This is a genomic window from Treponema denticola, assembly GCF_024181605.1.
In the GTDB taxonomy this organism is placed as follows: domain Bacteria; phylum Spirochaetota; class Spirochaetia; order Treponematales; family Treponemataceae; genus Treponema_B; species Treponema_B denticola_B.
Map to the genome: position 1 here is coordinate 230,685 of NZ_CP054477.1, position 57,671 is coordinate 288,355.

At 38.8% G+C, this 57,671-nt stretch carries 51 protein-coding genes and 1 tRNA gene (2 of these 52 cut by a window edge); 29 read left to right on the forward strand and 23 right to left on the reverse strand.

Translation table 11 applies throughout. From position 1 onward, the window contains the following. On the forward strand, positions 1–137 hold the 3' portion of the coding sequence (locus tag E4N80_RS01000) for a SemiSWEET family transporter (RefSeq protein ID WP_002667363.1). The gene continues 124 nt to the left of window position 1, outside the view; only the last 137 of its 261 coding nucleotides appear in the window; its start codon lies off the left edge, out of view; the stop codon is at positions 135–137. A gap of 27 nt (positions 138–164) precedes the next feature. Here the strand turns inward: E4N80_RS01000 and E4N80_RS01005 are convergent, their stop codons facing one another. Together E4N80_RS01005 and E4N80_RS01010 are read right to left on the reverse strand one after the other, a co-directional pair. Beyond that, positions 165–2,735 carry a polynucleotide kinase-phosphatase gene (locus tag E4N80_RS01005; RefSeq protein WP_253699738.1) on the reverse strand — a complete coding sequence of 857 codons (2,571 nt, stop codon included), beginning with the start codon at positions 2,733–2,735 and terminating at the stop codon, positions 165–167. Further along, the gene (locus E4N80_RS01010) at positions 2,725–4,131 is read right to left on the reverse strand and encodes a 3' terminal RNA ribose 2'-O-methyltransferase Hen1 (RefSeq protein WP_253699739.1); all 1,407 of its coding nucleotides are present in this window, start codon (positions 4,129–4,131) and stop codon (positions 2,725–2,727) included. Before E4N80_RS01010 ends, E4N80_RS01005 begins: the two co-directional genes overlap by 11 nt. A 324-nt stretch (positions 4,132–4,455) precedes the next feature. On the opposite strand from E4N80_RS01010, the gene E4N80_RS01015 reads away from it, so the two are divergent. The 5 genes from E4N80_RS01015 to E4N80_RS01035 all read left to right on the forward strand — a co-directional run bounded on the left by E4N80_RS01015 (position 4,456) and on the right by E4N80_RS01035 (position 9,530). Beyond that, on the forward strand, positions 4,456–5,148 hold the full coding sequence (locus E4N80_RS01015) for a TPM domain-containing protein (protein ID WP_253699740.1): 693 nt from the start codon (positions 4,456–4,458) through the stop codon (positions 5,146–5,148). After that, positions 5,149–5,919, forward strand: a complete 771-nt coding sequence (locus E4N80_RS01020; RefSeq protein WP_253699741.1) for a TPM domain-containing protein — start codon at positions 5,149–5,151, stop codon at positions 5,917–5,919. Between the two features lie 135 nt (positions 5,920–6,054). After that, a tRNA-Lys gene (locus tag E4N80_RS01025) sits at positions 6,055–6,127 on the forward strand. A gap of 119 nt (positions 6,128–6,246) precedes the next feature. Beyond that, positions 6,247–7,779 (forward strand): peptidylprolyl isomerase, encoded by a 1,533-nt coding sequence (locus E4N80_RS01030; protein ID WP_253699742.1) that lies wholly within the window; start codon positions 6,247–6,249, stop codon positions 7,777–7,779. Between the two features lie 2 nt (positions 7,780–7,781). Next, positions 7,782–9,530: a 6-hydroxymethylpterin diphosphokinase MptE-like protein gene (locus E4N80_RS01035; RefSeq protein WP_253699743.1), complete on the forward strand. Its 1,749-nt coding sequence runs from the start codon at positions 7,782–7,784 to the stop codon at positions 9,528–9,530. On the opposite strand, the gene E4N80_RS01040 is transcribed toward E4N80_RS01035, so the two are convergent. Genes E4N80_RS01040 through E4N80_RS01050 form a run of 3 tightly spaced genes read right to left on the reverse strand, consistent with a single transcriptional unit; the run spans position 9,527 to position 13,801 of the window. Continuing rightward, complete coding sequence (locus tag E4N80_RS01040) at positions 9,527–10,114, reverse strand: J domain-containing protein (RefSeq protein WP_253699744.1); 588 nt, start codon at positions 10,112–10,114, stop codon at positions 9,527–9,529. The two genes, E4N80_RS01035 and E4N80_RS01040, sit on opposite strands and share 4 nt — an antisense overlap. A gap of 44 nt (positions 10,115–10,158) precedes the next feature. Further along, positions 10,159–11,988: an ATP-binding cassette domain-containing protein gene (locus E4N80_RS01045; protein WP_253699745.1), complete on the reverse strand. Its 1,830-nt coding sequence runs from the start codon at positions 11,986–11,988 to the stop codon at positions 10,159–10,161. After that, positions 11,975–13,801: an ABC transporter ATP-binding protein gene (locus tag E4N80_RS01050; protein ID WP_253699746.1), complete on the reverse strand. Its 1,827-nt coding sequence runs from the start codon at positions 13,799–13,801 to the stop codon at positions 11,975–11,977. The genes E4N80_RS01045 and E4N80_RS01050 overlap by 14 nt, the downstream gene beginning before the upstream one ends. A 135-nt stretch (positions 13,802–13,936) precedes the next feature. Between E4N80_RS01050 and E4N80_RS01055 the strand changes: the two genes are divergently transcribed. Both E4N80_RS01055 and radA read left to right on the forward strand, forming a co-directional pair. Next, positions 13,937–15,538 carry an ATP-binding protein gene (locus tag E4N80_RS01055; protein WP_253699747.1) on the forward strand — a complete coding sequence of 534 codons (1,602 nt, stop codon included), beginning with the start codon at positions 13,937–13,939 and terminating at the stop codon, positions 15,536–15,538. 36 nt (positions 15,539–15,574) lie between these two features. Then, positions 15,575–16,960 carry a DNA repair protein RadA gene (gene radA / locus E4N80_RS01060; RefSeq protein WP_253699748.1) on the forward strand — a complete coding sequence of 462 codons (1,386 nt, stop codon included), beginning with the start codon at positions 15,575–15,577 and terminating at the stop codon, positions 16,958–16,960. Positions 16,961–16,979: 19 nt separating this feature from the next. Here the strand turns inward: radA and E4N80_RS01065 are convergent, their stop codons facing one another. Both E4N80_RS01065 and E4N80_RS01070 read right to left on the reverse strand, forming a co-directional pair. Then, on the reverse strand, positions 16,980–17,345 hold the full coding sequence (locus E4N80_RS01065; RefSeq protein ID WP_253699749.1) for a type II toxin-antitoxin system HicB family antitoxin: 366 nt from the start codon (positions 17,343–17,345) through the stop codon (positions 16,980–16,982). Positions 17,346–17,491: 146 nt separating this feature from the next. Then, positions 17,492–17,719 carry a type II toxin-antitoxin system HicA family toxin gene (locus E4N80_RS01070; RefSeq protein WP_253699750.1) on the reverse strand — a complete coding sequence of 76 codons (228 nt, stop codon included), beginning with the start codon at positions 17,717–17,719 and terminating at the stop codon, positions 17,492–17,494. A gap of 171 nt (positions 17,720–17,890) precedes the next feature. Between E4N80_RS01070 and E4N80_RS01075 the strand changes: the two genes are divergently transcribed. Together E4N80_RS01075 and E4N80_RS01080 are read left to right on the forward strand one after the other, a co-directional pair. Continuing rightward, entirely contained in the window at positions 17,891–18,970 is a 1,080-nt protein-coding gene (locus E4N80_RS01075) for a formylglycine-generating enzyme family protein (RefSeq protein WP_253699751.1), read from the forward strand. 115 nt (positions 18,971–19,085) lie between these two features. Continuing rightward, a complete protein-coding gene (locus E4N80_RS01080) occupies positions 19,086–19,763 on the forward strand; it encodes a metallophosphoesterase family protein (RefSeq protein ID WP_253699752.1) in 678 nt (225 codons plus the stop codon). On the opposite strand, the gene rsmG is transcribed toward E4N80_RS01080, so the two are convergent. The 11 genes from rsmG to E4N80_RS01135 form a co-directional block, all read right to left on the reverse strand. After that, entirely contained in the window at positions 19,760–20,482 is a 723-nt protein-coding gene (rsmG, locus tag E4N80_RS01085) for a 16S rRNA (guanine(527)-N(7))-methyltransferase RsmG (protein WP_253699753.1), read from the reverse strand. The two genes, E4N80_RS01080 and rsmG, sit on opposite strands and share 4 nt — an antisense overlap. A 17-nt stretch (positions 20,483–20,499) precedes the next feature. Further along, positions 20,500–21,873: an aldehyde dehydrogenase gene (locus E4N80_RS01090; RefSeq protein ID WP_253699754.1), complete on the reverse strand. Its 1,374-nt coding sequence runs from the start codon at positions 21,871–21,873 to the stop codon at positions 20,500–20,502. Positions 21,874–21,941: 68 nt separating this feature from the next. Then, the gene (locus E4N80_RS01095; RefSeq protein ID WP_253699755.1) at positions 21,942–23,609 is read right to left on the reverse strand and encodes an ABC transporter ATP-binding protein; all 1,668 of its coding nucleotides are present in this window, start codon (positions 23,607–23,609) and stop codon (positions 21,942–21,944) included. Position 23,610: 1 nt separating this feature from the next. Continuing rightward, positions 23,611–25,344, reverse strand: coding sequence for an ABC transporter ATP-binding protein (locus tag E4N80_RS01100; RefSeq protein ID WP_253699756.1), 1,734 nt, complete (start codon positions 25,342–25,344; stop codon positions 23,611–23,613). Positions 25,345–25,587: 243 nt separating this feature from the next. Then, the gene (locus E4N80_RS01105) at positions 25,588–26,952 is read right to left on the reverse strand and encodes a TDE2508 family outer membrane beta-barrel protein (RefSeq protein WP_253699757.1); all 1,365 of its coding nucleotides are present in this window, start codon (positions 26,950–26,952) and stop codon (positions 25,588–25,590) included. A gap of 99 nt (positions 26,953–27,051) precedes the next feature. Next, positions 27,052–28,047, reverse strand: coding sequence for a radical SAM protein (locus E4N80_RS01110; RefSeq protein WP_253699758.1), 996 nt, complete (start codon positions 28,045–28,047; stop codon positions 27,052–27,054). Positions 28,048–28,086: 39 nt separating this feature from the next. After that, the gene (locus E4N80_RS01115) at positions 28,087–28,503 is read right to left on the reverse strand and encodes a hypothetical protein (protein WP_253699759.1); all 417 of its coding nucleotides are present in this window, start codon (positions 28,501–28,503) and stop codon (positions 28,087–28,089) included. A gap of 107 nt (positions 28,504–28,610) precedes the next feature. Beyond that, entirely contained in the window at positions 28,611–29,627 is a 1,017-nt protein-coding gene (gene tsaD, locus E4N80_RS01120) for a tRNA (adenosine(37)-N6)-threonylcarbamoyltransferase complex transferase subunit TsaD (protein WP_253699760.1), read from the reverse strand. Next, positions 29,628–30,764 carry a divergent polysaccharide deacetylase family protein gene (locus tag E4N80_RS01125; RefSeq protein WP_253699761.1) on the reverse strand — a complete coding sequence of 379 codons (1,137 nt, stop codon included), beginning with the start codon at positions 30,762–30,764 and terminating at the stop codon, positions 29,628–29,630. A gap of 64 nt (positions 30,765–30,828) precedes the next feature. After that, complete coding sequence (locus E4N80_RS01130) at positions 30,829–32,859, reverse strand: response regulator (protein ID WP_253699762.1); 2,031 nt, start codon at positions 32,857–32,859, stop codon at positions 30,829–30,831. After that, positions 32,846–34,060, reverse strand: coding sequence for a response regulator (locus E4N80_RS01135; protein ID WP_253699764.1), 1,215 nt, complete (start codon positions 34,058–34,060; stop codon positions 32,846–32,848). The genes E4N80_RS01130 and E4N80_RS01135 overlap by 14 nt, the downstream gene beginning before the upstream one ends. A 74-nt stretch (positions 34,061–34,134) precedes the next feature. Between E4N80_RS01135 and E4N80_RS01140 the strand changes: the two genes are divergently transcribed. The 11 genes from E4N80_RS01140 to E4N80_RS01190 all read left to right on the forward strand — a co-directional run bounded on the left by E4N80_RS01140 (position 34,135) and on the right by E4N80_RS01190 (position 44,381). After that, positions 34,135–34,689, forward strand: coding sequence for a DJ-1 family glyoxalase III (locus E4N80_RS01140; RefSeq protein WP_253699765.1), 555 nt, complete (start codon positions 34,135–34,137; stop codon positions 34,687–34,689). Next, positions 34,689–35,450, forward strand: coding sequence for a class I SAM-dependent methyltransferase (locus E4N80_RS01145; RefSeq protein WP_253699767.1), 762 nt, complete (start codon positions 34,689–34,691; stop codon positions 35,448–35,450). The genes E4N80_RS01140 and E4N80_RS01145 overlap by 1 nt, the downstream gene beginning before the upstream one ends. 93 nt (positions 35,451–35,543) lie before the next feature. After that, a complete protein-coding gene (locus E4N80_RS01150) occupies positions 35,544–36,311 on the forward strand; it encodes an oxygen-binding di-iron domain-containing protein (RefSeq protein ID WP_253699768.1) in 768 nt (255 codons plus the stop codon). Between the two features lie 169 nt (positions 36,312–36,480). Then, positions 36,481–37,335 carry a methyl-accepting chemotaxis protein gene (locus E4N80_RS01155; RefSeq protein WP_253699770.1) on the forward strand — a complete coding sequence of 285 codons (855 nt, stop codon included), beginning with the start codon at positions 36,481–36,483 and terminating at the stop codon, positions 37,333–37,335. Positions 37,336–37,407: 72 nt separating this feature from the next. After that, entirely contained in the window at positions 37,408–38,286 is an 879-nt protein-coding gene (locus tag E4N80_RS01160; RefSeq protein WP_253699772.1) for an Rpn family recombination-promoting nuclease/putative transposase, read from the forward strand. Positions 38,287–38,401: 115 nt separating this feature from the next. Beyond that, positions 38,402–39,307 (forward strand): SPFH domain-containing protein, encoded by a 906-nt coding sequence (locus tag E4N80_RS01165; protein WP_253699773.1) that lies wholly within the window; start codon positions 38,402–38,404, stop codon positions 39,305–39,307. A gap of 9 nt (positions 39,308–39,316) precedes the next feature. Then, positions 39,317–40,111, forward strand: coding sequence for a uracil-DNA glycosylase (locus E4N80_RS01170; protein WP_253699775.1), 795 nt, complete (start codon positions 39,317–39,319; stop codon positions 40,109–40,111). 19 nt (positions 40,112–40,130) lie between these two features. Further along, positions 40,131–42,113: a replication restart helicase PriA gene (gene priA, locus E4N80_RS01175; protein WP_253699776.1), complete on the forward strand. Its 1,983-nt coding sequence runs from the start codon at positions 40,131–40,133 to the stop codon at positions 42,111–42,113. A 48-nt stretch (positions 42,114–42,161) separates the two neighbouring features. Further along, entirely contained in the window at positions 42,162–42,392 is a 231-nt protein-coding gene (locus tag E4N80_RS01180) for a DUF3791 domain-containing protein (RefSeq protein WP_253699777.1), read from the forward strand. Between the two features lie 82 nt (positions 42,393–42,474). Then, a complete protein-coding gene (locus E4N80_RS01185) occupies positions 42,475–42,675 on the forward strand; it encodes a DUF3791 domain-containing protein (protein ID WP_002691343.1) in 201 nt (66 codons plus the stop codon). A gap of 77 nt (positions 42,676–42,752) precedes the next feature. Then, positions 42,753–44,381: an ATP-binding protein gene (locus E4N80_RS01190; RefSeq protein ID WP_253699778.1), complete on the forward strand. Its 1,629-nt coding sequence runs from the start codon at positions 42,753–42,755 to the stop codon at positions 44,379–44,381. A 110-nt stretch (positions 44,382–44,491) separates the two neighbouring features. Here E4N80_RS01190 and uvrC read toward each other — a convergent pair whose 3' ends face one another. From uvrC to E4N80_RS01205, 3 genes are all read right to left on the reverse strand, one after another. Next, entirely contained in the window at positions 44,492–46,447 is a 1,956-nt protein-coding gene (uvrC, locus tag E4N80_RS01195) for an excinuclease ABC subunit UvrC (protein WP_253699779.1), read from the reverse strand. Between the two features lie 3 nt (positions 46,448–46,450). Further along, positions 46,451–47,797 (reverse strand): L-seryl-tRNA(Sec) selenium transferase, encoded by a 1,347-nt coding sequence (gene selA, locus E4N80_RS01200; RefSeq protein WP_253699780.1) that lies wholly within the window; start codon positions 47,795–47,797, stop codon positions 46,451–46,453. Positions 47,798–47,923: 126 nt separating this feature from the next. After that, a complete protein-coding gene (locus tag E4N80_RS01205) occupies positions 47,924–48,766 on the reverse strand; it encodes an Rpn family recombination-promoting nuclease/putative transposase (RefSeq protein WP_253699781.1) in 843 nt (280 codons plus the stop codon). Positions 48,767–48,961: 195 nt separating this feature from the next. On the opposite strand from E4N80_RS01205, the gene arcC reads away from it, so the two are divergent. Then, entirely contained in the window at positions 48,962–49,891 is a 930-nt protein-coding gene (gene arcC / locus E4N80_RS01210) for a carbamate kinase (protein ID WP_253699782.1), read from the forward strand. Beyond that, complete coding sequence (locus E4N80_RS01215) at positions 49,891–51,282, forward strand: MATE family efflux transporter (RefSeq protein ID WP_253699784.1); 1,392 nt, start codon at positions 49,891–49,893, stop codon at positions 51,280–51,282. The genes arcC and E4N80_RS01215 overlap by 1 nt, the downstream gene beginning before the upstream one ends. A 100-nt stretch (positions 51,283–51,382) precedes the next feature. Here the strand turns inward: E4N80_RS01215 and rpsU are convergent, their stop codons facing one another. Beyond that, complete coding sequence (gene rpsU, locus E4N80_RS01220; protein WP_002673965.1) at positions 51,383–51,592, reverse strand: 30S ribosomal protein S21; 210 nt, start codon at positions 51,590–51,592, stop codon at positions 51,383–51,385. A gap of 84 nt (positions 51,593–51,676) precedes the next feature. Between rpsU and E4N80_RS01225 the strand changes: the two genes are divergently transcribed. The 6 genes from E4N80_RS01225 to E4N80_RS01250 all read left to right on the forward strand — a co-directional run bounded on the left by E4N80_RS01225 (position 51,677) and on the right by E4N80_RS01250 (position 57,014). Continuing rightward, the gene (locus E4N80_RS01225) at positions 51,677–52,750 is read left to right on the forward strand and encodes a DMT family transporter (protein ID WP_253699786.1); all 1,074 of its coding nucleotides are present in this window, start codon (positions 51,677–51,679) and stop codon (positions 52,748–52,750) included. Positions 52,751–52,817: 67 nt separating this feature from the next. Then, a complete protein-coding gene (metK, locus tag E4N80_RS01230; protein WP_253699788.1) occupies positions 52,818–53,987 on the forward strand; it encodes a methionine adenosyltransferase in 1,170 nt (389 codons plus the stop codon). Positions 53,988–54,036: 49 nt separating this feature from the next. Continuing rightward, a complete protein-coding gene (locus E4N80_RS01235) occupies positions 54,037–55,350 on the forward strand; it encodes a hexokinase family protein (protein WP_253699789.1) in 1,314 nt (437 codons plus the stop codon). A 124-nt stretch (positions 55,351–55,474) separates the two neighbouring features. Then, entirely contained in the window at positions 55,475–56,524 is a 1,050-nt protein-coding gene (gene yedE / locus E4N80_RS01240; protein WP_253699791.1) for a YedE family putative selenium transporter, read from the forward strand. Between the two features lie 20 nt (positions 56,525–56,544). Next, positions 56,545–56,754, forward strand: coding sequence for a sulfurtransferase TusA family protein (locus E4N80_RS01245; protein WP_253699792.1), 210 nt, complete (start codon positions 56,545–56,547; stop codon positions 56,752–56,754). After that, complete coding sequence (locus E4N80_RS01250) at positions 56,754–57,014, forward strand: putative Se/S carrier protein (protein WP_253699794.1); 261 nt, start codon at positions 56,754–56,756, stop codon at positions 57,012–57,014. The genes E4N80_RS01245 and E4N80_RS01250 overlap by 1 nt, the downstream gene beginning before the upstream one ends. A gap of 60 nt (positions 57,015–57,074) precedes the next feature. Here the strand turns inward: E4N80_RS01250 and E4N80_RS01255 are convergent, their stop codons facing one another. After that, on the reverse strand, positions 57,075–57,671 hold the 3' portion of the coding sequence (locus E4N80_RS01255; RefSeq protein ID WP_366797311.1) for an FMN-binding protein. Its footprint extends 27 nt past the window's final position; the window shows 597 of its 624 coding nt (coding positions 28–624); the start codon falls outside the window, past its right edge — the gene reads right to left on this strand; the stop codon is at positions 57,075–57,077.

The window sequence follows — 57,671 nt, forward strand, 5'->3', positions numbered from 1 at the left end:
CCTTGGTTGCTGCAATAAACTGTACTCTTTGGGTAACATACGGGCTTATGAAAAAACCTAAACGGGACTGGCCCATTGCCTTTGCAAATTCACCCGGCATAATTTTCGGTTTGGTTGCCTTTATTACCGCACTTTGAGACTGATTATCCGCACTGCTGCAATGTCTACAATCGCGGATCTACAGCTTCGCTTTCGAGGGCAAGAACTGCAAAGGCACTTTCATGAACTCGCCTTAAAGGTTCTTTTTTTACAAAGCGTTCAAGAGCCTCTACGCCTAAGGCAAATTCCTGCAAGGCTAGGGCTCTTTTTTTTGCTAAGCCCCTTTTCTTTAAACGGTCTAAATTTTCTTTTTCGCAATATTCGGGGCCGTAAATAATACGCAAGTATTCTTTACCACGGCACTTGACTGCCGGCTGAACGAGGCCGTACTTTTCTGCATGGAAAACAAAATCGAAGGGCTTTATTACCATGCCTTCTCCTCCTTTTTGTGTAAGAGATAACCACCAATCTACTGCATCTTTTATTTCATTTTCGTTTTCTACATCAACTATTTTATAGGGTGTAATTTTAAAAAGAGTTTTATCGGCAAGACATATTTCTTTTATGTTTTCCATATGCCATTCGTGATTTTTATCGGTATGCACAGCACCTTCCGTTGCCAAAATATGGAAGGGAGCGAGTTTATAATCATCTATGCTTTTTACTTCCCAACAATAATTACGGTAAGATTCAATAAATTTTTCAACCGAAACTTTTTTTTGAGTAAAAATATTTGATAAGTTTTCTGCTCCTTCAATTCCTCTCAATTTTGTGAGGTTTAAAATTTTTTCCGCTCCCGAAAGAGCGTTTATTGCAGATGAGCCTGTCGCCGCATATTGGTCATGTATAAGACGTTGAGCCTTTACAGACCAAGGCATAAGTTCCGCATCAAGACAAACCCAATCGGTGTTCTGTTTTTCCCAAAAGTTTGAAAGTGTTAAGGCCTTTTGAACCTTTGTTAAAAATTCTTTTTCGATTATTGAATCATTAAAAAAATTTCTTCCCGTGCGTGTATAACAAATACCGAAACCTTCATCTTCAATGCCGAATCTTTTTTCCGCAGTCTGCGTATCTTTGCAAATAACAAGCACTGCTCTGGAGCCCATGTGCTTTTCTTCCAAAATAATTTTTTTAACTCCGCGGCTTTTGTAATAATCGATAGCTTCAATTGGATGCTCTAAAAAATTTTCAAGGCCGCTTGTTTCCGAAGGAGACATGGTGGGCGGAAGATATATAAGCCATTTAGGGTTTACTGCAAAACGGCTGACCGCTTCAAGTGCTGCAATGGACTGTTCTTCTCGGATTAGGATATTGTTTTTTAATCGGGTTTGAATAATCCTTCTGCCTGTTACATCTTCAATATCGAGGAGGTCATCGTTTTCATGCTGCAATGAAACTGAAAGCTTGGGTTCGATAGGCCGTACAGGTTCCGAATAAACTTTTTTTGCCTTAACCGATACAAACTCCTCTTCGGGATAACGGAGGGCAGTCAGAGCTCCGCCGAAAACGCAGCCTGTGTCTATGTCAATCGTATTATTCAACCATTGCGGATTCGGAACGGGAGTATGGCCGTAAACAACCTTTGCTCTGCCGCGGTATTCGGATGCCCAATTATATCTCACCGGTAACCCGAACTCATCCGTTTCGCCGGTAGTTTCTCCGTATAAACAAAAAGAACGCACTGCCCCTGAACCGCGTCCCTGCATTTCTTCTTTTAAGCCTGCATGGGCGACAACCAGTTTTCCCGAATCCAAAACATAGTGACTGATAAGACCGTATAAAAATTCTTTTACATCGTTTTTAAATTCTTCAGATTCATTTTCGAGCTGCTGAAGGGTTTCTGCAAGTCCGTGTTTTTCCTGTACTGCCTTTCCGTTAAGTTTTTTATGAAGCTTCATATCGTGATTGCCGGGAACACAGAGTGCCGAACCGTTCTGCACCATGCTCATAACAAGTTTTAAAACTTGAGGAGAAGCCGGCCCCCTGTCTACCAAATCGCCTAAAAAAACGGCTGTACGGTTTTCGGGATGGCTTACATTGAAGCCGTAATTTTTTCCGTCATCGTTTACCGAATCTATTTTGTAATTTAGTTTTTGCAAAAGTTCTACAAGCTCATCATAGCAGCCGTGCACATCACCGATAATATCGAATGGGCCGTGCATATCGGTTTTATCGTTATAAAGTTTTTCACGGATAATTTCCGTAACGGAATTTACTTCTTCTTCCGATCTTAGAATATAAAGTTTTTTAAAGCCTTCTTTCTTTAAATTTTTTAACGAATGTTTTAAGTTTTGCATCTGATGTCTTAAAACTCTAGAAGAAATTTTTCTGTCTGTCCTCTCTTCGTTTCTTTTTTCACAAAGCTCTTGAGGTAAATCAAAAACAATTGCAACAGGAAGAACATGAAAGGAACGGGCTATGTTGAGAAGTTTTTTTCTTGCTTCCTGCTGAATGTTTGTCGCATCTGCAACCGTGAGTAATCCGTTTTGAAGCCTCTTTGAAAGAATAAAATTAAAAACTTCAAAGGCATCGTTTGTAGCTGATTGATTATTTTCATCATTTGAAACTATACCTCTGCAAATATCGGAAGAAACAATTTCGTATTTTTCAAAATGTTTTTGTGCAAAGCTGCTTTTACCGGAGCCCGAAACTCCGACAAGTAAAACCAGTGAGGTCTTGGGTATATTAATCTGCATATTTAAATACCGCCATCTGTGACGGAGCTCCTATATTTTTTTCTTCTTCGCCTACCGGAAAAAATTCTACGGAATAATTATTTTCATCGGCAACTCTTTTTGCCCATGTTTCAAATTCCTTGCGTGTCCATTCAAAACGGTGATCGGTATGCCGCATTTTTCCGTTTGCTAAATTTTCATATTGCACATTGTACTCGCTGTTCGGCGTGGTAAGAACTACGGTACTTGGTCTTGCAAATTTAAAAACAGCTTTTTCAAAGGCTGGTAATCTGTTTTCATCCATGTGTTCTATTACTTCAACAACGGCAGCAGCTTCAAAGCCTGAAAATCTTTTATCTCTGTACATAAGTGAACTTTGAAATAAACTAAGCTTTTCTTTTTGTTTGGGCGGCATATCCTCCCAATGCAGTCTTTCCTTGCATTTTGTTAATTCGGAATATGAAACATCCATGCCTGCAATTTTTTCAAATTGTTTTTCTTTTAAAAGAAGCCGTATCAGTTTGCCGTCTCCGCATCCCAAGTCGATAACGCTTTTAGCTCCGCTCATTTTTAATTTTTCGGTAACGGCATTTAGTCTTTGGTCATGCAGCCTTTCCTTTTTTTCTTTTTGAAGAGGTGAATCCGATTCTTCTTCAGTTTCGGATTGAGCTGCATTTTCTTCTTCAGCTAGAATATTAAAAGCCGAACGCACAAGCGATTTTATATTTATCAAATAGCGCGAAACTATTAAATCCTTTGAAGGATGATTTTCAAGCCAGCCTTTTCCTTTTTGCAATAATTTATCGACCTCATCCTGAGTAATAAAATAATGCTTTTCATTATCCAATACGGGAATTAAAACATAAAGATGAGAAAGCAAATCTTTAATAGGTAATTTATTTTTTAATATGAGAGTAAAATATTTTCCGTAACCCCAGTCGGTAAATTTTGTATCGAGAATATGACGCTCGGCTTCGATACTGTAGCCTAAAGGTTCAAAAAGATTTTTAATTAAAAGCTCGCCGCCGCGGGGAGCGGGAAGAACCGAAATCTTTACAGTTAAGGAAAGAGCTTCTTCAACATATTCGGGATGCTCTTTGCAGTTACCGTTTAAGGCACTTGAAAAGACCTTTGAAATTGCAGAACTCATAAATGAGGAAGCAACATAGGGGCGGTCGTTTACATATTGGCCCAGTAAAAATTCCTTTCCCGTAAAATTTTTTGCATTGCGCACCATTCCGACAGGATCGATTTCCAAAAGCAGAGCAGCCGTTGTTTTTTCTTGGGAGTATTCGGGATAAAAAACATGAGCCTTTCCTACCGATAATTCTGCTGTCTGTAATTTATCGGGATGTTTATGCAGCAAAAAACTTAAAATATTCGAGTTATTTCCTTTAGCACTTATTGTTAAAAGCATTTATTCTTCCTTAAAATTGAACAGCTGAACAAAATATCAATTTTGGAAGCTGTTCAATTAGTACGCGATAGCGTACATACAATCTGCGATGTTTCGGCAATCAAATATTCAAACCGAAACTCGATGTGTTTTTCAGCCGCTCTATTTCAGCGGCTGAAAATAAACCTTCCTTGAATTTATCATAAACAGCCGGTATTTTAACATATTGCCGATAATTTCACAAGTAAGCTATAAAGGTTCTTTAATTCAATAATTACAGCAAGAAGAATTACAAGGCTTGTGATTTTTATTAAAAAATGATAGAATAAGCCTTAGAGGTAACCTATGGAAAATAAACGGATATTAAATAAAATACACATCAAACCTAAAGATTTGGATTTGATTAAAAATGCTGTTGCAGAGGCGGAAAAAACTACAAATGGTGAAATTGCTTTGGCGGTTATTCCTCAAAGTGATTCTTATTCGTTTGTAGAATTGTTTGCTGCCGTCTGCCTAGCCTTTATTTCTTTTTTTGTTATGCTTTATTTCGGAAACGGTATTTGGAAATTACTCGAAACAAAACTTTGGTATCCTTCACCTAAGACTCTTACGGCCGTAATCGGGGCAGGTGTTTTCGTTGTAATGCTCCTTTTCTTTTTGCTGATAAATATTCCTGCTCTCGATAGATTAATAATTCCAAAAAAAATAAAGGAAGCAAGGGTATATGCAAGAGCTTTAAAACATTTTGTAGAATGCGGAATTTATAAGACTGCCGAAAGAACCGGTATTTTGATCTTTGTTTCTATTCTTGAAAGAAAAGTTTTTATTATCGCAGATTCCGGTATTGCCGAAAAAGTTGAGCAAGGTAAATGGAACAGTATTTGCGGCATAATAACTTCCGGCCTAAAGTCAAAAAAGACAACGCAGAGTTTCTGCAAGGCGGTGGAAGAATGTGGAAAAATTCTTGCAGAACATTTTCCTAAAACGGCAGGAAATCCGAACGAATACCCCGACGGGCTTGTGGTATTGGAGCGATAGATGACAAAAAAAATCAAGCTTTTTTCTATCTTGCTTTTTACTGCGGCCGTTAATATTTTTTCGCTTAATGTACCTAAGCTTAAAGGGCCTGTAAACGACTTAGCCGGTATTCTATCGGATGATCAAAAGACTGAAATAGAGAATTTTCTTTTTGAAATTGAAAAAAAATCGGATGTGCAAATAGCCGTCTTAACTATCCCTTCTCTCGAAGGAGAAAATTGTGAAGAATATTCATTGCGTGTTGCAGAAACATGGCAGCTTGGCTCTAAAGAAAAAGATTCGGGTGTGTTGCTCCTTGTTGCCGTAAACGATAAAAAAATGCGTATTGAAGTAGGGTACGGCCTTGAGGCAAGTATTACCGATGCCGCTGCAGGCCGTATTATACGGAATGTAATAGCTCCCGAATTTAAAACAGGGAATTTCGGTAACGGGATATTCCTAGGGGTAAAAGCTATTGCAGGATGTGCCTTACAGGATGAAAGTATGCTGTCCGAAATCAATTCCTCTGATGATGATTCTGACGGCTTTGCTATCATCATCGGACTTACGGCTTTACTTATAATATGGTTTATTTTTTGCAGACTTATTCCGTGCTTTTTCTGGATTTTGTACCGCTTGATAACTTTGAAGGGATTTACCGGTCAGGAATTGGTAACTAATTTATTTACTTCAAGAAGTGTGTTTAAATTTTCAGGCTCTTCGGGAGGCGGAGGCGGTTATTCAGGAGGAGGGGGCAGTTTTGGAGGCGGCGGAGCTTCGGGAAGCTGGTAACGTCATTTGAAGGAAAAATCCGCTTTAGCTTGCTTTTTGGGCTAAAAATTTCCAAAAAATATGTTTTTTTGACTAATTTAGTATTGACATTTATTTATACCTATGATATTATAGCCCCCGTTGCAAATGCAAAATGGGCTATTAGCTCAGTAGGTAGAGCAACGCCCTTTTAAGGCGTGGGTCTCAGGTTCGAATCCTGAATAGCTCAAAACGGAATCGGTTATATCGGTTCCGTTTTTTTTTGCTCAATGCCGATGTATTGACAAAGTGACCGTATAAGTGCTAATATTCTATTTTAAGTCTAAATTTACATTTTTAGAGGTTTATATGGCTAGTTCAAAAAAGATTGTTGCTTCCATAGGGGGCATTATAGTTTTTGTTTTGGGAGTAATTGCCTTCGTTGCGGCTCCTATGATTACGGATCGGGCTTCTCAAGGTTTTAAAGTCGTCGGTAAATGGGGTAAGGTAAGAATAGATAATAGTTCATCATCTCCTTTTGTGGATCAATATCACTTTTTGACTAATTATGTCGATCGCCAAAAAATGGAGCCGGAAGATGCCCAAATGAAAGAATATTTTTGGAACCAGATTTCATACTTAGCTTTTAGAGCTGCTGTTGTGCAGGTAGCTATGGAGGATGAGGTTGTAAGTGCAGGATACCGTGTTCCGCAATTCCGTATAAATAAGGATTTAATAAACTATTATTTGGATGAAAACGGCGTTTATTCTGAAAGCAAATATCAGAACACTCCCGAAACTACGCGTGTTACATATCGAAAAGAAATTGAAAAATACATTAAGGACAATCGTTATATAGAAGATTTGTTCGGAAACGGAAGCGGGTATGGGCTTAAAACCTCTTCCAAGGAAACGGATTTTATTGTAGATATGGCAAAAAAAGAAAGAAGCTTTAAATATGTTGTTTTTAATTTGAGCCTTTATCCTTCTTCCGAAATCGTAAAATACGGAGAAGAACATAGCGATCTTTTTACAAGTTATGATTTATCCTTATTAAGCTATCCAACCGAAGAAGAAGCAAAGAAGATGTTAGCCTCGCTTAAAAGCGGAGAGGTGAGTTTTGAGGATGCGGTTATTCTAAATGCTACAAAAACTCTTACTGATGATAACGGGAAAATTACTTCAAATTATCGAACGGATATAAATAGATATTTTCCCGATAACGAACACCTTAAAGCTGTTTTATCTTTAAAACCTTCCGACTTTAGTCCGGTAGTTTCAATGCAAAACGGAATGTTCGGAATTGTAAGATGTAATGCAGAACCTTCTCTTCCCGATTTTGAAAGTGAAGCTCTTATTTCAAATATTCGAAATTATATGAACCGAAATGAAAAGGGTATGCTTGAAGATTATGTTCTTCAGACTGCAAATAGATTTGCAGAAGCTGCAAGAACCGCAGGTTTTGAAACGGCTGCTGAGGATTTTGAAGAAACAACTCTAACTGTTGAAACTTCAAACTTGTTCGGCATAAACTATGGGAATGCAAGTTCTCTTCCGTCTCTTCCATCGCAAGGTATTTTTACCTCGCTTGAAAAAAATGAATCTTTCTTTAAAAAAGCTTTTGCACTAAAGAGCGGGGAAATTTCAGAGCCCATCCTTGCCGGTTCCCAAGTTGCAGTATTAACTCTTGAAGAAGAAAAAGAAGTTGATGAGTACACTCTTGACCGCACTAAAAAGGATTATCAAAATCAAGCAGGTGCTTGGTTTCCCTATTATCACATAGCGGCTATTATGAGTATGCAGGGAATGAATTATCCTCTTCCGATTGCTCATAAAACATTTATGGATTATATTTTTACAAATTCCAAATTCCAAGATAATTTTGGGAATCTATTTAAATAATAATGACTGCAAATAATGAAAAACCTGAGCTCATTCCCATTGACTCAGGTTTTTCGGTTTTATACAAAGGCAAGTACTTATATTCAAAACGCTCACCGCAAAAAAATATCTTACAATTAATTTCTTCTATTGTAATTCAAAGTGAAACATTGGTTCTTTGTGTATCTCCGGTTTTAGGATACGGATTAAAAGAGCTTTTAGAAAAGCTCCCGACGGATTCTTTTGCCATCGGTTTGGAAGCTGATGAAAAACTGTTGAAGCTTTCAAAAAATAAAATCGATAAAAATATTTTAGAAGATTCTAAATTTTTATATACGGGAACGGATTCGATAAATATCTTATTAAAGCAGTTTGATGATTTTATTAAAGGAAAAAAAATTAGACGCGTTATAAGAATAGATTTTTCGGGAGGAGCGGCTTTAAATCAATCCTTTTATTCTCAAGCCTTTGATTTTATCTCTCAATATATTTCGCAAATATGGATTAACCGATTAACGCTAATTCAATTCGGCAGAAATTATGCCCGTAATTTTTTTAAAAACTATTATTCTATTTTACGCTCTATTGTAAAGAGCCCTGATAAAAGTTCGGTTTTAAATATAAATTCTTGTTTTGGTTCTTTAATTGAAAAATCGGTTAATAGGCCTATTATTGTAATAGGAGCCGGGCCGTCTCTTGATTCTTCCATTGAATTTATAAAAGAAAACAGGAATAGGCTTTTTGTTCTTGCAGTCGATGCTGCTTTTGCAGGGCTTTATCCCGAAATAAGATCTGACGCTGTTGTTTTGCTTGAGTCGCAATATTGGATTCAAAAAGCCTTTATCGGCATTACGGATTTAGATATTCCCATTATCGCCGATTTGACATCGAATCCTTCTTTGCTCGTAAAGCTAAATGGAAATAAGGCTTTTTTCTTTACCGATTATTCCGCTCAAGATTCCGCGGCAAGTTCTTTTTTTTCCGTTTTAAAAGAAAAAAATATTTTACCTTTAAGGCTTGAAGCTATGGGCTCGGTGGGGCTTGCTGCCTTAGCTCTTGCCGAAAGATTGGCTTTTGACGGTCTTCCTATTTTTCATACAGGTTTGGATTTTTCGTGGGGGCAGGGATTCAGTCATTCAAAATTAAGCTATCAAGTTAAAAATATATTTTCGGATATTTCCAAAATAAAAAGTCTTTACACGGGAGAATCTTTGTTTCCGAATAAGCTTAGTTTTGAAAAGGGTAAAAACGGCAGTCTTGTTTTTACTTCTCCTAATTTAAAAAATTACGGAGAGCTTTATAAAAAACTTTTTGCTTCTAAAGAAAACTTTTTTGATATAGGGCAATCAGGTTTGGAGCTAAATTCAAAAAAAATAAGCTTTGATACGGCAAAAAAAATCATCGACGATTTTTATTCGTGCGGAGGGGTTGTTGATTTGAGCTATGAAGCATCTTGTTCTATAAATAAAAATAATGATAAAAAAAATTTTATAAATTATAATTATGCAGATAAAGAAAAAGCGATAAAAGATTTTTTAATTTCCGAAAAAGAAAAACTTCTTAGGCTCAAAAGTATTTTTACCGGAAAAATAAATTCTTCTGATGCAGAAATTAAAACTCTTTTTTTGTCTATGCCTTATCTATATCTTCATTTCCCGGATTATAATTCCTTATCCGAAACCCTCTTGGATAAACATTTTTTATCCCGTGTAAGAATTGAGATAGAATATTTTTTAAAAATACATCTGACAAATGAAAATTTTATCAATTAAGAAAATGCTACAGTTTTAGTAAAATTCATATCGTATAAATTTTTTGTAATGCGGCTATTCATTTCATATGCCCATTGAATTTTTTCTTTTGCTTCATTTATCCAATTATTGTTTTTTCCTATTTTGATAGAGTCCGTTAAGTACTTAATAGCCTGATAAAGAGCTTGAGATATTTTAACTACGATTTCATCACCGAAGCCTTCCGACAAAGGATGTGCACAAAGATAATCTCGTGACCAAAAAATTTTATCTAATCCCATTTTATATAAAAAAAGAGACTTGTCTGACACATATTCGGCTTTTTTATCTCTGTTAATAAATTTATATTTTCCATTTACTTTCATTTTTTCATATTCATCACTTATTATTTTAGATTCGCTCTTGGAGTTTGTTTTTATATTTGAATACACATGATTTAAAATCATCATGTATTTATCATATTGAGTCTTATTGTTTGTATACATATCGGGATGATATTTTTTTACAAGAGTATAATATTCTTTTTTTATTTCTTCTTTTGAAATACTTTGTGCTATTGTAATAAAATTTTTTATATCATTATTAAAACTATCTTGTGCTATCATAAGAATAATTATAATAGAGGATATGTAAATAGTCAATTGGAAATTTAAAAACTTTTGTCCTGAGTTTCGTCCTCTTGATAGTATTTTGCTTGTGCATTCCAAAGTTCATAGTACTTGCCGTTTATATCGGAAACGAGCTCATTATGATTTCCGTATTGAACAAGACTGCCTTCATCCATAACGGCAATTTTATCGCAGAATTTACAAGATGAAAGCCGGTGCGAAATATAGATTGCAGTATTTTTTGAAGTTATATTATCAAAATGAGAATAAATCTCTGCTTCCGAAATAGGATCGAGGGCTGCCGTCGGTTCATCCAAAATAAAGATTTTGCCTCCGTGATAAATTGCGCGTGCCATTGCAATTTTTTGAGCTTCTCCGCCGGAGGCTTCAATTCCGCCTATGTCAAAATTTTGATATAGATAGGCTTCACCTCCATGCTTTTTATAAAAAGCTTCCATGCCCGTTTTTAAAAGAGCATCGGCAACCATTTTTTCATCATAAGAACTTGATGCGGAAACATTTTCGCCTAATTTAAGCGATAATAATTTAAAGTCTTGAAATACAACCGAGAATGTATCTATGTACTCATCATAATCATATTCTTTTATGTTTACTCCGTTTAAAAGTATTTCTCCTTCAGTCGGCTCGTAGAGCCTTACAAGCAATTTTATAAGAGTAGTTTTTCCCGATCCGTTTTTACCGACCATTGCAAGTTTTTGACTTGAATCTATTTTTAGGTTTATATTTTTAAGGGCATATTTATCCCGATCGGGATATTTAAAACTTATATTTTTTAATTCAAACACAATGGGCTCGTCTTTTTTTATAGAAAGTTTTCCTGAGTATTTTTTTTCGTCTATATCGAGAAAGTTTAATAATTTTTCTCGGGACTTATCTGAAGCAACAAGGGTAGTTAATCCGTCCATGGCTTCAGATATTTGAGCCGAAAAAACGTTTATAGCTCCTATGAAAAAAAAGACTTCACTTAAGGCAATGGAACCGTAAACGGCTTTTAGACCTACAAATAAAAAAACTAAAAGCAAAAGAGAGCCTTCGAGGAGTTTAGCTGACCCTATAGTACGGGAAAAAAACTTTGCCATAAAATCATGGGTGCTTTTCTGCATTGCAAGATAGGTACCTGTGTATTTTTCGGCTAAGGCCTTATCATATAATCTAATATCCTTTCCCGTCCTATAATCATAAATTAAATTCATATAAGATTTTATATAACGGGCGCTTTTTTTGACTTCTCCCGAAATATGGTCTCCGAATTTTTTATAAATATATTTTGCCAAATAAAAAGAAATTATATTAAAGGCTATCAAAAGAATTAAAAAGGCTGAATTTATAAATGCTCCTGAAAGCCCCATAAATCCTTGGGAATTAAAAAGACCTATAAAAAAATACAAGGCTGCTCCTGCTCCTATAAATCCTCCTACAGAGGTTCCGGTTTTTCTCATAAAATCGCTGTGAGAAAAAACTATAAAGCGTTCAAATTGTTTGATTGAATTTAAATCGTTTTGAAATTCGTTTTGTTCGGTAAGTTCAAAATTTAATCTTAATACTTTAAGAGCTTTTTCCATAGTATGCTTTTTAGAAAAACATTTTAAATGGTACATAAAGCGTTTTTCCAATATTCCTGAAATTATCGATAAAAGCATAAATGCCGTTAAAAGAATAAGGGTCGATCTTAAAACTTCACTCAACAATCTTTGCGATGTTACTGCTTCAATGATTATCTTGGATAAATAGAGGAGACAGAAAGGCCGCAGGGCCTCTATTATATTAAAAAAGATGCTGCTCCACATTGAGCCCTTCTCTATTTTTTCAAAATAAAAAAACATTCTAAAAAATCTTTTAAGCCTCTTCATTTTCATCTCCTTTATTTTCTTTATAATACTTACTTTGAACATCATACATGTTTCTGTATGTTTTATTTTGATTCATAAGTTCATTATGAGTGCCTTCTTCTATTATTTTTCCGTGTTCCAGTAAAATAATTCTGTCACAAAATTTTGTAGATGCGAGTCTGTGCGAAATAAAAATAGAAGTCTTTTCTTTACTCATTGCATCATATTCTTCATATATTTTACTTTCCGCAATCGGGTCAAGGGCGGCCGTAGGTTCATCCAGAATATTTATTTTTGCATTTTTATAAAGAGCTCTGGCAAGCAGCATCCTTTGATTTTGTCCTCCCGATAAATCGATTGCTTCATCATTGCTTTCCTTTACTAAAATAGTTTGGCTGCCGTTTGGTAGACTTGAAACCATTTCATTTAAGCCGCTCGAAGTAATTGCATCTTTTAATTTTTCTTCATTTATATTTTCCGTTCCGGCAATATTGGCTGCAAAAGTTTCCGGAAAAATATTTATATCCTGAAATACCGGAGAAAATAAATTATAGTATTCCGTCTTTTTAAAGTCCGTGCTGTTTTTTCCGTCAATTAAAACGGAGCCCTCAGTGGGTTCTAAAAGTCCCATTAAAAGGTGCATAAGCGTTGTTTTTCCCGCTCCGTTGATACCGACAAGAGCTAACTTTTCTCCTGCATCAATTTTTAAATTAAAGTCTTTAAAAATCCATGCTGCGTTTTCCGAATATCTAAAGGAAAGATTTTTAAATTCGATTGAAGGTTTTTCGCTCGTATCATTTACGGTAAGCTCTCCGCCTGTTTTTTCATCGGGAGTGTTCAAAAAAATTCTTATTTGACTTAATTCGCTGTTAAATATAATGAGGTTACTTATCTGAAGAACAATAGCGTCCATCCATTTTGAGAATTCCATAACCAAGCCGATAAGAAAAACAAATTGAGAAACGGCAATGGTTCCTGCATTTAATTGATAAATTAAGTAAATATAGGCAAAAACATCTCTTATAAAAATCATTAAAGCATTTAGAATTTTTCCTCCTGCCTGTACATTCGATTCTGCTCTCAAAAATTTTTTTACTCGTCCGTGATAGTGTTCAAAGTTTTCGATCAGCCAATCTTTCATCTTATAAAGGCGGATGTCTTTTGCAAAGCGTCTGTCTTCCGCAGTTGTAAGGATGTAGCTCTCTTTTTTTTCGTCATCGCCGCGGTCTTCCATGTTTTTTTGTGTGTATTTTCCCGTATAGATTCCGTACAGTAAATTTACGGTTCCTGAAACCAAGACAATAAATAGAAGAATTAAGTCGATGCTTATAATACCTGAACTGAAGAAAAAAGCTCCTGCAATTGCGGTTAAAAGAAAGGATAAATTGAGCCCGAAAAAATGAAAGGGTCCGCCCGAGCTTCCCGTCATGACTATGTTTTTTACCTTGGTTATTTTTGTTTGCACTTCGGGAGAAATAAGGGTTTGATAGTTAAGCTCAAACATTTTTTTATTTACAGGTACCGAATAAATATGGAATAGAGGGCGGGAGCCTAGAGCCATCAGCTTTGTTTCAAGTACCTGTATGATAATTTTACAGGCTGTTATCAAAAGCCCTGCCGTCAATATGGAAAGTAAAATCGGCTTAGCTTCCGTTCCGGTTTCAATACCCAATATAATGGTTTTCGGGATAAGAATGGTTTGATAAATCATAAAAATACGGATAGGCACCGAAATAAGTATAAAGAAAATACCTGCCGGAAAGGTTTTTAACCAAACCCCTAAATAATAGAAGATATTGTTAAAAAGGTTTAATTTTGAATCGCTTTTTCCCATAATTTCCTCTCTAAAGTTAATATCTAAGCATGTAAGACAATTCTAACATATGATTAAAAATCGGTCAAGGGTTTTAATGTTTTATCTCAATAATTTATGTTGTAAATTTCTTTTTTTTCTGTTATACTTATTCTTATGACTACGATTAGAAAAATGCCCATAGGCGTTCAAAGTTTTGAAGATTTACGTTCAAAAGGTTTTATCTATATTGATAAAACGGAATTTATATGGCAATTGGTTGACAGCAGTAAGGTTCACTTTTTAAGCCGTCCGCGCCGCTTTGGGAAAAGCCTTTTGCTTTCCACTCTAAAAGCCTACTTCCTCGGTCAAAAAGAGCTCTTCAAAGGTTTAGCGATTGAGAAATTTGAAGAAGCCGAAAAAGAAAAACGTGAAATCTGGCAGGAATATCCGGTTTTGTACTTGGATTTTAATACGGGTATTTATGATACTAAGGAAGGTCTTTTAAATAGACTGACTTCTTTTTTGTGCGAATATGAAAAAATATATGGAAGTACAGGCCTTGACCTGCCCGACCGTTTTCAAAATTTAATAAAAGCCGCTTATGAAAAAACCGGCAAGCAGGCTGTTATTCTTATCGATGAATATGATAAGCCTCTTCTTCAAACGATGTGGAAGGATGAAGCATTAAACGAAACCTACCGCACAATCCTCAAAGGCTTTTTCGGAGTTATCAAAAGTGCAGACCAATACCTCCGCTTCGCCTTTTTGACCGGAGTCACAAAATTCAGTAAGGTGAGTATCTTCAGCGATTTAAACAACTTACGTGATTTAAGCCTATTGTCGGATTATTCTGCTGTCTGCGGTATCTCGCAAGAAGAGCTTGAAGCCGATTTTAAACCTGAGATTGCAGCCCTCGCAGAAAATAATAGCTTGACTTATGAGGAAACTCTTGCAAAGTTAAAGCAAAGATATGACGGCTACCTTTTTGCAAGAAAGGGAAGAGCAATATATAATCCTTTCAGCCTTTTAAATGTTTTTGCTTCCCGAGAATTTTCAAGCTACTGGTTTGCAACCGGCACACCGACCTTTTTGGTCGAGTACTTAAAAAAAGCTTATTATAATATTCCCGACCTTGACGGAAATGTAAAGATGAACGAGTCCGGTCTGGAAGCCTACCGAGCAGATGCAATAAATCCTTTGCCCATTCTGTTTCAATCGGGATATTTAACGATTAAAGATTATAACGATTTTTCAAGACTGTACCGCTTGGGCTTTCCGAATGATGAAGTGCGTTACGGCTTTTTGGATAACTTGTTGCCGGCTTACACACCGATAAGAACCGATAAAACAGGGCTTTCGATTTGGGAATTCTACGAGCAGATAGAAGCCGGAGATGTAGACGGTTTTATGCAAAAGATGAAGGGTATAATTTCAGGAATACCCTACGACAATTTAACCGAAAAAGATTTAGCCTTACGTGAACAAAACTATCAGACAGCGGTTTATCTTGTGTTCGCATTGATGAACCAGTTTGTGCATACGGAAGTTCATTGTGCAATCGGACGAGCCGACTGCATTGTAGAATTTCAAGATAAGGTTTATATCTTTGAATTTAAGCTTACCTCAAATGAAACGGCGGAAAATGCCGTAAAACAAATCAAAGAGAAAGGTTATGCAGACAAGTATTCGGGAAGCGGTAAAAAAATTATAGCTATCGGTTCAAGTTTTGATGAAGAAAAACGGACTATCAAAGATTGGAAGACTGAGATTAAATGAGGTAATGCCTTAACACTTTAATTTTAAGGAAAGCATATGGCAAAAAAGAAAACTGGAGACCTTGCACACCGCTGCAGCAAATGCGGTTACACTCAAGCCCGATGGCTCGGCCGATGTCCCGAATGCGGCGAATGGAATACTTTTGAAGAGGTTACAATCAATCAAGATTATTCCGCAGCCGAAAGGAGCATTGCAGAAAAATTTGTAAAAGAAGCTCATTCCGTTCCTCTTGATGCTATTGAAGCAAATGATGCCGTCCGCCTTTCTACGGGGATTGCAGAATTTGACAGGGTGTTGGGAGGAGGTGCCGTAAAGCGTTCGGCAATTTTGATCGGAGGAGAGCCGGGCATAGGAAAATCGACACTGCTCTTACAAGCCGCTTCGGCCTCTTCTTCGGGCTCCGTAAAAAAAGTTCTGTATGTTTCGGGAGAAGAATCGGGCGGGCAAATCCGTTCCCGTGCCGACAGGCTGAATCTTCCTTTAAAAAATATTGAACTTTTATGCACTTGCAGGTTGGAAGATGTAGAGAGGGTTTTAAACAAAGTAAATCCCGTTTTTGTTATAATCGATTCCATTCAAACTATGTACTCCGCAGATGCCGGAACCATTCCGGGAACTATAAATCAGTTAAAGCTATGTGCTCACGAGCTTGTATCTTGGGTTAAAGAAAGGGACAGCGTTTTGTTTTTAACTGCCCATGTAACAAAAGACGGAAACATAGCAGGGCCTAAGGTTCTCGAACACCTCGTGGACACGGTCATTTCTTTTGAGAGGACAGAAGACGATGTGCGTTTTTTGCGTGCCCTAAAAAACCGGTTCGGCTCGGTTGACGAGCTTGGAATTTTCTCGATGGATGAAAGCGGGTTAAAAGCCATAGATGATCCGTCTTCATTATTTATTACCAATCGGACAGGGGCTCTGCCTGCGGGTTCCGCTGCCGTTCCCGTCTGCGAGGGGAGCCGTGTTTTTATGGTAGAAATACAGGCCCTTACGGTTCCTGCTAAGGGCGCGGTTACAAGGGTCTTTTCGGACAAGATAGATTCCGCCCGCGTCAGCCGCATCGCCGCCGTTTTGGAAAAAAGAATAGGCTTACAATTTTCGGATCAAGATATTTATGTAAACGTTGCAGGAGGCATAAGGCTTAAAGAACCCGCCGCCGACCTCGCCATAGCACTTGCTCTTTATTCCGCTCGTGCAAATATACCTGCTCAAAAAGAAGGAGCCTACATTGGCGAGTTAAGCCTCGCAGGAGAAATCCGAAGCGTCAAAAAATTAAAGCAAAGAATCAAAACCGCCCAAAGCATGGGCTTTACAAAAGTCGTCTCGCCTTCTCCTTCCGATTCCGAAGCGGGAGATATAAACACATCACAGCTTTTTAAAGCGGAAGATTTAAGCTCGGCAATAAAGAAGGTGTTTGGGTAAATTTATGCATGAGCAGAATTTATCTTAATCTTGTTTCTTTAGATTTTTTTGAAAGTAAATAAATACAATATTGATTTATACTCATCCCCTCTTTTTTTGAGTTTTCACAAAGAGTTTTATGTAAAGTTTTAGACATTCTCAATTCCAGTTGAGTGGATGATGTATCTATATTTTCAGGTTCGTTAATTTTTATTCCTTCTTCAATAGCCGCAGAAATCCATGCTCTTTTGGCATCTTCGGAATTTAATACTGTCTCTGCAATACTTGATCCACAGGTTACACATCCGGGAAGTTCAGGATAAGAAGCGGCAAACCCTTTTTCATCGGTATCAGGAATGATTTCCAGTTTGTAAGGTAATTTCATGTATTCTTCTAAAGTTTTCATTCTGTTTTCTCCTGTGTTTTATTTAGCTGCTCTGATTCTATTATCTCTTTTACCATCTTAACATAGACTACTTTTATTCGTGCGGAGGGTTTAATACCCCGACGCTTGCGTCGTAACGAAGGGTATTAAAGCCGACTGCAACCTCCTTATGAGAACAACATACCCCGATGCTCTGCGTCGGGGTTGTTGATTGGTTCATGATTTGGTATTGTAATTGGGTTGCATCCGGGCTTTCTAAAAGTATGATGACTACTTCCAGTTTTAGGAGAACTCATAACATAACCATAACTCTCTAACACTTTTTTTAATTCTAAAAAACGCATATCTTTGTTTAGAGATGTTATTTTTCTAATGAGTTTATCCCACTGTCCCATAATTACATTATATATGCTTGTATATTTGATGTCAATATAAAATTTTACATTGTCAAAGGTAAGCCGTAAAACGGTTGATATTTGTGTGGAAACGTGTTACACTGTACCGTAATGATAGACAAATGCACCGCCGGCAGTTAAATTAAAAATTAACTTTGACAGGAGGAACCTATGATAAAGTTTAAAACAAACAAAAACAAGAAAGCAAAAGCCTTCACAGTTAAGGGAGCGGCGGCGCTCATCATAGCCGCGTTGGTGGCGCCTATAGCGCTATTTGGAATGACCGGCTGCCCGAATAATGCGGGCGGAGGCGGTTCGCCGCCCGATGTAGGTTCTTTTGAAGACACAGGCGACGGCTTTATAAAAATAACCCCTCCTGCAAAAGGCATTGTAGGCGTTGCCCCTAACTACGCCTTACCCGGAAGTGAAGCTTGGTGGAAAGGCGTATTTATTAAAGACCGTAAGGTAAAATTAAGCCCCTACAAGCTCGGCAAAACAGAGGTAACCTATAAACTGTGGAAAGAAGTTTACGACTGGGCGACTGGTCATGGATATACATTTGCCAATCCGGGAGTAAAAGGTAAAGACGGAAGCGGAACTGACGATGAGCCTGTAACGACTATAAGCTGGAGGGACTGCATTGTGTGGTGTAATGCGTATACTCAAATGAAGGCTGAAGGTAAAGCCGATACCGAATGCGTATACCGCAAAAAGGACGATCATACGGTTGTATTAAAAGACGCGACGGCAACAGCTGATTGTGATGCAGCGTATGCTGAGATGGGTAAAAAAGGCTTTAGACTTCCGACTGAAGCCGAGTGGGAATATGCGGCTCGCCGGCAGGGAAGCGATACAACAAATGCGGTGCAATACAGCGATGTGTACCTTACCAAATTAAACAGTGCAAGCGGAGCGAAAGCTGACTGGAATGATGCTGCGGAAACAGGAGCGGTTGCGTGGTATAGTGGTAATTCAGGAGGAAAAACTCATCCGGTCGGAGAAAGGAGAGCGAATGCACTCGGTTTACACGATATGAGCGGTAATGTCTGGGAATGGTGTTTTGATTGGTACGACGATATAGAGGCTAACACAGTTACCGATCCTCAGGGTGGTGCGTCGGGTTCTTACCGCGTCCTACGCGGCGGCAGTTGGTACTTCTACGCGCGCTACTGCACTGTAGGCGTACGGGGCTACTACAGTCCTGACTACTGGAGCTTCTATCTTGGCTTCCGCTTGGCTTGCCGGCCCTGAGTTCACACATTTTGCCGGAGAGGTACTCAAAATCGGACGTCCTTGTCCGATTTTGAGTTTCGAGTTTTGCCTTTCGGCAAAACATCGCAAGTAAATTTAGGAGGCTTTAATACTTATGAAATTATTGATTATTTCGGATGGGCATGGGGATCTTGAAAAACTAAAAAAAATAAAACCTGTTGCCGATGGGGTTGATGCCCTTATTTTCGGAGGGGACTTTGCTGCTTTTAAAAAGATTGAAACGGGGGCTCCTTTTTTAAACGAGCTTTTAAAGATTCATAAAAATATTTTTGCCGTGTTGGGGAATTGCGATGAACCTGAGTTTGAAAAAAAATTAAAAGATGCCGGTATTTCGATTACGGGCGAGGTAAAAAATTTTGAAGGGCTTATCTTTGCAGGTTCAGGGGGCGGAAGTAAATTTACAGGTACTACGCCATACGAAAGAACCGATGAAGAGCTTGTAAAAGATTTAACCGATGCCTTTGAAAAAGCAAATATTACCGAAGCCGGTAACTTGGTTTTGGTTTGTCATAATCCTCCGCATGGGGCCAGGGTCGATAAGGTTGCCCCCATGGTGCATGTGGGCTCAAAGGGTATCACTGCCTTTATCGAAAAGCATAAGCCTCTTTTGGTTGTGTCTGGGCATATTCACGAGTCCTTTGCGGTAGATAAAATCGGCGAAACCGTTTTGGTAAACCCCGGTGCCCTGATGGAAGGCCGCTATGCTCTTGCCGAGATTACAAAAAACGAAAAGGGCTTTGAAGTTTCGGTAGAATTAAAAACCTTGGATTAAGGCTTTTTGATTATAAGAAGGTGCCTTTCTTTTTTTAAAAAAGGAACATCAAGTTTTTCTATTTTATAATTTAGGCCTTCTTTTTTGATAAGCTCCGTCTCTTCGTTTATTTTTTCTTCCATGGCCTTGTATAAAAATAATTTACCCTTAGGCTTTGCAAGATTTAAAAGGGTGTTTAGAATGTGCTTATCCAAGGTGCGGAAGGCTCTGCAAGTTACAATGTCAAATTTATTTTGAGGGGCTTTTTCGGCTTCGCTTTCGATAATCTCGGTGTTATTTAATTGGAGAACAGCCTTGATGTTTTCTAAAAATGTGCATCGCTTTTGCATTCTTTCGATTAAAGAAAGTTTTACATCTAAATTGCCTAAAGAAATAAAGAGAGCTGCGAGGGGAATTCCGGGAAAGCCCGCTCCGGTTCCGGCATCGGCAATATAAAAAGACCCACTTGTAAGAAGAGCTTCATTAGTATTTTTGGTTTCGTTATAAAAAAAACGCCAAGCCGAAAGGGAATCTAAAACATGAGAGACGATTAATTCTTCATCGTCCTTAACCTTTACCAAGTTAAATGAGGCGTTAAACATTTTAAGCTCTCTCATATAAAGGTTTAAAAGTTTAGAAAGCTTATTATGAGCCTTTTCGTTTATGCCTAATTCTTTTAAGCCCTTTAGTAGAATACCATCTGATAAAATGCCCTTTGATAAAAGTTTATCGGTGTCCATTTCTTAAAGCCCGTTTCCTACATCATCTTGTTTATTATGTTTAATTTTTTTTCGGAATAAGGATGATAGCGGAGCTTGATGTCGATGAGGTTTGATTTTTTTAGGATGCTTTTTGCATTGCTGAAAACTTTAAAGCTTTCGTCTCCGTGGTACTTTCCTATGCCGCTAAAGCCGACTCCTCCGAAGGGAAGGTGATCGCTTGCCAAGTGGACTATCGTATCGTTGATACAGCCGCCCCCGAAAGAAACCTCATTTAAGAATTTCTTTTCTATATTTGAGTCGGTTGTAAAAAGATAAGAGGCTAGGGGCTTTTCGCGGGATTTAATCAGTTTAATTGCTTCCTCTATTGTCTTAAAACTTATTACGGGAAGGATTGGCCCGAAAATTTCTTCCTGCATTATTTTGGAATCAAAGGTGATATTATCCAAAACCGTGGGCTCAATAAATTTTCTGCTTTTTTCTCCATTGCCGCCCGTGATTATTTTTTCTCCTTCAATTAAACCCATGAGGCGGTCAAAATGTTTTTCGTTTACGATGTGGGGAAGGTGCATGTCCAAATAGGTTTCCGTGGGGAAAAATTCTTTTAAAGCTTCTTTTAATTCTTCGATAAATTTTTCTTTTACCTCATCTTGAATTAAAAGATAATCGGGGGCTACGCAGGTTTGTCCGGCGTTAAGGTATTTTCCGAAAGCTATTCGGCGGGCTGCAACTTTTAAGTTCGCCGATTTTTCGACTACGCAGGGAGACTTTCCGCCGAGCTCCAAGGTTACAGGGGTTACATATTTAGCCGCCGCTTCCATTACGAGTTTGCCGACAGTTGTTCCGCCCGTAAAAAAGATGTAGTCAAAACGCTGTTCCAAAAGTTTTGAGTTTTCTTCCCGCCCTCCGGTAATTACCGATATATATTCCGGCGGAAAGTTTTCGGAGATTATTTTTTTTATAACCTCCGATGTCGCAGGCGAATAATTTGAGGGTTTTACAACGGCACAATTTCCTGCAGCAATGGCGCCTACCAAGGGAGCGAGGGTTAAATTTAAAGGATAGTTCCATGGCGACATGATGAGCACGGTGCCGAAGGGCTCATACATTATTTTGCTTGAGCTTTTAAAATGAGCAATCGAGGTCGGAACCCTTTTAGGTTTAATCCATTTTTTTAAGTGCTTTATTGCAAATTTAAGTTCTCCGCGTACAATAGCAAATTCCGAAAAGAAGCCTTCCATTTCGGTTTTGTGTAAGTCGGAATAAAGGGCATTTAAAAGTTCTTTTTTGTTTTGGTTTAAGACTTCCTGTAATTTTAATAATTGAGAAATCCTAAACTCATAGCTTTTTGTTTTATTTGTTCCAAAAAAATCTCTGCAATTTTTTACGATTGTTTCTATATCTTGATTCATTATGTGCTCCGGCAATGTTTTGTCGAAGCATTATACATATAAACCGAATAAAATTCAAGGCTAAAATTTTAAGCTATTTTTCCGTTTTCGATTTTTATAACCCTGTCCGCCTCTTTTATTGTAGAAGGACGATGGGCAATCGTTATTATGGTTTTATTTTTGCGGATATTATTTAGGGCTTGCCGGAAGAGTGCTTCGCTTTCACTATCCAGATTGGAAACGGCTTCGTCCATCAGTAATATAGGAGAATTTTTTAAGACGGCACGTGCTATAGCAATTCTTTGTTTTTCTCCGCCTGAGAGCTGAACACCCCGCTCACCGACATTGGTATCGTAGCCTTGTTCCAGCCTTTTAATAAAGCCGTCAGCCATCGCAACCTTAGCAGCTTGTTTAATTTCTTCATCGCTTGCATCGGGACAGGCAAGGGAAATGTTTTCTTTTATGGTTTTGTTAAAGAGATAAACATCCTGCGGTACATAGGCGATTATATCCCTCAGGGAATTTTGGTGTATGTCTTTTATGTTTTTTCCGTCAATATAAATTGCTCCGCTGTCAGGTTCGTAAAAGTGCATAAGCAAATTTGCTATTGTAGATTTTCCCGCTCCAGATTCACCTGTAAGAGCAATGCTTTCACCGGCCTTAACCGTAAAATTAACTCCGTGTAAAACTTCGGTACCTTTTTCGTAAGAAAATTTTACGTCCTTAAATTCTATGTTTCCCTTAACCGAAGATTTGTTTTGCGGAATATATGGCACTCTGTCTTTAACGGCCGGTTCTTCTTCTAATATATCCAAAATTCTTTTTGCCGCTCCATTTGAAATATTCATAGCTCCTGCCGTAACCGAAACGCTCATTATAGGCACAAAGGCAAAAAGAGAAAATATTATAACAACCGAAACCATTTCAGGTTTTAACGAGCCTGCAATTACTTCCGAATGAGCGAGTAATATTGTTGAAATTAAAACTGCGGAGGTAATTAAGTTTATTACTAAACTGTGTAAGCCCTTAAATCTCCCATCCCGTATTTCTTTTTTATTTAAGCGTAAGGTATCGGCAGTAACTTTTTCAATGTATTTTTTTTCTTTGCCGAAAATTAAAATCTCACGTAAACCTTGAACCGTATCTACAGTTTCGGCATTTACCTCAGCCAAACCGTCGCATATCTCTTCTCCGATTTTTTTTGTAATAGGATTAAAAAAATACGGAACGGCTGCAACAAGAATACAGGCGGCAAAAACGGCTGCACTTATTTTAAATGAAAGAAAACTTAATGCAGTAAGATAAAGAACAGTGCAGACAAATGCAATTATGTAAGAGCCTGCGGTATGAGCATAAAAAACTTCAGTGGCTTCAACATCTTCGACAAACACGGAGGTAATACTTCCGCTTCTTTTTTTGCCTGTGGATTGCGGTGCCGTTTTGGAAATCGAATCATATAAAAGGTTTCTTATTTTTTCGATTACACCGTATGAGACCAAATGACATTCGTACATTTCCAAAAAAGCAAAAAGTCCTTTGCCGATAATAAAAATAATCAGCGGTATAAAAAGATAAAGTATTTTTCCTGTGCTCATTTTAAACAGAGCCGCTGAAGCTATATATGCGCCCGTTAAAACGGTGAGCAAAGCAAAAACACTGTTAAATATTCCGTAAATAATCGAAATGATAAATTCTTTTTTATAAAAGCTTATGTATTTAGACATTTTAATAAGCGGTTTATATTTTCCTTTAAACATATTAGTTTTCTCCTTGTTGCGCTTCTACAAGCTTTTTGTAGTATCCGTCTTTTAAAATAAGTTCTTTGTGAGAGCCTTCTTCTACGATTTCTCCTCTGAGCAAAACCAGAATCCTATCACTGTTTTCTATTGTGTTTAAACGGTGCGCAATCGTAATACTTGTTCTGTTTCTTAACAAGTGATTAAGACTTTGTTTAATTTCATTTTCATTTTCGGTATCCACGCTGGACGTAGCTTCATCAAGAACTACAATCGGTGAGTTTTTTAAAACGGCTCTTGCAATTGCAATTCTTTGTCTTTGCCCTCCCGAAAAGTTAAGCCCTCTTTCTCCGACTTTTGTATTGTAACCTTCCGGTAAACTTTGAATAAAGGAATGAATGTTTGCAGCCTTACACGCATCTATAAGCTTCTCCTCATCTGCATCTTCATTTGCATGTAAAAGATTTTCTTTTATTGTTCCGTTAAACAAATAGGTTTCTTGCGAAACTACCGTAATTAAACTGCGCAAAGATTTTAATGTCAAGTCTTTTATATCGATACCGTTGATATAAATACTTCCGCTTGTAGGCTCATAAAATCTTAACAATAAATTTACAATGGTAGTTTTTCCGCTTCCCGATTCTCCTGCAACTGCAAGTTTTTCATTTTTTGCAACAGTGAAATTTAAATTCTTAAAAACCGTATTCTTTTTTTCGCTGTAAGTGAATTCAATATTTTTATATTTTATTTCAAAACCATCCGCAGATTTTATGTCAATGGTTTTAGTCCCTTCATCTTTTATTTTTTCTTCTTCATCAAGTAAGGCAAAAATTCCGCCCATAGAGGTTATGCCCATAAAGCCTTGATGAAAGTATGCTGCTAATTCGTTTGCAGGTCTAAAAACTTCGTTGGTCATAAAAAGTAAAATAAGTAATGAGGATACGGGAATTATATGTGCAGAAGTTAATAGTGCTGCTACGGCAAGGGTAAAACTTGTACCGATACCGGAAGCAAAATTGGAAATACCTATTTCGGCTAGGTTTACTTTTAAGTTGCGCATAGTTTCAGAAAAAAGTGTTCTCATTTTTTCTTTTAATAATTTTCCGAGCCTTTCTTGTGCATTATATGCCTTTGCCGTTGTAATGCCTTGAATGCCGTCTAAAATTTCTGCAGTTAAATTTCTATAAGCCGTCCAATGTGCATTGGAAGATTCCGATAGTATCTTCCCGAAAGCAACGGGAGAAATCAATACGGCGATTAAGGCTGCCGTCGATATTATGCCTAAAACATAATGCAGCGAAAAAACATAAATGAGCATTGCACCGCATGCAATTACACACACAAGTATTTGTGGAATGTATAGCGTTAAATAACCCTCTAAATAGTCTACTCCGCTTACCATTGTTGAGCCTAATTTACCTGTTCTTTCATCATCTAAAAATGCAGGTCCCAGTTTTAACAGCTTATCGTAAATGCGGCGACGCAAAATGTTTTTTACTTTGCCGATAATTTTTTTGCCGTAAACCGAATTGTAATATATTAAAATAAGGCGGGATGCTATGACTGCCGATACGTATAAGATACTTTGTATTACCACGGATAATTCTTCTTTGGAATAAAGCTGTCCCACTATTTTACCCAGCAAGACGGCTTGAGCTACATAAGTTCCCGATACGGCAACACCCAATAGGGCTTTAAGCAAAATGCTGCATTTAATACCTTTTGTCAATTCGATAACTCTTCTGTTAAGCATCATAATTGTTTATCTCCACGTTCGTTTTATAAAGTTAGTATTAACTAACGATACTGATAACTTTATTATAATGGTATCGTCTTTTGTTTTTTCTTTCATATAAAATGAGTTTAATATTTTCTATTCAGCTTGTCTAGTCTTTTTTGTAAGTTTAGCTTAACTGCAAATTTACAAAAAAAACCTGCTAATGCCGTTTAAACATTAACAGGTTTTATCTAAAGTAGATTTTAATATTGTAATTTTTTATTAGAATTTAACCGATAGGGCAAACTTTATATTATGGACAACGAGTTTGTTTACAGTCTCCCAAAAGTTTTTACCGTCACCCTCAGTTAGGTCTGTACTAAAGGTCTTAAGCAAATGATCGACGATATCCCAGTTTGCATCAAATGTTACGTTTTCGGTTATTAACCAGGTGAAACCTGAAGATGCAGTAAACTTTCCGTCATTAGTATTGAATGTAAATGTGTTATCTTTATCGGTTTTTGTAACATTACCGTTTCCAGCATCACGTGTCTCTGTCTTGTTAAACACCCAGTTATTTGAGGGGACGTTAAAGCCTAAGCCGAAGTTAAGCTTAAACTTCGATACGGGGGCGTAGGTAAAAGCTGTTTTTAAGGCCGGTTTCAGGCTTAATGTTGTTTTATACTTCCTGGCTATATTATATGCTTTTGTATCGCCTCCGCTTGAGACAACTCTGCGAGTATAATTATACTCGTTATCAAAGTCAAATCCTATTCCTAAAGCGGCCTCGGCTTTAAAGGCAAATTTACCTTCCGGTTCATAGGCAATCTGATATTTAGGGGTAAGTGTAATTATATCCTTTAGTTCACCATATTTATAGTTTGTGGTTGTTACGCCTCCTAATACCTCTTCATCTCTTTTTGTAGGCCATATACCCCATCTGGTGTCCAGATCGGCCAGAACCGTATGGGTTAAACCGTCTTTTGACGAAAGATCATGGGAAAGTCCGGCATTTATAACAAGGTCGTATTTACTGCCATCTGTGAATTTTGTAAGCTTACTATCTTTCTTGGTTGTCTTCTTATCGATATCAGACTCAAGTCCTAACTTTGCAGAGATCTTAAAGAGCTTATTATTTAAGTTTAAATTCATACCTGCAATTAAATTAAAATCCAGCTTAAAAAGATTATCGGTTTGCTTTGTCTTTGTGGCCTCTGTCCATGTAACCTTGTTGTTGGCTTTAGGCTGATAAGACATATCCGTCATAACACCGATGTTTCCGAATCCGAAAAGCAGCTTGCCGTTAGACTTATGCTGAGTGGATGTTGATGTTTCCGTATTGCCACTCGTTTCTTTCTTACTTATCCAGCTGTTGACTTGACCTTCAAAGTAGGTACCTAAATAAAAGGCTTTAAATTGGTGGGCAAGACCTAGGTTTATCGAGCCTTTACCGTCCTTTCCGTAGCCTAAAAATCCGAAGATATTTTTAGGCTGTACATTTTGCCATTCATTTACATTCATAAAATCGTCAACATCAGTGCCGAAAAGCTCTTGGGTGCTGTGTGATGTCATTGATGTTTGAGCGAAAACCAATGATGCAGCCATTAAAAGAACTGCAAAAACAAATAATTTCTTTTGTATTTTCATGATATCTCCTCTTGTAAAATCTACTGATTATCAATTATCCTGTAAAATTTCATATTTGTCAATATGGATATGCTATTTTTTAGCTAAATTTACAATAATTTAAGAAATTTGCTTCCAATGCCACAAAGGTTTTGAAAGTTCCGATGAAAAGGTTTGTACGCGGTTAAAATTGGGGAGCCAGTCATCGGAGGCGACAAGCTCTTGGTAAAAGCCCTCGTCTATTTTTAAGCTTGAAAGAAGAGCTCTTAGGTTTTCGTCTTCTTCCGGTATTAGCATACGGTTTTCAAAGAGAGAATAGTTTTTTATGCCGGTCATTCTTTTAACCGGTGTGTATTGGGTCATCACCGAAATAAGAGCCCTGCCTCTTAAGTTTTTTGCAAACCATCTTAAGACTGCCCTTGAGTCCGCAATGCGGGAAGGGAGGGCAAGGTGGCGGACTATGACGCCTGAGTAAAGTTTTCCTAAAGGATATTTTTTTTTATTCTCCATACAGATTTTTAAGGGAGAAAGGCCGGCCATTTTTAGGATTGCCCTTGTTGCCGTTTCAGGATAATCGGGTGCATAAAAAACTTGAGAAGAAATTTGCGGGTTTAAGGTTTTTAAGTCGGGAAGCCAGCCGTCAACACAGTCCGAAAGGAGGCTTATAGCTTCTTCGGCTTCATAGGCAGAAGAATTCCAGACAACAGGAATCTTTAGGCCGCGGTGTTTTGCTTCTTTTAGGCCGAGGGCTATTGCTGGGATTGCATGGCTGCCTGTAACGATGTTTATGTTTTCGGCCCCTTCTTTTTCAAGAACAAAACACAAGTTTACGAATTCTTCAAGGCTTACAGCCCTTCCCATGCCTTCTTGGGATATCTGATAGTTTTGGCAAAAGGAACAGCGAAGGTTGCAGCCGGTAACAAAGATTGTGCCTGAACCTCCGGCTCCCGTGATTGGAGGCTCTTCTCCAAAGTGGAGGCCTGCCCATGCAAGGCGCAGCTCTCTTGTCTCGCGGCAAAAGCCTTTTTCTCCCTTATTGCGGTTTACCTTGCAATTTTTCGGGCAGAGAGTGCATGAGTCATATTCTTTAAAACTGAAATCTTTAAAAGAAAGCATTTATTAGGCGTCCGTTGGGCTGTTTTTTTACGGATTTTCTTATATTTTTTTGCGCTCGACAATTATCGTCATTATCGAGTTTAAAAGGTCCATATCCAAACTTTCAGCTTCGGAAGAAATAATTAGATTTATCTGCTCCCAGTCTTCTTGCGAAAAGTCCATGTCTTTTTCAAAATTGCCTGCAATAAGAGAAAATATTTGATAGAACCATTCGACCGCATCTTCTTTTTTTTGTCTGCCCTCCGAATAGGCCGAAAGCCAATAGTCGGCAAAATCGTTTGCCAAAACTTGAGCCTGCTTATCGTAAAGCGAAACCGCTTTGCAAAAGATTTCCGTCAGGCGGGCGTCAAAAGCTGCTGTGTCTCCGTCCTTATTTAGCTTTTCGGCAAGTTGGTTTGCATGCGACTTTTCTACAAGCCGGCTCGCATCCGAATAAAATTTTTCCATCGTATCCATAATATCTTCCTTACTATTAACTTTGCGATGTTTTTCATAAGTATTGAAATACTTATGAAAAACTCGTCGGTAATTGATAAAAATCTAATAGGATTTTTATCAATTACCTATTGCCTGCCTTTTTTGCTGAAGCCTTCAACTCGGGCGGAGGCTTCGACGGTAAAGGGCGTTCTGTCTCCGCGTTTTAGGTAATGGTAACCGAGTCCTGCAATCATCGCCGCATTATCCGTACAGAATTTAAGCGAGGGGAAGATGCACTTTAATTCCTTGTGCTCGGCAAGCTTTTCCCTCAACAAAGAATTGGCCGCAACTCCTCCGCCTGCTACTATCGTTTTTAAGCCCGTATCTATCGAAGCATCTAAAAGGGGCTTAAGCAAAATTTTTACAGCCCTTGTTTGGAATGCGGCTGCAATGTTCTCGGGTGTTTTTTCAAAGTCCTTATTCCAAAATTGGTCTATCTGATTTATAACGGCGGTTTTTAGTCCCGAATAGGAAACATCGTACTTATGCCCTTCCTTGTGGATTATAGGCATGGGGAAGTTGGCTGCCTTGGGATTTCCGTTTTTGGCGAGTTTGTCGATTACGGCTCCTCCCGGATATCCCAGATTATAAAACTTTGCAACCTTGTCAAAGGCTTCCCCCGGAGCATCGTCGATTGTGGTACCTAGGACTTCGATGTCATCAAAGTTATTTACCTTGCAGATAATCGAGTGCCCGCCTGAAACTAAAAGCCCCAGATATGGGTAGGGGATATCATTTTCCAGATGGCTTGCATATAGATGTCCCAGCATGTGATTTACGGCAATAAAGGGCTTATTTGAAGCCCATGCAAGGGTTTTTGCAAAGGTAAGCCCCACTAAAAGGGAACCCATGAGACCCGGCCTTCCGGTGGCGGCGATGCCGTCTATTTCTTCGAGGCTCAGACCTGCTTCGGCTAAGGCCTGTTTAACAACGGGCAAAATCCATTCGGTATGTTTTCGGCTTGCTATTTCGGGAACGACACCGTTATACATTTTATGAAAAGGAATTTGTGTTGCAACAATATTGCTTAAAATTTTATTTCCGTCCTCGACGACTGCCGCCGCAGTTTCATCGCAAGAACTTTCTATTCCTAATATCTTCATTTATTTCCCTTTTGATTTTGAAATTGTGGAAAATGTATATCCTTCTTGAGTTAAATCGGAGTACATTTCTTTTAGAAGAATTGCAAGATCTACGGTAAATACATGGCCTATCATAATCGCTTCACCTCTTTGCGAGGCAATTTCCAAGCCGTCTATAATTTGTTTTTTCATATATGCCTTATCCCGTTTATTATCAAGGAATACGGCTCTTTCCCAAATGCTCATATTCAGTTTTTTTGCAACTTGAGGAACAACACTTTTTGAGCTGGTGCGGGAATCTAAAAAGTATATGTTTTTTTCTCTGCACAATTCAAGCACTGCTTCCATAGCTTCTTCGTCGGATGTGATAAGAGAGCCCTCGTGGTTATTCATTCCGGCTATGGGCCCGATTTCTTCTACATTTGAAGCTACGATTTTTTTTATCTCTTCACGGCTCATGCCGGGTTTAACGGCTCCTTCTCCCGGATTTATATTTTGGTTTACAGCCTGCATCGGCTGATGAAGGATGAGTTCCTTACCGGCCGCTCTTATTCTTCTTGCCGTTTCCCTTGAATTAGGCAGCTTAGGCAAAACGGCTATGGTACAGGGAAAGGGTAAATCTAAAAAATACTGTAACTGTTCTAAGTTGTGTCCCGCATCGTCAAACACAAAAATAAGCTTTCCTTTTGAAGGAAGCTCAGGCAGGTCCTGAATAGGGTAGCTCGAAGCGTCAGGCTCTTGTTCTTGAGGTTTAGGCTTGTCCGTAATTATAGGACTTTCAGGCTTTTTTGCCTTGTTTTCTTTGTTCGGTTTTTCAATTTCTTTAGGCAGATTTTTTGCGGTCTGCGTTTCAGTTTCCTTAGTTTTTTCGGTATGCTTATCTTTAGCCTTGCTTTCTATAGGAGGCTTTTCGGCAATTTTAGGCTTTTCTTCTTTTATTTTTTCTTGTTCCTTGGCAATTTGAGTTTTATTCGCTGTTTCATCTTTATTTTTTACCGAAGGAATTATAAACAAAAATACGGCGAGCATTATTACACTTACCGCTAAAAAACCGGCTATAGCTCCGGTATAGTTAATTTTTGACTTTTTTCTTCTCTTTCTTCCGGTTTTTTTTGCCGGCTTAGTTGTTTTTCCTGTTTTGGTACTCTTTTTTGCCATAGGCATAAAAGATAAGCATTAAGGGGGCTTTTGTCAATCGGGGAGAATTTGAGACAGATTCGCTCTACTTTTTATAATATTTTTTTACCATTTCAAAAAGCTGTTTTTTGTTAAAGGGCTTTTTTATTATATCGTTTAATCCCATAGATTCGCATAATTTTCGTTCGTTGTCTTGAGAACCGGCGGTACAGGCAATAATGGGTTTTGAATATCCCTTTTCTCTCAAAATTTGTGTAGCTTCGTATCCGTTTATACCGGGCATCTGTATGTCCATAAATATAATATCAAATTCTTCTTTTGATGCCTCTTTAATGGCATTTTCTCCGTCATTTGCCGTGTTTACAGTACAGTTAGCTTTTTCCAAAATAATCTTTAATAATTTTTGGTTTACAGGATGATCGTCTACAACCAAAACTTTACAGCCGAAAAAGTTATCTTCATCGGAAGTATGTACATTTCCATTTTGTTGACTTTGGGTTCCTGCTTCAACCGGCTCAAGTTCGGAAACATCGTCATTTTCTGAAGATGATGCGAATTTTCGATAGAGATCGTTAATCAGATGAAAGACTATTCTTGATTTTAAAGGTTTATAGAGATAGCCGTCAAACCACTCTAAAAGTTTCATCTTTGCATCTCTTCCAAGACTACCTTCCGGAATCATCAAAAATAGTTTTGAGGCTGCAAGAGTATCATCATTGTGAATTTCGGCTCCAAGGCGCCATCCGTCCATCTTAGGCATAACCATATCTATGAAGACTACATTAAAGGGGCTTTTATGCTCGGCCGCAGTTTTCATAATTTCGATTGCCTGCTCTCCGGAGCTGACCAAGGCTATGTCTTCAAAACCGAATTTTAAAAGCATTCGCTTTAAAATAGTTCTGGTTTGCATATTATCGTCAACGATTAAAAATCTGGTACTCTTGTCCAATAAGGTACTTTCATGAGGTGCTTTTTTCTTTGAAGGAACTAAGGGAATCTTAAACCAAAAAACGGAGCCTTTTGGAATATTGTCTTTTATTCCTATTTGTCCCTTCATCATAGTTACAATATTTTTAGAAATTGCCAGGCCTAGGCCTGTTCCTCCGTATTTTCTGTTTATTGCAGCATTCCCCTGATAAAAGGACTTGAATATTTTTGATTTTTGTTCGTTATTGACTCCTATTCCCGTATCTGAAACTTCAAAAAGAATGGAAAATCGTTTTTCAGTATCGGTACTGTTTGGTTTGCTTTCAAGAACCACCTTTACCGAAACCGAAACATAGCCTGTTTCGGTAAACTTAACTGCATTTTTTACAAAGTTTAAAAGAACCTGTTGCAGCCTTGCCGGATCCCCATATATAAAGTCGGGAATTTTATCGCTTATGTCTACAACAATTTCCAATCCTTTTTTATGAGCTTCCATCGAAATTAAATCTACGGTCTGCTCAACTGAATCGGTCAGGTTAAAAACCGTTCTTTCCATTGTCATATTTCCGCTTTCGAGTTTTGAAAAATCCAAAACGTCGTTTACAAGTGCAAGCAAAACTTCGGCGCTAAAATTGACTTGGCGGGTGTATTCGCTCTGTTCTTCATCCAAGTTTGTATCTTTTATAAGCTCCATCATGCCTATTATTGTTTGGATAGGAGTCCTTATTTCATGGCTTACATTGGCCAAAAAAAGGCTCCTCATGCTGTTTGCTTTTTCTGCATCCTGTTTTGCAATTATCAAAAACTGTTCTTTTAGTTTTTGTTTGGTAATGTCGTCGATGGTTACAAAAAAAGTACCGTCATTTTGCCGAGTAAAGCTGCATTTTAAAGTAGTTTTACTCGAAAGGCTTGAGGGTTTATCGAATTTGGCTTCAAAAGTTGCCGTTTTGGGATTGTTTTTCATAAATATGGAGAGTCTGATATACTCCTCTTCAGATAAAACTTTTTTTAAATAATCGTATATTTGTACTTTTGTATTTTTAATCAAGTATTCCGGTAAAAGTCTTTCCGCCGCAGGACTCCAAAACAGAGGAATATAGTCAGACGAAAAGATTATGTATGCTACATTTGATGAGTTTAAGTATTTTCCCAGTTTAAAATTTGAAATATTTTTATTAAAGAGAGGCACCCAGAACTTCCTCCATTTTGCGTAAAACAGTTTCTTTCTTTATAGGTTTTAATATGTATCGTTTAGCTCCTTTTTCCAGGGCTTTGATAACGGTGTCCCTTTGAGTGACAGAAGAAAGGATAACAAACGGAGTTGTGATACCCTTCGTTTTTGCTCCTTTTAAAACGTCTATTCCGCTCATGCCGGGCATAATCATATCAAGGAATACAACATCGTAAACGTCATTTTTTATCTTATTTAAAAAATCTTCCCCGTTTTCAAAAAGCTCTACTTCAGCATTTAAGCCCGAAAAAATAGCGGTCATCATTTTGCGTATCACTAAATCATCATCCACTACAGCTATAGATAGTTTTTCGGCCGTGTCCAGTTTAAAACGTGTTTCAAGATTGCTTGTGTTTTCATTGCGTTCATTATCGGCATTCAGCATTGTTTGAGCTACGGCTCTCTTATCTTCGGTTGTTTGTAAAAGAGCGGAAAGGGCCTGTCCAAGGTTTTCTACAACTTCAATCATATTATAGTCGGGGTTCTGCGAAAAGAAGTCCTTTACAAATTGATTGAGGGTGAGAAGTTTTACATTTTTGGGAGACACTACTTTTACGGCTAGTATGTTATCTATCAAATATTCCAAGTTAGTTGTATCGGCATAGGTTAAATTTAAGTCGGTCAATATAATTAAAATTTTAGCTTCGACAAGTTTATAAGACTCGATGAGTTCTATAATTCTAAATTGAAGAAGTTCAAGTTTATCTCTGTTTAAACCTTGTGCCAATTCTATAAATATAACATCTTCATTTACCCGTGTTTCCAAAATACAGGGGGTGGGATCTATGGGAAATGTCGTCTCTAAAATTATGCCTATTGTGGATAAAAGTTCATCAACTTTTACAGGCTTTGAAATTACTTTTTTTACTCCGTATGAGACCAACAGACTTATGTCGACTTTGGCTATTTTTCTTCCCAATACTATTGAAGGAATTGGGGCAAAGGTCGGTGTTTTTTGTTTTTCGGCAAAGAAATTAAATAAGGCATCTCTACTAAAACTATAGTCTATTATTATGAGCATCACAGGCTGCTGCTTCATAATATTAATGGCTTCTATAACTGTTTCGGCATAAATTACATAAATGCCTACATCTTGTAATTTTTTTGTAATATAATAGCGTAAAGTAGGGGCTATCCCTATCAATAAAACTTGTTTCATGTTATTATTATATCATATTGGAATAATATTATCTAGTTGGTACAACTTGATTGTTTTGTAAATTGGAGGAACGGATGAAAAAAGCTTTTTTATTTTTGGCAAACGGATTTGAAGATGTTGAGGCTCTTACGCCCATAGATTATTTAAGAAGAGCCGGTATAAATTTGATTACTGTCGGCGTCGGAGGGAAAACTATAGTTTCTTCTCACAAGGTTCCTATAACCTGTGATATTGTGTTGGAAGAAACCTTGCAAATTGAAGAAGAACTGATTGCCGTTATTCTTCCGGGCGGTCTTCCTAACAGCAGCACTTTGGCCGGCTCAGAGGCTGTCAGAGAATTTGCAAAAAAGACCCTTACAAGCGGGGGAATCGTCGCTGCAATCTGTGCGGCTCCGGCCCTTGCCCTGGGCTCTTGGGGCCTTTTAGAAGGAAAAAACTATACCTGCTACCCCGGAATGGGACAAGATTTGAGTACAAAACCCAAGTCCGGCGAAAGGGTCATCAGGGACGGAAACATAATAACGGCCTGCGCAGCAGGAGCCGCCGAAGAATTTGCCTTCGCAATTGTAGAAGCTGTTTGCGGAAAAACCGCATTAAATAAACTTAAAACCGAGGTGGTAGCACGATAATGGGAAAACTTGCAGATTGGTTTGAAAATGAAACTTTTTGGGCGGAGTATGCTCCGATTATGTTTGATACGCAGAGATGGGCTGAAGCTCCTACCGTTGCGGAATCTGTTTTGAGGATAATAGGCGTTCCTGTGGATAATGCAGGGATTTCAATCTTGGATGCGGGTTGCGGACCCGGAAGGATTGCCATCGAGCTTGCAATAAGAAAGGCTAAGGTTACGGGCATCGACTTAATCCGCCCTTTTTTAAATGCGGCTATGGATTCGGCCCAAGATGAGGGCGTCGACATAGAGCTTATTCAGGGGGATTTGCGTAAATTTGTCCGGCCTGAAGCCTTTGATGCGGCTATCAGCATGTATACGAGCTTCGGCTATTGCAGCACAATCGAAGAAGATATGCAAATCTTAAAAAACATAGCCCAATCCATAAAGCCTAACGGCTGGTTCATTCTCGAGATGACGGGAAGAGAGATAGCCGTGCGGGATTTTACCGAAGGCGAATGGTTTGAGCGGGGCGGTTTTACTGTCTTAACCGAATATTCCGTTGAAGGAGCTTGGGAGGGTTTACGTTCCCGCTGGATTCTTTATGATGGGCAGGGCAGGAAGGCCGACCACAGCTATGTTCAGCGTCTTTATTCAGCAGTGGAGTTAAAAAGGCTTATGTTGGCAGCCGGCTTTTCTTCGGTAGAGATATACGGTGATTTTGATTTTTCGCCCTATAACGAAAAGGCAAGAACTATGGTGCTCATAGCGAGAAAGTAGCTTTATTTTTCTATAAAATACTTGTAAATTACCTTAATTGTTGATATATTGTATTTTGTAAATTTCAGTTGACTTATACTAAGGAGTTTTGATATGGAAAATAACAGCGTTGACGGTATTGTTTTATATGAAGATGCAGATCATAAATTTATATGGCTGGGCTCGGAAAGTAAACAGAGAAAGGGTGCTGTTCAAACAATGCAGTACCTTATCATAGACAGAGGCCGAGGAGTTCTTCTTGACCCGGGCGGAGTTCATCTTTTTTCCAGAGTTGTTACGGCTATAAGCCGCTTTATTTCCGTTGATAAAATCGATACTATTTTCTTTTCACATCAAGACCCCGATGTTTCTTCCGGTATAGCTTTATGGCTGGGTATTACAAAGGCGAAAATATATATTTCTTCGCTTTGGGTTCGATTTATGCCCCACTTCGGTATAGTTGATCTTTCAAGAATGGTTCCGATACCGGATAAAGGAATGAGCATATCGCTTCCTTCAGGTTCAAATATGAAGTGTATTCCTTCACATTTTATGCATTCTCCGGGGCAATTCGGTTTATACGATGAACACTCCCGTATTCTTTTTACCGGGGATATAGGAGCTGCCGTTTTTGATGATGACAATGAAACTACTTTTGTAGAAGATTTTGAAAAACATCTTCCTTTGATTGAGGGCTTTCATATCAGATATATGGCTTCCAATAAGATTGTCAGCAAATGGGTAGAAATGATACGCCTGTTAAAACCGGCTATGATTGCACCTCAGCATGGTGCGATATATAAGGACGAACAAGTAGATAACTTTTTAAATTGGCTTTCCGGTTTAAAATGCGGTACGGATTATATCGAAAACCTGTTTTAATTTAGGAGCTATGATAGACAGTTCGGCAGGAATTCAGCCTCACTGTTTATCTGCCGAGTTTGCCTTTCGGCAAACGTCGCATTATTGTATGCAGTTTGTAAACAAACTGCGTGAAAAAACTTTTTTCGCAAATTGATATTTGCTGCAAAAAGTTTTTATGGGAGATTCTATGGTTGACGAACAGAACATTGTCGATAATTTTGGTGACTTAATAGATAAAATTGTTGTACAATATAATAAGGGCATTATTCTTGATTTTGTAACCACCCATTCATTTAAAATTATTGACGAAGCTATGGATAATTTGCAGGATAAGTTTGACACCATCCTTTCCGCTTTTGAAGAAATACAAAAGGAAAGTAGTTCTTCTGCATCTAATGCCAATTATGTCGATGAAATTCTTTCTAATGTTTTAGAAAAAAGAAATGTAATTCAAGAAGAAATTCATGAGCGGGTTGACGAAATTGAAGCTACTGCAGAAAATGCGGAAAATGCAGCTTCCGCTTTTGAGGTGCTAAAGGATAGGACTGCGGAAGTTGAGGATATGTTGTCCGGTATTAAGGATGTTTCCGTAAAGACCGGCATTCTTGCAATCAATGCTTCGATTGAAGCCGCCCGTGCCGGAAGTGTAGGAAACGGTTTTAGAATTATCGCCAATGAGGTTCGCTCTCTTGCAACCCAAACCGGAGATTTTGCAAAAAAAATCGAATCAAAACTGGAAGAATTAAATAAATCGGTTGATGAAATAAATAACAGTATGACCGGTTTTATAGAACTTTTTTCAAAATTCAGAAAATCCTTTAACGGCGTATTGGCTAATTTTGATGAGAACTCGGTAACTCTTAAAGAAGCGGGTTCTTCGCTGGCAGAAATAACCGCTTCCATAAAAGAACAGGATATTACCATAAGAGAAGGCTTTTTGTCATTAAAGAAGATAGATAACTTTTTGCGTGATACCTCGACAATTCTTGATGCAGTCCAAACAAGCCATGAACATCTGGGAACCTTACTGCAGCAAAACTAAAACGAAGAATGGGATAACCCTTACAAAATCTGATGATCTATGCTATAATATACCTAGCGAGAGGAAGCTGCTATGAGTACGGCAAATAGAAAATACAAAGATTCGGTGTTTGTAGACCTTTTCAGTGAAGACGAAAAGGCGAAAGATAATTTTTTATCGCTATATAATGCCTTGCATGGTACGAACCTACAACTTTCGTGCCCTGTAGAAAATATAAAGCTTGATAACGTCATGTATATGAACATAATCAATGATGTTTCCTGCCTTGTAGATGGTAAAATTATTGTTCTTGCAGAACACCAATCGACTGTAAATGAAAACATGCCTCTACGCTTTTTACAATATATAGCAAGACTGTACGAAAAACTGCAAGCACCGACAGACAGGTATTTGAGAAAATTATCAAAAATACCTACGCCTGAATTTTATGTTTTTTACAACGGTACAGAAGACTATCCTGAAACTACAAAGCTAAAGTTATCGGATGCCTTTATTACAAAACCTGAACAAGTGTCTTTGGAGTTGACGGTGCAGGTTTTAAACATTAATACTGACAAGGCAAACAAAATCCTAACGGCGTGTAAACCGCTTGAAGAATACAGCCTCTTTGTAGAAGAGGTAAGAAAGCAAATGCAGCTCGATTCTGAAAACGGCTTTACCAATGCAGTAAAAATATGTATAGAAAAAGGAATCTTAAAAGAATACTTACAAAGAAAGGCCAAGGAGGTAATAAACATGTTAGTAGCAGAATACGACTATGATACGGACATCGCAGTACAAAGAGAAGAAAGCCTAAGGATTGGCATACAACAAGGAATTGAACAAGGCTTTTCCGACGGCTCTTACCAAAAAGCTCTTGAAACGGCAAAGATATTAAAACAGTTCGGCGATTCCACTACGAAAATAGAGCAAGCCACAGGCCTCAGTAAAGAAGAAATAGAAGCCTTATAAAAACAACAGGCTTTTGAAACAGCTTTTTTTCATATTGCCAATTGATTTTTCCTGTGGAACTTCTCCTGCTACCATACTTGAAACCTTGAGTTTTTTGTGTTATTATTCTTATATCATGAAAAAAAGAACTTCATTTTTAATTTGGCTTTTTATTTTGATTGCCTTAGGCGGCACGGCCTTTTTTTTCGGGTGGATGCAGTTTTCCGTTCCTGCCGGATCTTACGGCGTAATGCTTTCAAAGTCGGGAGGCTATCATGACAGGCTCATTATTCCGGGCGAATTTATGTGGCGATGGGAGAGGCTTGTTCCGACCAATTCAAAAATTCTTACCTTTAATTTAAAAGCCCAAGACATTGAGTATAAAAATGAAGGTGCCCTTCCTTCCGCTGATAAATTCGGTTTGGTGATGGAACAAAAAAACGATTTCCGCTGGAAGTTTGCTCTAAAGATTTCGGCTTCCGTAAAGCCTGAAAGTTTAATAAACCTTGTAAAAAATGCTTCGATAAAAACCCAAGGTGATTTGGACGATTTTATTAGAACAAGAGTCGAAGAAGCCGCTCAAAAATCCGCAAACGAATTTATCGAATATTTTTTATCCAATCCTGAAGAATATGAAAAACTGAAATTTCAATATGCGGCCTTTAACGATAAAATCACTTCGGATTTAAAAAACAGGGAGAATGCCGAAATTGAAATTGTTTCGGTTGAGCTTTCTTCCGATTTTGTAATTCCCGATTTAAAACTGTATACAACAATAAGGGATGTTTATTCGGAGTATGAAAAAGCAAGGAGCAAGGTCTTTACCGACCTTATGATCGAAGAAGGAAAATCCGCTGCCGGTTCAAAATTCCGAATGAATGATCTAAAAGAATGGGGCGAGCTTTTAAAGCAGTATCCCCAGCTTATCGACTTTTTGGCCGTAGCTAGAAGCGATGCGAGCGAAACACTTAAGGCTTTGCGTGAGCTTAAAGCTAAGATGAGCGGCGCTCAGGTCAGCGGTACTCAAGGCGGCGGGCAATAGTTTTTACCGATGAAAGCCGAAGAAAAAAAAACATTATACACATTTTTCCGCACTGCCTCGGAATATCTATCGGGTTTTAAAACCGATGAAGAATATCCAGATTTTGCCGATACCGTTCTCCCGGAGATGGCTATCCCCGATACCTCTCTACCGGAAACGGAAGGAGCGGGCGGCTTAACAATTCCTTTGAGCGATACGGATTCGGAAAACGGCCTTGAAACTCTTGAAAAGGTCTATGCTCAAATTGCTTCCTGTAAGGCCTGCCGTCTATGCGAGAGGCGGCATAACACGGTTGCAGGCGAGGGGCCTTGCGAGTTTTCCAATTTTGATAATAAGATAGAAGTAATGGTCATAGGCGAGGGGCCGGGCGCCGATGAGGATGCACAAGGCCGCCCCTTTGTCGGTAAAGCCGGACAGCTTTTGGATAAGATGCTTGCCGCCATCGAATTATACCGCACCCATAATTGTTATATCACAAATGTTGTAAAGTGCAGACCGCCCAATAACCGCGACCCTCTGCCCGATGAAACGGCTGCGTGCAGAAATTATTTAAATGCCCAAATTGCCTTGATAAAGCCTAAGGCGATTCTTGTAGTTGGGCGGGTAGCTCTTCAAAACCTCTTGGAAACCCAAGAAGGAATAGGCAAGATGCACGGCAAGTTTTTTGAATACCAAAACATTCCGCTGATGGCGACCTATCACCCAAGTGCCCTTTTGAGGGATGTTAATCTAAAACGGCCTGCATGGGAAGACTTAAAACTCTTCCGTTCCCGCCTCAACGAATTGACTCAACAAATTGATTGAGAATAACTAGGCGGCATCTATGGCAAAATGGCTGACTCTTGCCTTTAATCTTCCCCTCTACCAAAGCTTTACCTACAAAAACATAGAAGAATCAGGCGGGAGCCTTGTCGGGAAAAGGGCTTCGGTTCAACTCGGCTCAAGAAATTTGATAGGCTTTATAATAGAAGAATCCGATGTGTTTCCTAAAGACAGCCCTGTGGGAGAAGATAAAATAAAGCCGATTAAACGAGTGGTCGACAAGGAAACAATTTTCGGGCAGGCACAAATAGAACTTGCCTCTTGGATTTCGCACTTTTATATTTGCAGCTTCGGCGAAGCTCTCTCCGCAATTCTTCCTTCGGGGAAAAGAGAAGTTTCCTTTGAAAACTTAAAATGGGGAGCCGAATTTGAAGACAAGAATTTTTCTCTTTCCGATGAACAAAAAGAGGCCGTCGAAAAAATCGTAAACTCAAACAAAAAAGAATTCTTTTATTTATACGGCTTAACCGGTTCAGGGAAGACGGAAGTTTTTTTGAAGGCCGCCGAAAAGATAATCGCAGAAGGCAAGGCCGTCATCTACCTTGTTCCCGAAATAGGGCTTACCCATCAGGTCATAAGTGCGGCCGTAAAACGCTTCGGCTCTCAGGCTGCCGTTTTGCACTCAGGCCTTACGGGAAGCGAAAGGCTCAACCAATGGATGAGGATAAGGCGGGGAGAAGCCCTTATGATTGTCGGGGCGAGGAGTGCCGTTTTTGCTCCTGCCGAAAACATAGGCCTTATCATAATCGATGAAGAACATGATGCTTCCTATAAGTCGGGCTCCGTGCCCCGCTACCATGCCCGCCAGACGGCGATGTACTTGGCCGTCAAGCATAATTGCCCCGTGGTAATGGGCTCTGCAACTCCATCGCTTGAAGCGTGGAATATGATTCAAAACAAAAAAATCAAGCTCCTTTCCCTTTCAAAAAGACTTGCAGGCGGAAGCCTTCCTCAAATCGAAATAGAAAATATTTCCGGCTTAAAGGGAGCTTTGAGCGATAGGCTTATAAGCGAAATACGCAAAACCAAAAATGAAGGAAAACAAACAATTCTTTTTTTGAACAGGCGGGGCTTTTCCCATATTTTTAGATGCCGTTCCTGCGGCTATGAGATGCTTTGCAAAAACTGTTCCGTGCCGATGACTTTTCATAAAAGTGAAAATGTAATGAAGTGTCACTATTGCGGAATGCAGGCAAGGCCGCCTTCTCTTTGCCCCGAATGTAATTCCCTCGATATAGGCTATGCCGGTGTCGGTACGGAATTTATCGAAGAAGAAGTTTCCCGCTCCTTCCCCGACTGCACGATTGCGAGGATTGACACCGACACCGTTTCTAAAAAGAACAGTCTTGAAAGCCGCTTAAAAGATTTTAAGGATGGGAAAATAGATATCCTCCTCGGAACACAGATGATAGCAAAGGGCTTGAATTTTCCGAAAGTAAGGCTTGTCGGAATTATCCTTGCGGACACGGGCCTTCAAATGCCCGACTTTAGAGCCGCCGAAAGGTCATTCGCTCTTATCACTCAGGCAGCAGGAAGGGCAGGGCGGTTCAGCGAGGACGGGCTTGTCATTATTCAAACACTAAAGCCTAATCATCCTTCGATTGTTTGTGCAAAAAATCACGAGTACGAAAAGTTTTATGAGTATGAACTCGGGCAAAGAAAGCTCTTGGATTTTCCGCCCTTTAAGCGTCTGATTCGTTTGGTCTTTAGAAGCAAGGACTTAAAAAAAGCCGAGCTGGCCGCAGAAGGTGCTGCGAACATTCTAAAATATATTCTATCTTCACAAAACAAAGACGAAGCCGAAATAATGGGACCCTCGGAATGTGTTCTATCGATGATAGCCGGAAATCACCGCCAACAGATTTTGCTCCGCTCTTCAAATTTCCCCCTAATCCAAAACGCCGCCTCCCGTTTTGTAAAAGAATATAAACCTATGACAGGCATCTACATCGAGGTCGACACCGATCCGGTCAATCTTATGTGAAGCGAAGGAATAGAAAAAAAAATAAAACTATGTTATTATATATTCAGAATGGATAGAATAACGGATAAAAACAGCCTTGAATTTGCAATTTTTTGTATAGAAAATATTGCCCTTAAACTAAAGAAAGACGGCAGTGAGGTATATACAGCTCTCGCGGAAAAAAGCAGCTTATTGTTTGATTATATCTTACCGAATTACGATATACTGCATACGCAGGATAAAGATTATATTGTAAATGATATTCTTGAAGCTGCAAAAGAAAAAGGTATCAAAATATGATTTTATATCACGGGTCAAACATTGCAATTATTAAGCAATATGTTATTGATAGATACTTAAAGTTTACAGGAAGTGAAACTCTATGACGGCTCATCCTATTTTGTTACAAAAAAAGTATGCACGCATTGTAGCCCTCTATGCCGAAAAAACAGGAGTGAGCCTATCTTCAGCTCTTAAAAAATTTTATCATTCTAATGTGTATAAATTAATGTCGCAAGGAATTTCGGATATGCACTGTATGAGCGATGATTACCTTGTAGAAGAGCTGTTGAGCGAAAAATAGTTTTGTTTTTGGGATAGAATAGATTATGAGATTTCTGTTTTATTGTCAACTTTGTATTTTTCTGTTATACTATGCCTATGAGCAATACACGAAAGATGCCGATAGGCATTCAAAGTTTTGAAAAACTTATAACAAACGATTTTTTCTATGTTGACAAAACCGAATATATATGGGATTTGGTTCAAAATCCGGCTCCATATTTTTTAAGCCGGCCGCGCCGATTCGGGAAAAGCCTCCTTCTTTCTACATTAAAGGCCTACTTCTTAGGGCAAAAAGAGCTCTTTAAGGGCTTGGCTATCGAAAAACTTGAAGAAGCCGAAAAGGGAAAACATGAAATCTGGCAGAAGTATCCGGTACTCTATTTGGATTTTAATCTTGCAAAATACGAAACAAGGGACGATTTGGAAAGTCTTTTAAATGTAAACCTTTCTTTATGGGAAAAAGAATATGGAACCGAAAAGGCAGAGACAACTTTTTCAAGCCGATTTGCGGGTATTATCCGCCGTGCATACGAAAAAACCGGCAAGCAGGTTGCCGTTCTCATAGATGAATACGATAAACCACTCCTTCAAACAATGTGGAAGGACGAAGCTCTAAACGAAACCTACCGCACAATCCTGAAAGGCTTTTACGGCATTATTAAAAGTTCCGATCAATATGTCCGCTTTGCATTTTTAACGGGAGTTACAAAGTTCAGTAAGGTAAGCATATTCAGCGATTTAAATAATTTGCGGGATTTAAGCCTTTTGTCCGGTTATTCCGCCATTTGCGGTATTTCCCAAGAAGAACTTGAAACGGGTTTCCAACCTGAAATTAAAGCCCTAGCAGAAAATAACAACTTGAGCTATGAGGAAACTCTTTTCAAATTAAAACAAAGATATGACGGCTATAAATTTTCGGAAGACGGAAAAAATATGTATAATCCTTTTAGCTTGTTAAATGTTTTTGCCGATGGAACAATGCGCAACTATTGGTTTGCAACCGGCACCCCGACTTTTTTGGTTGAATACTTAAAAAAGGCTTATTATAATATTCCCGACCTTGATGGAAACGTAAAAATGAACGAGGCCGGTTTAGAAACTTATAGGGCAGAATCAATCAATCCATTACCCATACTCTTCCAATCCGGCTATCTTACGATTAAAGATTATGACAGCGAATTTGAACTTTACCGTTTAGGCTTCCCCAATGATGAGGTACGCTACGGCTTTTTATATAACTTACTTCCTGCCTATACTTCAATCACCGACGATAAGACGGGGTTTTCTATTATGGAATTTACCAAGGCTGTAAGAGAAGGGAATGTCGATTTCTTTATGGAAAAGATGAAGGGAATAATTTCGGGTATTCCCTACGATGCCTTAACCGAAAAAGACCTTGCTCTGCGTGAGCAAAACTATCAAACCGCCGTTTATCTTGTGTTTGCTCTTATGAATCAATTTGTGCATACTGAGGTTCATTGCACAACAGGCCGAGCCGACTGCATTGTAGAATTAAAAGACAAGGTTTATATTTTTGAGTTTAAGCTTGCCTCAAACGGAACGGCTGAAGATGCTGCAGCTCAAAATGCAGTAAACCAAATTAAAGAGAAAAACTATGCAGGTAAGTATTCCGGAAGCGGTAAGCAAATAATAGCCGTAGGTGCAAGCTTTGATGAACAAAAAAGAACAATCAAGGATTGGATAGTCGATCATTTGTATTACTAGGGCATCAGCATGAAAAAAGGATTTTATCTCTAAAGTCATCATGAGATATCACATCAAAATACCTATGAAAATTGTTTTTGCTTGTCTGGCGGCTGTGTACTTCTTTTCTCTTAGTCCGTACACTCGCCCCTCACCGCATCCAAAACTTCTTCTGCTTGTTTGAAAGAAATCTTTGCGGTTTCGGAAAGAGTTTGGGCTGTTGCCGTTTTTAGATTTTCCGTGCTGCCGAAGGTTTTTAACAAAACATGGGCTCTTTTTTTGCCGATGTGGGGAAGGTTTTCAAATTCGGTTTTAAGTTTGTTTGCTCTTCGGAGCTTATTGTTCCTTGTGTTTGAAAAGCGGTGTGCCTCATCACGGATTCTTTGGAGAAGGCGGAGGGCATCGCTTCTTCGCGGCAAGATGACAGGCTCCGAATTGTGAGGAAAATAAACCTCTTCATTTTTTTCGGCAAGGCCGATAACCGGAATGCCGAGATCGATGGCGTTTACAATTTTGCTTGCAGCATTTACCTGCCCGATGCCTCCGTCTATAAGAATTAGATCGGGGAGGTCGGCTCCCTCGTTGAGAAGGCGGGTATAGCGGCGGGCTATTACTTCCCTCATCGAAGCATAGTCATCGATTACGCCGTCAGTATTTTTTAACCTGAATATCCTGTAATTCTTTTTGTCGGGATTTCCTTCTTTAAAAGAAATCAGGGCAGCGACCGTAAATGTGCCGCCGAGGTGAGCAATGTCGAAGCCTTCGATACGCTGCGGAAGGCAGGGCAGGTTAAGCCTTTTTTGTAAGTCTTCAACAGCGGCAAAATCTCCCTGTTCTCTTAGGCGGCGCATAGCATCTTCTTTTGCATTAAAGCGAGCCATCTTCAAAGCTGCCTTGTGGTGTTTAATTTCAGCCGGAGAAAGATTCAGCTTTTCTTCTTGGGCAGCCGAAGGTGCAGGCTCTTTAACGGCGTAGCCGATTGTTTTGGAAGCCGCTTCTTCGATTTCTGTAAGACTGTCTGCTGCTGATCTTTCTTCTGCTGCAAGACTTTCTTTTTCTAATGGAATAATGCTTATCCTTGTCTTTGCATGAAGCTCCTCGTTAAGCCATTTTTCGATGAGGGCGTTTCCTTCGGCTGCTTGCGGAATAAATATTTTAGGCGGAACCTCGTTTGCCGAAGTGTAATAAGCCGATATAAATTCGGATAAAATTTCTCCTTCTTCTTTTAAGCTGTGCGAACGGTAAAGGTCGCGGCCGACAAGCCGTCCGTTTCTCATCTTTAAAACGGCTATGCTGACCATGGCTCCTTCAAAGGCCCATGCAATATAATCGCGGCTTTCGGGGTCCATGTCTTGAACTATGTTTTGTCCGCGAAGAGCATAGACTGCCTGTATTCCGTCGCGGAGACGGGCGGCCTTTTCAAACTCTTTTTTTTCTGCCGCCTCTTTCATCTTTTCTTTTAGAGTGCCGGAAACATCTTCCATTTCGCCTTCCAAAAGCAGGGTAATTTCTTCTATATCCTTACCGTATTCTTCTGCACTTATCTTGCCGCAGCAGGGAGCCTTGCATCTTCCGATGTGGAAATAAAGGCAGGGAGTTTCCCGTTTTTTTAATCGCTTACATTGACGCAGGGTATAATTATGTTTTATAAGAGCTAAAAACATATCGACGGCCGAAACATTGGGAAACGGCCCGAAATATTTTGAGCCGTCATTTTTAATGTTCCGAGTGCGGTAAACTTTCGGAAATTCTTCATTGGTTAATTTTAAGACGGGATAGGTTTTTCCGTCTTTTAGATTTATATTGTATCTCGGCTTATGCTTTTTGATTAGAGTATTTTCCAAGAGGAGGGCTTCATACTCGTTTTCGGTTTGAATGTACTCGATTGACTCGGCACGGGAAACCAGAATTCGGGTTTTAATATCCCGGTTCGATGTAAAATAAGAGCTGAGGCGGTTCTTTAAAGATTTAGCCTTCCCGACATAGATGACCGTTCCGGCCTTATCCTTCCAAAGATAAACCCCGCTCGTTTTCGGAGCCGAGAGAGCAATCGTATGCAGTTTTTCACGCGTAGTAATTTCCGCCATCTTTTACAAACACTTGTTTAAAGACTCGATTACATATTCATCGTATTTTTCTTCGATACTTGCAGGATGAATATAAAAAGAGTCTTCTTCGATAAAGCCTATTATCGGAATCTGCATTTCGCGTAAATTTGTTTTTAGTTTTTCGCAAGGCCTTTTTGTATTTAGTTTTACGGCCCAAGAGCTGAAGCCCGTGTCGGGGGTGCTGCCTCCTCCGAGGGAAAAGTTTTTTTGCACCAATTCGCCGGCTCCGCTTTTTAGACTTGCAATTATTTTTTCGGCACGCTTTTTTATTTTCTTTTGGTCTAAAAGGAGAGCCCTTTGAGCTGCCGATTCTCCTCCGTTTAAATAGAGGATGAGACATTCCTGCATAAGGCTTGCTACTGCCCTCCCTACCCGGTAGGTGCGCATGAGCTGATTTTTAGCTACGGTTTGGACAAGTTCTTTTTTGCCGGCAATCCAGCCTGCCTGCGGCCCTCCCAAAATCTTATCTCCCGAAAAGCAAACCAAATCCGCTCCTTCCTTTATAATAGAATAAACCGTAGGCTCTTCGGGAACATTTAAGGATAGGTTTCCCGAGCCCTGATCCACTGCGAGGATTATGTTTTGCGGAAGGATAGCCTTGATTTCTGAAATTGAAGGCTGCTCCGTAAAGCCCCGTATCTTATAGTTTGAGGTATGAACCCAAAGCACCATGGCCGTGTTTTCGTTTATTGCTTTTTGAATGTCCTTAAGGCTTGTGATATTTGTTGTGCCGACCTCGATGAGCTTACAGCCTGCCATCTCCAAAATTTCGGGGATACGGAAGCCTCCGCCTATTTGAACCTGCTGGCCGCGGGAAACTATGACTTCCTTTCCGCCTGCGAGAGCCTTTAACATTAAAAAAACAGCCGCCGCATTGTTGTTCAATATGAGGGCATCTTCGGCTCCGGTCAAAAGACTCATACAGTCATTTAAAAACTCGAACCTCTTTCCGCGGTTTCCGTCCCGCAAATCCATTTCTATAGAAGAATAGCCCGAAGCCGTTTCCTTTGCCCTGTCCCAAATATTTTCAGGCAGGGGAGAGCGGCCGAGGTTTGTATGGAGGATTATTCCCGTTGCATTTATTACGGGCGTAATTTTTGTGCGGATTATGGGTCTGCAAAGTTTGTTTATTCCTTCGGCACAAGCCTTAAGTGAAGGAACATCTCCTCCGGCCCTTGCCTTTTTGCGTATGTCTTCCAAATACTCCGAGGCTTTTTTTACGACAAATGGCCTTCCGATAAGAGCCGCCGTGTTTTTTAATATATCTTCATTTAAAAGTTTTTCGACTTGCGGAATTTTTGCAAGCGGATTTGTATTTTCTTTTGCCATGGGTGAAGTATAGAATAGAAAGCCTCTCTTGTCAAGGAAGGGAAAATTGCTAATTCAACTTTATATTTCGGACAAGTTTCTAATGCTCAATACATAATGGGGAATAAAGCTGTTAGCTATCAAGTTTTACAGCTTTTTGATTTCTTCGAGACTTAAACCTGTGGCTTTTGCAATATTCTCGATAGGAAAATTCATTGCAAGCAAGTTTTTTGCTGTTTCAAGTTTATTTTGGTGAACTCCTTCTTGATAACCCACATGTTTCCATGAAGCCTTATCGTGTTCGTATTTCATTCGGTTTTCATAGAGCCACTTCTCTTTTGGACTCATTTCCATTATGTTTATTGTTGCATTTGCTTTTGTCATCATAGGGGATTCTTGTGCTAACATTTTTCTTACCTCCAGATTATCAGTTTTAATAAATTTCAGCCAGTTGTAAAGTTTCTTTTTCTTTTCGTCCTGTTCAAAGCTTTCTTGTTGTTCTTTAACCTTGGCTAAGTTTAGAAAGTGAATTTCAAGCTCATCGGAAAGCCTGTCGTTTATGTGCTTTTCGACCACATTGTACTCGCTGTGTATAAGCGAATTCAAATTAAAGCTTTCACCCACTATGTTTATTGTAATACATTTAGGCAGTTTTGTATACACTTCGCTTGTTTTTAAGTTTTCAGTGTACATTTTAGCCCAGTAAAAGATGGTTCTTTGAACAAACTCGCTGTTCCATCTGTTTTGAATTTCAATGTCGATAATGGTATTGTTTTTTAGGCGTAATTTCACATCTAAGACTCCGGTTTTGTCGCTTATCGAATCCTTATGGAGCTCCTTATCCAAAAGCTCCAAGCCTGCAATGTTTTCAGGCGGAATGTCTAATATACATTCCAGCAAGTCCTGTAGTACATCCTTGTTCTCCTCAACTCCAAAGACTCGTTTAAAAGCGTAGTCATTTCGTAAAGTTATTTTAAACAATTTTTCCATTTTTTACCTCTCATAAAAATTATTTTTAAAGAAGAAAAATTTCTCCCCTTTCATAATTATTGTATGAAAAGTTTGCAATAAATAGTAAAATTTAAAAATGAAATTATACACAGTTTTCACCGTGCTTGAAACAATTAAAAAAATTCTATATAATCGGCGGATTAAGGAGATAATTCTATTTAAGGAGAGAATTCTATGCCGAAAAAGATTGTTATTGCCTTAGGCGGCAATGCGTTGGGAAATAATTTGGAAGAGCAAAGAAAGGCCGTTAAAATTACGGCAAAGGCCATTGCCGATTTAGCCGAAGAAGGTCATCAGGTAATCGTTTCTCACGGAAACGGGCCTCAGGTTGGAATGATTCATTTGGCAATGTCCGAATATCATAAAATCGATCCTAAAACTTCGGAACCCGAACTTGCAGTTTCCGTTGCTATGAGTCAAGGCTATATAGGGAACGATTTGGAAGCCGCTTTAAGGGAAGAGCTTTTAAACCGCGGTATCAATAAGCCCGTTGCTACATTGATAACTCAGGTACTTGTAGATCCTTCGGATCCTGCCTTTTCAAAACCTACAAAACCCATAGGCAGTTTTATGACCAAGGAAGAAGCCGATATTTTAACCGCTAAGGGTGAAAATGTTGTAGAAGATGCAGGCCGAGGTTACAGACGAGTTGTGGCTTCTCCCAAACCGGTAGATATTGCAGAAATCGAAAGTATCAGGGCTCTTTGCGATGCAGGCCAAATAGTTATAACCTGCGGAGGCGGCGGTATTCCTGTCGTAAAAAAAGGAAACGCTCTTTGCGGTGTTCCGGCCGTTATCGATAAGGACTTTGCAAGTGCAAAGCTGGCTCAGCTTTTAAATGCAGACTGTCTTATCATCTTGACCGCTGTAGAAAAAGTCGCTATCAACTTTAACAAGCCCGACCAAAAATGGCTTTCAGAAATTTCGGTTGCAGAAGCAAAAAAATATACTGAAGAAGGACACTTTGCTCCCGGTTCTATGCTGCCGAAAGTGCAGGCTGCCATCCAGTTTGCCGAATCCAACAAAAAAGGCTATGCCCTTATTACCCTTTTGGAAAAGGCAAAGGATGCCATCGACGGTAAATCGGGAACAATAATCAGATAGTGGTTACAAATTTAAAACATAAATATTTTGGGCCTTTTTCTTTTTATAAAAACGCCGTAAAATTAGCTGTACCTGTAATGGTACAGCTTTTTATTCAATCTCTTGTTTCTCTTATAGACAACTTTATGGTTGCCGACCTAGGCGACCTAAAAATGAGCGGGGTAAATGTTGCCAATCAAATTATCTTTGTATACATAACCGGTCTTAATATTCTTTGCAGTGCGGGCGGAATGTTTATGTCGCAGTATAACGGCACAAAGGATGAAGAAGGAATGCAGCAGGCCTACCGCTTTAAGCAGATGTCAGGCCTTATCTTTGCCCTTGCTCTTCTTGGTATCTGTCTTACAATCCCCGACCTTGTTTTAGGCCTCTTGGTGAACGGTAATACTGCAAAAAAAGAAATAGTAGAGCAGGCCGTAATTTACAGCAATGTTATTCTATTGTCGTTTATTCCCACTGCCTTTTCGATAGGAATAGCTTCCTCTTTCCGTGAAACGGGAAATGTAAAGGTTCCCATGTATATATCCCTTGTTTCAACCCTTGTAAACACTATCGGAAATTACATGCTCATATACGGAAATCTGGGAGCCCCAAGACTTGAGGTCGCAGGAGCTGCATACGCAACAGTCATTGCCCGCTGTGCCGAGCTTATAATTTTTGTTCTTTATGCAAAAAAAGTCAGGCCTCTTTTCTATGTAAAAATAAAAGACATGCTTAAAATAAAGCTTCATCTTTTTTATGAGATTTTAAAAAAGTCTGCCCTCATCTTTGTTGCCGATATGTCTTGGGTTCTGAGCGAGATAGTGGCAACGGCAGTTTATAACAGCAGGGGAGGCCCTGAAGTTGTAGCCGGTATGTCTGCGGGCTGGACAATTGCCAACCTATTCTTTTTGGTTTTTCCGGCAATAGGTACTTCGGTTGGTGTTATAATAGGCGGTACCCTCGGAAGGAATAAGCTTGAGGAGGCAAGGGAACAAGCCCGTTGGATTAAAAGAGGTGCTTTTGTACTCGGTCTCGGAACAGCCCTTTTGGAGCTTTTTTCGATTATGCTGGTTCCGATTGTATTCCGTAGTTTAAGTCCTGCTTCTCATGAGGTTACAAGGCTTCTTATAATCTTTATCGCTCTTTATATGCCTGCATGGACCCTTCAAAACACCCAATATGCGATAGCCCGATCCGGTGGGGATGCGGTCATGGGAGTCTGGGTAGATACTACGGTAAATATGTTCTTATTTATGCCTTGTATGCTTTTGTTATATTATTTTACGGATTGGTCTTCACCCGTTATGTATGCAATTGCTAAACTTACCAGCATAATGAAAGCCGTCCTTGCCGAAGTCCAGCTAAAAAAAGAACGCTGGGTCAAAAATTTGACTAGGATTGAAAAATAAGATCTCTATTTATTGAGGACGGTTATATTTATATGGAAAAAGAGCTTTGATAAAAAAAAAGAGCTTGGGTTCAAGTTTGAAACCGCAAGCTCTTTTTGCATTAATAGCTCTTTGAATCGCGTGAGCGTCTTGTTTTTTTCATAAGTTTTCGGCGGAGGGCCTTATTCTTTCTGTTTAAAACAGTGGAAGGCTTTTCGTAGAATTCCTTCTTTTTCCATTCGCGGATAATACCTTCTTTTTCGACTTGACGCTTAAATCTTTTTAGAGCTTTTTCAAGATGCTCTGAATCGTCAATTGTTACATATGCCATTTCTTTTTTCACCCCCTCCGGCTTTAGGATTAAGAGCCGATTATATAGAAAATATAAGAATATGTCAATAGGACAATTTTTTGTTTGTGTAAATTCCGGCTTGTCTTTTTTTTTGTTTTCCTGTATAATGCAGCTCTATCATATAATACACCTTTTCAAAAAGGAAAGCTCGTTCCCGGACTTTTTGAGGCATTTTGCATTTGCCGTTTTACTGACGATGCAAAGGATTTTATTTTGACTAATACCAAGATTAATGTTTTATCGCGTTTAGCCCTTTTAATTGTTGCAATAGTATGGGGTAGTTCTCTTGTTGTTGTAAGCGAAACTACTGATTTTTTTAAGCCCAATTTTTTATTGGGTTTAAGATTTTCTATTGCCTGTTTTTTGCTTTGTTTGGTTTTCTATAAAAAATTAAAACTTATAGACAAAGATTATCTTATAAACGGAGGAATTGTAGGCTTTTTCCTATTTATAGCTTATTCCAGTCAAACATTCGGGGTTACGACTGCAGGCGGCCTCCCCGGGAGAAGTGCTTTTTTATCAGCTTCGTACTGTGTAATAGTTCCTTTTTTGGGTTGGATTGTAAACAAAACTCGTCCCGATAGGTACAATGCCTCTGCTGCCGTTTTATGTATTTTGGGTATAGGTCTTGTATCTTTTAAAGACTTAGTTCTTTCATCCTCTGTAGGAATAACCCTCGGCGACTTCTATGCTCTTTTAAGCGGGCTTCTTTTTGCAAGCCACATTGTAAGCATTACAAGGTTGAGCAAAGGAAAGGATCCCATTCTTATGACGATTATTCAATTCGGAACGGCTGCAATTCTTTCATGGCTTGTAACTTTTATTTTTGAAGATAATAGTGCAATAGTTTGGTCTTATTCATCCATAGGTTCAGTGCTCTATCTTGCCGCTATTTGTACAGGCCTCGCTCTTCTTTTACAAAACATAGGGCAAAAACACACCGATGCTTCAAGTGCCGCCATTATCTTAGGTCTTGAATCAATTTTCGGAATTATCTTTTCGGTTATATTTAAGGGTGAAACTCTTGACGTTTATTCGGTTTTCGGTTTTATCTTAATCTTTATAGCGATAATAATTTCGGAAACAAAACTTTCATTTTTAAAAAAGACTGAAATTAAAGTCGAAATTGTTTCATAGCTTGAAAAAGCTTTAAACTTTATAGTATAATATTCTTCTAAAATATTGTTAAAATGATGAGGTTAATATGAAAAACGATATAAGTTATTTTACATCAGAGTCGGTAAGCGAGGGACATCCCGATAAGCTCTGCGATCAAATTTCGGATGCAGTTTTAGATGCATGTTTAAAAGATGATCCTGAAAGCCATGTAGCCTGTGAAACATTTGCATCTACCGCCTTGGTCCTTGTAGGTGGAGAGATAACCACAAACACCTATGTAGATATTCAAGAGATTGCGCGTACTATAGCTCAAGAAATCGGCTATACAAATACCGATTTCGGTTTGGACTGCCATTCTATGGCAGTTATGAATATGATTCACTCACAATCCCCCGACATTTCGCAAGGGGTAGACGGTACGGGGCTTGATGAATATAAGGGCCAGCAGGGGGCCGGGGATCAGGGTATGATGTTCGGTTTTGCCTGCAAGGAAACTCCTGAACTGATGCCTGCTCCCATTATGTTTTCGCACTCGGTTTTACGCTATGCTGCAAAGCTCAGAAAGGAAAAGGTTATTCCTTGGCTCAGGCCCGATTCAAAAACCCAGATTACCGTAAAATATGAGGGCTTTAAGCCTATCAAGATAGACACGGTTGTTCTTTCTCATCAGCACTATCCCGATGTTCAATATGATGAGTTAAAGGATTCCCTGATAAACAAGGTTATTAAGCCTGTTTTAGAGCCCACCGGACTTTTGGCAGATGATACCAAGTATTTTATCAATCCTACAGGACGCTTTGTTATAGGAGGCCCATTTGGTGATACAGGTCTTACAGGAAGAAAAATAATCGTAGATACCTACGGCGGAATGGGGAGACATGGAGGAGGCGCTTTTTCGGGTAAGGATCCGTCAAAAGTTGACCGCTCTGCTGCCTACATGGCCCGATACATTGCAAAAAACGTAGTAGCTGCAGACCTTGCACGCCGCTGCGAAGTTCAGCTGGCCTATGCAATCGGCGTTCCATTCCCTGTTGCCGTAAGAGTTGACACCTTCGGTACGGGTGAAGTTCCTGAAGAAAAAATAGAAAAGGCAATAAAAGAGGTTTTTGATATGTCTCCTGCAGGTATTATAAAGACTCTGGATTTAAAGCGTCCCATCTATAAAGAAACGGCAGCCTACGGACATTTCGGCCGCCCCGAATTCTCATGGGAAAAAACCGACAAGACGGAAGCTCTAAAGAAGGCGATTAAATAAGCTTATTTGATTTTTGCTTTTACACTTAAGTTTTGAGGGAATTATTTAAATGAAAGAGATAGACGATTTTTTTAAGAGAAATAATTTTGATTATAAAATTGATATCGAATATGCAACTTCAATCCTTTTGGAAGATATGAAAAAGGGCTTGGAAAGCGAAGCTGAGTCTGTTTCTTCTATGGATATGATTCCCTTATGGAAAAACCTCCCCACCGACATCCCCAAGGAGAAAAAGGTAATAATCATCGATGCCGGAGGTACTAATTTTAGGGCCGGCATTGTCTATTTTGACAAAAAAGGAATGCCCGAAATTCTTTCTTTTTTTAAACATCCTATGCCCGCTCTTGACAGGGAAATGACTAATGAAGAATTTTTTGACAGCATTGCAGAATACTTAGAGCCTTTAAAAGATGAGTCTGATATGATTTCTTTTTGCTTTTCCTATGCAATAAAGATTTTTCCCGATGGCGGTGGACAGGCTATTAAACTTTCAAAAGAAATAAAGCTGCCTCATATCGGCGACTGTAAAATAAATGAGGGGCTTTTGCAAGCCTTATCTCGTAAGGGTTGGAAAAAAATAAAAAAAATTATAATGGTAAACGATACCGCCGCAGTTCTTCAATCCGGAATTTTTTCTGAGACCGACGATCAGAGCTTTGACTCTCACATAGGCTTTGTTCTAGGAACGGGTCTAAATTCTGCATATATCGAATACGGAAAAATTGAAAAACTCAAAAGTACCGAATTTTACGATAAACCTCAAATAATCGTATGCGAGTCGGGGAAGTGCAATAAGATTCCTCAAAGTAAATTCGATAAAATCTTATCCGAAAATTCCAATTTAAAAAACGAGTATTTTTTAGAAAGAATGTGTTCAGGACGATATCTTGGAGAGCTTTGTTCCATCGCTTTAAGGGTGGGTGCTGCCGAAGGAATTTTTTCGCCGCAGGTCAACAAGATGCTTTTAAATTCCTGTGATTTTTCAACTGAAGAAATTTCTTTGTTTTTAAAGGAACAAAATCACGATAAAAATATTTTTTCCGGTATAATCGAAGCTCATTCGGTTTCGGAAGACTATGTTAAAATCTATTCCATCTGTAAATGTTTTTTTGAGAGAGCCGGAAGGCTTTCAGCTGCCGTAATTGCTGCCGCCTGTATAAAAACCGGTAAAGGTAAATCGCAGGATAAGCCTATCTGTATAAGTGCCGACGGCTCAATGTTTTTAAAAGGTTTTTTGATTAAAGAAAGAATCTTTAAGAGTTTACACACCTGTTTAACCGAAAAAAAAGGAATTTACTTTGTTCTTAAAACAAACGATGAGGCTGTAACCTTGGGTACGGCTCTTGCAGCTTTTTTAAATTAAATAATAAATCTTAATTTTTTTTAATATATTGACATTTTATTTTCTTTTTGCTAAACTCTTCTTCGATAGATTTTCTATTTGGAAATTTTATTTTCAGCTCAATTAAATTTTAAAAGGAGAGTTTATGAAAAAACATCTCATGGTTATTGTTACAGGTGCCGTGATCGGTATTGCGGCCCTCGTATTGGTTAGGTTCGGAAATCCGGGAAACATGGGTTTTTGTATTGCATGTTTTTTGCGGGACATTGCCGGTGCCTTAAAACTGCATAATGCAGGAGTTGTTCAGTATATGAGACCTGAGGTAATCGGTCTTATAATCGGTGCCTTTGTACTGGCCTTTGTAAAAAAAGAATTTAAGCCGAGAGGCGGTTCAGCTGCATTTACCCGATTTACTCTAGGTTTCTTTGTTATGATAGGAGCCTTAGTATTCTTGGGCTGTCCTTTAAGAATGTTTTTACGCTTAGGTGCAGGAGATTTAAATGCAATTTTCGGTTTGGTAGGCTTTATTGTAGGAATTGTAATCGGTATCTTCTTCTTAAATAAAAATTTTTCTCTTAGCAGGGCTCATAATCAATCAAAGCAGGAAGGCGTAATTCCTATAATCTTTATGATCGTCTTCTTTGTCCTTTTGGTTGGCTTCCCCTCAGCTCTCGCTTTTAGCGAAAAAGGCCCCGGCTCTATGAAGGCTCCGATTTTCTTGGCCTTGGCTATCGGTCTTGTTGTAGGCGGTCTTGCTCAAAGAAGCCGAATGTGTACTGTGGGCGGAATTCGAGATGCAATCATGCTTAAAGATTTTCACCTATTGTGGGGAAGCCTTTCTATTTTGGTAACTGTTGCAGCAGGTTCGTTAATTTTAGGTAAGTTCAATTTAAGTTTTGCCGGTCAGCCCGTAGCCCACACAGACGGCTTATGGAATGCTCTCGGAATGGTTTTAGTCGGCTGGGCAAGCGTTCTCTTGGGCGGCTGTCCTTTAAGGCAGCTCATATTGACAGGTGAAGGAAACAGCGACTCAGCAATTACCGTTGTAGGTCTTATCGCAGGTGCAGCCTTTGCCCATAACTTCGGTCTGGCTTCTTCCGGTAAGGGACCGACAAGTGCAGGAATGATAGCTGTTGGTGTAGGTTTGATTCTTACAGCTTTTGTAAGTATCTATTATTCTTTGAAAAATAAATAAGTTTTTATTAGGAGAAGATTATGTCTGATATTATTGTAGATGCTAGAGGGCTTGCTTGCCCGGAGCCTGTGGTTTTAACCAAAAAAGCTCTTGCTGTAAATTCCACCTTCGTTGTGTTGGTAGATAATGAAACATCAAAAGAAAATATAAAACGCTTTTGCGATAATGCAAAGGCTAAAACAAAGATTGAACCGAGTGATGACGGCTGGAAAATTGCCGTATCAAAATAATGAAAGAGTATTTAATCACCTTTCATACACATTATGATTCTCTTGTCTGCATGAGGGCCGTGAATAAAACGGATAATGCTAAGACAGGAGAGTTGACTGCAAAACTTGTTCCGGTGCCGCGCTCTGTAAGTTCAAGCTGCGGTACTGCATTAAAATTAATTTTTGAAGAAGGCCTTGCTTTTGATAAAGATTATTTTAGTCAATTTGATTACGATGCTTTTTATTATTTAAGTGAAGATAGTAAGTATGTTGAAGTGTGATAGTGCGATTAAAGGCGGCAGCGTTTCCATAAACACTGCCGCCGCTTTTTTATTAAGAGATTATTTTGTTTTTAATGCATCCAGTTCTTGTTTTAATTCTGCAAGAGCCTTTTCTATTTCTTCATAGGTTTCTAAGGTTTCCAGATGAGCTTTCCCTTCTTTAATTATTTTTTCCAACTTTTTTTGTTCTCCCTTTTTGTAATTATCGGGATTTTTGTAGTTTACAAGTTCTTTAATTGAAGCGTCAAGCACCAAAGCCTGTAAAACCGCATTTTTTACCGCAAGGGAAGCTGCTGTAGCTCCTCCTACTGCATCGACTCCCGGAGTTCCGGGGAAACCGACATCCATTTTTTTGACATCTTCTAGGCTAAGGTTTTTAAATTTTTCAAAACCTTTTCCATCCAAATACTTTTTCCAATAAGGTTTGTTATATTCCGGATGCCCTAGAGAACCTGCATTAATCGCAGCCTCGGTATTTTTTTCTTTGTCGCTTATTTGGATAATCCTTCCTTCAGCATCAATTTCGATATCTACACATACCGAGTAGTCATATTCAAAATCGGGGCCGAAAGCCTTTGAGCCTTTTACCTTTGCAGTACCGTAAAACATCTCCGGTTCGTAAGCAAAAGCAAATACTAAAATAGCCGACATAAACAA

What these genes read in the sequence shown, in the direction of transcription:
- E4N80_RS01005 (WP_253699738.1), bottom strand. Translation starts at nt 2,735, where the DNA reads ATGCAGATTAATATACCCAAGACCTCACTGGTTTTACTTGTCGGAGTT.
- E4N80_RS01010 (WP_253699739.1), bottom strand. Translation starts at nt 4,131, where the DNA reads ATGCTTTTAACAATAAGTGCTAAAGGAAATAACTCGAATATTTTAAGT.
- E4N80_RS01015 (WP_253699740.1), top strand. Translation starts at nt 4,456, where the DNA reads ATGGAAAATAAACGGATATTAAATAAAATACACATCAAACCTAAAGAT.
- E4N80_RS01020 (WP_253699741.1), top strand. Translation starts at nt 5,149, where the DNA reads ATGACAAAAAAAATCAAGCTTTTTTCTATCTTGCTTTTTACTGCGGCC.
- E4N80_RS01030 (WP_253699742.1), top strand. Translation starts at nt 6,247, where the DNA reads ATGGCTAGTTCAAAAAAGATTGTTGCTTCCATAGGGGGCATTATAGTT.
- E4N80_RS01035 (WP_253699743.1), top strand. Translation starts at nt 7,782, where the DNA reads ATGACTGCAAATAATGAAAAACCTGAGCTCATTCCCATTGACTCAGGT.
- E4N80_RS01040 (WP_253699744.1), bottom strand. Translation starts at nt 10,114, where the DNA reads ATGATAGCACAAGATAGTTTTAATAATGATATAAAAAATTTTATTACA.
- E4N80_RS01045 (WP_253699745.1), bottom strand. Translation starts at nt 11,988, where the DNA reads ATGAAGAGGCTTAAAAGATTTTTTAGAATGTTTTTTTATTTTGAAAAA.
- E4N80_RS01050 (WP_253699746.1), bottom strand. Translation starts at nt 13,801, where the DNA reads ATGGGAAAAAGCGATTCAAAATTAAACCTTTTTAACAATATCTTCTAT.
- E4N80_RS01055 (WP_253699747.1), top strand. Translation starts at nt 13,937, where the DNA reads ATGACTACGATTAGAAAAATGCCCATAGGCGTTCAAAGTTTTGAAGAT.
- radA (WP_253699748.1), top strand. Translation starts at nt 15,575, where the DNA reads ATGGCAAAAAAGAAAACTGGAGACCTTGCACACCGCTGCAGCAAATGC.
- E4N80_RS01065 (WP_253699749.1), bottom strand. Translation starts at nt 17,345, where the DNA reads ATGAAAACTTTAGAAGAATACATGAAATTACCTTACAAACTGGAAATC.
- E4N80_RS01070 (WP_253699750.1), bottom strand. Translation starts at nt 17,719, where the DNA reads ATGGGACAGTGGGATAAACTCATTAGAAAAATAACATCTCTAAACAAA.
- E4N80_RS01075 (WP_253699751.1), top strand. Translation starts at nt 17,891, where the DNA reads ATGATAAAGTTTAAAACAAACAAAAACAAGAAAGCAAAAGCCTTCACA.
- E4N80_RS01080 (WP_253699752.1), top strand. Translation starts at nt 19,086, where the DNA reads ATGAAATTATTGATTATTTCGGATGGGCATGGGGATCTTGAAAAACTA.
- rsmG (WP_253699753.1), bottom strand. Translation starts at nt 20,482, where the DNA reads ATGGACACCGATAAACTTTTATCAAAGGGCATTTTATCAGATGGTATT.
- E4N80_RS01090 (WP_253699754.1), bottom strand. Translation starts at nt 21,873, where the DNA reads ATGAATCAAGATATAGAAACAATCGTAAAAAATTGCAGAGATTTTTTT.
- E4N80_RS01095 (WP_253699755.1), bottom strand. Translation starts at nt 23,609, where the DNA reads ATGTTTAAAGGAAAATATAAACCGCTTATTAAAATGTCTAAATACATA.
- E4N80_RS01100 (WP_253699756.1), bottom strand. Translation starts at nt 25,344, where the DNA reads ATGATGCTTAACAGAAGAGTTATCGAATTGACAAAAGGTATTAAATGC.
- E4N80_RS01105 (WP_253699757.1), bottom strand. Translation starts at nt 26,952, where the DNA reads ATGAAAATACAAAAGAAATTATTTGTTTTTGCAGTTCTTTTAATGGCT.
- E4N80_RS01110 (WP_253699758.1), bottom strand. Translation starts at nt 28,047, where the DNA reads ATGCTTTCTTTTAAAGATTTCAGTTTTAAAGAATATGACTCATGCACT.
- E4N80_RS01115 (WP_253699759.1), bottom strand. Translation starts at nt 28,503, where the DNA reads ATGGATACGATGGAAAAATTTTATTCGGATGCGAGCCGGCTTGTAGAA.
- tsaD (WP_253699760.1), bottom strand. Translation starts at nt 29,627, where the DNA reads ATGAAGATATTAGGAATAGAAAGTTCTTGCGATGAAACTGCGGCGGCA.
- E4N80_RS01125 (WP_253699761.1), bottom strand. Translation starts at nt 30,764, where the DNA reads ATGGCAAAAAAGAGTACCAAAACAGGAAAAACAACTAAGCCGGCAAAA.
- E4N80_RS01135 (WP_253699764.1), bottom strand. Translation starts at nt 34,060, where the DNA reads ATGAAACAAGTTTTATTGATAGGGATAGCCCCTACTTTACGCTATTAT.
- E4N80_RS01140 (WP_253699765.1), top strand. Translation starts at nt 34,135, where the DNA reads ATGAAAAAAGCTTTTTTATTTTTGGCAAACGGATTTGAAGATGTTGAG.
- E4N80_RS01145 (WP_253699767.1), top strand. Translation starts at nt 34,689, where the DNA reads ATGGGAAAACTTGCAGATTGGTTTGAAAATGAAACTTTTTGGGCGGAG.
- E4N80_RS01150 (WP_253699768.1), top strand. Translation starts at nt 35,544, where the DNA reads ATGGAAAATAACAGCGTTGACGGTATTGTTTTATATGAAGATGCAGAT.
- E4N80_RS01155 (WP_253699770.1), top strand. Translation starts at nt 36,481, where the DNA reads ATGGTTGACGAACAGAACATTGTCGATAATTTTGGTGACTTAATAGAT.
- E4N80_RS01160 (WP_253699772.1), top strand. Translation starts at nt 37,408, where the DNA reads ATGAGTACGGCAAATAGAAAATACAAAGATTCGGTGTTTGTAGACCTT.
- E4N80_RS01165 (WP_253699773.1), top strand. Translation starts at nt 38,402, where the DNA reads ATGAAAAAAAGAACTTCATTTTTAATTTGGCTTTTTATTTTGATTGCC.
- E4N80_RS01170 (WP_253699775.1), top strand. Translation starts at nt 39,317, where the DNA reads ATGAAAGCCGAAGAAAAAAAAACATTATACACATTTTTCCGCACTGCC.
- priA (WP_253699776.1), top strand. Translation starts at nt 40,131, where the DNA reads ATGGCAAAATGGCTGACTCTTGCCTTTAATCTTCCCCTCTACCAAAGC.
- E4N80_RS01180 (WP_253699777.1), top strand. Translation starts at nt 42,162, where the DNA reads ATGGATAGAATAACGGATAAAAACAGCCTTGAATTTGCAATTTTTTGT.
- E4N80_RS01185 (WP_002691343.1), top strand. Translation starts at nt 42,475, where the DNA reads ATGACGGCTCATCCTATTTTGTTACAAAAAAAGTATGCACGCATTGTA.
- E4N80_RS01190 (WP_253699778.1), top strand. Translation starts at nt 42,753, where the DNA reads ATGAGCAATACACGAAAGATGCCGATAGGCATTCAAAGTTTTGAAAAA.
- uvrC (WP_253699779.1), bottom strand. Translation starts at nt 46,447, where the DNA reads ATGGCGGAAATTACTACGCGTGAAAAACTGCATACGATTGCTCTCTCG.
- selA (WP_253699780.1), bottom strand. Translation starts at nt 47,797, where the DNA reads ATGGCAAAAGAAAATACAAATCCGCTTGCAAAAATTCCGCAAGTCGAA.
- E4N80_RS01205 (WP_253699781.1), bottom strand. Translation starts at nt 48,766, where the DNA reads ATGGAAAAATTGTTTAAAATAACTTTACGAAATGACTACGCTTTTAAA.
- arcC (WP_253699782.1), top strand. Translation starts at nt 48,962, where the DNA reads ATGCCGAAAAAGATTGTTATTGCCTTAGGCGGCAATGCGTTGGGAAAT.
- rpsU (WP_002673965.1), bottom strand. Translation starts at nt 51,592, where the DNA reads ATGGCATATGTAACAATTGACGATTCAGAGCATCTTGAAAAAGCTCTA.
- metK (WP_253699788.1), top strand. Translation starts at nt 52,818, where the DNA reads ATGAAAAACGATATAAGTTATTTTACATCAGAGTCGGTAAGCGAGGGA.
- E4N80_RS01235 (WP_253699789.1), top strand. Translation starts at nt 54,037, where the DNA reads ATGAAAGAGATAGACGATTTTTTTAAGAGAAATAATTTTGATTATAAA.
- yedE (WP_253699791.1), top strand. Translation starts at nt 55,475, where the DNA reads ATGAAAAAACATCTCATGGTTATTGTTACAGGTGCCGTGATCGGTATT.
- E4N80_RS01245 (WP_253699792.1), top strand. Translation starts at nt 56,545, where the DNA reads ATGTCTGATATTATTGTAGATGCTAGAGGGCTTGCTTGCCCGGAGCCT.
- E4N80_RS01250 (WP_253699794.1), top strand. Translation starts at nt 56,754, where the DNA reads ATGAAAGAGTATTTAATCACCTTTCATACACATTATGATTCTCTTGTC.